Source organism: Dactylosporangium sp. NPDC000521, assembly GCF_042898305.1.
Taxonomy (GTDB): Bacteria; Actinomycetota; Actinomycetes; order Mycobacteriales; family Micromonosporaceae; genus Dactylosporangium.
Genome location: NZ_JBIAYW010000013.1, coordinates 102,935 through 159,124 on the forward strand (window position 1 = coordinate 102,935; position 56,190 = coordinate 159,124).

At 71.7% G+C, this 56,190-nt stretch carries 54 protein-coding genes, 1 pseudogene and 1 riboswitch (1 of these 56 running past the window's edge); of the genes and pseudogenes, 22 read left to right on the top strand and 33 right to left on the bottom strand.

What is annotated here, in order from left to right; translation table 11 throughout:
* Window positions 1–672: 672 nt before the first annotated feature.
* Entirely contained in the window at window positions 673–1,665 is a 993-nt protein-coding gene (locus tag ACFY3L_RS35705; protein ID WP_389334870.1) for a permease, read from the bottom strand.
* Between the two features lie 48 nt (window positions 1,666–1,713).
* Here ACFY3L_RS35705 and ACFY3L_RS35710 point away from each other — a divergent pair, with 48 nt between their 5' ends.
* Entirely contained in the window at window positions 1,714–2,136 is a 423-nt protein-coding gene (locus ACFY3L_RS35710) for an XdhC family protein (RefSeq protein WP_389334466.1), read from the top strand.
* A gap of 3 nt (window positions 2,137–2,139) precedes the next feature.
* On the opposite strand, the gene ACFY3L_RS35715 is transcribed toward ACFY3L_RS35710, so the two are convergent.
* From ACFY3L_RS35715 to ACFY3L_RS35725, 3 genes are all read right to left on the bottom strand, one after another.
* Window positions 2,140–3,522: a glycine--tRNA ligase gene (locus ACFY3L_RS35715; protein WP_389334469.1), complete on the bottom strand. Its 1,383-nt coding sequence runs from the start codon at window positions 3,520–3,522 to the stop codon at window positions 2,140–2,142.
* A 146-nt stretch (window positions 3,523–3,668) separates the two neighbouring features.
* Window positions 3,669–4,163 carry a hypothetical protein gene (locus ACFY3L_RS35720; protein ID WP_389334472.1) on the bottom strand — a complete coding sequence of 165 codons (495 nt, stop codon included), beginning with the start codon at window positions 4,161–4,163 and terminating at the stop codon, window positions 3,669–3,671.
* 30 nt (window positions 4,164–4,193) lie between these two features.
* Window positions 4,194–4,517, bottom strand: a complete 324-nt coding sequence (locus ACFY3L_RS35725; protein ID WP_389334474.1) for an antibiotic biosynthesis monooxygenase family protein — start codon at window positions 4,515–4,517, stop codon at window positions 4,194–4,196.
* A 47-nt stretch (window positions 4,518–4,564) separates the two neighbouring features.
* On the opposite strand from ACFY3L_RS35725, the gene ACFY3L_RS35730 reads away from it, so the two are divergent.
* The 5 genes from ACFY3L_RS35730 to ACFY3L_RS35750 are packed head-to-tail and all read left to right on the top strand — an operon-like array spanning window position 4,565 to window position 7,510.
* Entirely contained in the window at window positions 4,565–4,819 is a 255-nt protein-coding gene (locus ACFY3L_RS35730; protein WP_389334477.1) for a DUF6703 family protein, read from the top strand.
* A 33-nt stretch (window positions 4,820–4,852) separates the two neighbouring features.
* Window positions 4,853–5,608 carry a metal ABC transporter ATP-binding protein gene (locus ACFY3L_RS35735; RefSeq protein ID WP_389334480.1) on the top strand — a complete coding sequence of 252 codons (756 nt, stop codon included), beginning with the start codon at window positions 4,853–4,855 and terminating at the stop codon, window positions 5,606–5,608.
* Window positions 5,605–6,486: a metal ABC transporter permease gene (locus tag ACFY3L_RS35740; RefSeq protein WP_389334483.1), complete on the top strand. Its 882-nt coding sequence runs from the start codon at window positions 5,605–5,607 to the stop codon at window positions 6,484–6,486. The genes ACFY3L_RS35735 and ACFY3L_RS35740 overlap by 4 nt, the downstream gene beginning before the upstream one ends.
* A gap of 20 nt (window positions 6,487–6,506) precedes the next feature.
* Window positions 6,507–6,803: an ArsR/SmtB family transcription factor gene (locus ACFY3L_RS35745; protein ID WP_389334486.1), complete on the top strand. Its 297-nt coding sequence runs from the start codon at window positions 6,507–6,509 to the stop codon at window positions 6,801–6,803.
* A gap of 47 nt (window positions 6,804–6,850) precedes the next feature.
* Entirely contained in the window at window positions 6,851–7,510 is a 660-nt protein-coding gene (locus ACFY3L_RS35750) for a hypothetical protein (RefSeq protein ID WP_389334489.1), read from the top strand.
* Between the two features lie 283 nt (window positions 7,511–7,793).
* Here ACFY3L_RS35750 and ACFY3L_RS35755 read toward each other — a convergent pair whose 3' ends face one another.
* Window positions 7,794–9,716: an acyl-CoA dehydrogenase family protein gene (locus ACFY3L_RS35755; RefSeq protein WP_389334492.1), complete on the bottom strand. Its 1,923-nt coding sequence runs from the start codon at window positions 9,714–9,716 to the stop codon at window positions 7,794–7,796.
* A gap of 152 nt (window positions 9,717–9,868) precedes the next feature.
* Window positions 9,869–9,975, top strand: a riboswitch (TPP riboswitch).
* A gap of 72 nt (window positions 9,976–10,047) precedes the next feature.
* Between ACFY3L_RS35755 and ACFY3L_RS35760 the strand changes: the two genes are divergently transcribed.
* From ACFY3L_RS35760 to ACFY3L_RS35785, 6 genes and pseudogenes are all read left to right on the top strand, one after another.
* On the top strand, window positions 10,048–10,614 hold the full coding sequence (locus tag ACFY3L_RS35760; RefSeq protein ID WP_344511935.1) for an ECF transporter S component: 567 nt from the start codon (window positions 10,048–10,050) through the stop codon (window positions 10,612–10,614).
* 2 nt (window positions 10,615–10,616) lie between these two features.
* A complete protein-coding gene (locus ACFY3L_RS35765) occupies window positions 10,617–11,915 on the top strand; it encodes an ABC transporter ATP-binding protein (protein ID WP_389334495.1) in 1,299 nt (432 codons plus the stop codon).
* Window positions 11,912–12,649: an energy-coupling factor transporter transmembrane component T family protein gene (locus ACFY3L_RS35770; RefSeq protein WP_389334498.1), complete on the top strand. Its 738-nt coding sequence runs from the start codon at window positions 11,912–11,914 to the stop codon at window positions 12,647–12,649. Before ACFY3L_RS35765 ends, ACFY3L_RS35770 begins: the two co-directional genes overlap by 4 nt.
* 78 nt (window positions 12,650–12,727) lie before the next feature.
* The gene (locus tag ACFY3L_RS35775) at window positions 12,728–14,452 is read left to right on the top strand and encodes a PHP domain-containing protein (RefSeq protein WP_389334501.1); all 1,725 of its coding nucleotides are present in this window, start codon (window positions 12,728–12,730) and stop codon (window positions 14,450–14,452) included.
* Complete coding sequence (locus ACFY3L_RS35780) at window positions 14,452–14,829, top strand: hypothetical protein (protein WP_389334504.1); 378 nt, start codon at window positions 14,452–14,454, stop codon at window positions 14,827–14,829. Before ACFY3L_RS35775 ends, ACFY3L_RS35780 begins: the two co-directional genes overlap by 1 nt.
* Window positions 14,830–14,953: 124 nt before the next feature.
* A pseudogene (locus tag ACFY3L_RS35785) lies at window positions 14,954–15,240 on the top strand (hypothetical protein); the annotation flags it as partial.
* 894 nt (window positions 15,241–16,134) lie between these two features.
* On the opposite strand, the gene ACFY3L_RS35790 reads toward ACFY3L_RS35785, so the two are convergent.
* From ACFY3L_RS35790 to ACFY3L_RS35805, 4 genes are read right to left on the bottom strand one after another with little or no spacing between them, the layout of a single operon-like run.
* Window positions 16,135–16,929 carry an isoprenyl transferase gene (locus tag ACFY3L_RS35790; RefSeq protein ID WP_389334507.1) on the bottom strand — a complete coding sequence of 265 codons (795 nt, stop codon included), beginning with the start codon at window positions 16,927–16,929 and terminating at the stop codon, window positions 16,135–16,137.
* Window positions 16,926–17,726, bottom strand: a complete 801-nt coding sequence (gene recO, locus ACFY3L_RS35795; RefSeq protein ID WP_389334510.1) for a DNA repair protein RecO — start codon at window positions 17,724–17,726, stop codon at window positions 16,926–16,928. The genes ACFY3L_RS35790 and recO overlap by 4 nt, the downstream gene beginning before the upstream one ends.
* 18 nt (window positions 17,727–17,744) lie before the next feature.
* Complete coding sequence (gene era, locus ACFY3L_RS35800; protein WP_389334513.1) at window positions 17,745–18,632, bottom strand: GTPase Era; 888 nt, start codon at window positions 18,630–18,632, stop codon at window positions 17,745–17,747.
* A gap of 15 nt (window positions 18,633–18,647) precedes the next feature.
* A complete protein-coding gene (locus tag ACFY3L_RS35805) occupies window positions 18,648–21,998 on the bottom strand; it encodes an FtsK/SpoIIIE domain-containing protein (protein ID WP_389334516.1) in 3,351 nt (1,116 codons plus the stop codon).
* 209 nt (window positions 21,999–22,207) lie between these two features.
* Between ACFY3L_RS35805 and ACFY3L_RS35810 the strand changes: the two genes are divergently transcribed.
* Complete coding sequence (locus ACFY3L_RS35810; protein ID WP_389334519.1) at window positions 22,208–22,906, top strand: HAD family hydrolase; 699 nt, start codon at window positions 22,208–22,210, stop codon at window positions 22,904–22,906.
* Here the strand turns inward: ACFY3L_RS35810 and ACFY3L_RS35815 are convergent.
* The 6 genes from ACFY3L_RS35815 to ACFY3L_RS35840 are packed head-to-tail and all read right to left on the bottom strand — an operon-like array spanning window position 22,876 to window position 27,518.
* On the bottom strand, window positions 22,876–23,790 hold the full coding sequence (locus tag ACFY3L_RS35815) for an aminotransferase class IV (RefSeq protein WP_389334522.1): 915 nt from the start codon (window positions 23,788–23,790) through the stop codon (window positions 22,876–22,878). The two genes, ACFY3L_RS35810 and ACFY3L_RS35815, sit on opposite strands and share 31 nt — an antisense overlap.
* Window positions 23,791–23,794: 4 nt before the next feature.
* Window positions 23,795–24,298 (bottom strand): MarR family winged helix-turn-helix transcriptional regulator, encoded by a 504-nt coding sequence (locus ACFY3L_RS35820; protein WP_389334525.1) that lies wholly within the window; start codon window positions 24,296–24,298, stop codon window positions 23,795–23,797.
* Window positions 24,299–24,316: 18 nt separating this feature from the next.
* Window positions 24,317–24,670 carry a cytidine deaminase gene (locus tag ACFY3L_RS35825; RefSeq protein WP_389334528.1) on the bottom strand — a complete coding sequence of 118 codons (354 nt, stop codon included), beginning with the start codon at window positions 24,668–24,670 and terminating at the stop codon, window positions 24,317–24,319.
* Window positions 24,663–25,991, bottom strand: a complete 1,329-nt coding sequence (locus ACFY3L_RS35830) for a hemolysin family protein (protein WP_389334873.1) — start codon at window positions 25,989–25,991, stop codon at window positions 24,663–24,665. The genes ACFY3L_RS35825 and ACFY3L_RS35830 overlap by 8 nt, the downstream gene beginning before the upstream one ends.
* On the bottom strand, window positions 25,979–26,431 hold the full coding sequence (ybeY, locus tag ACFY3L_RS35835; protein WP_389334531.1) for an rRNA maturation RNase YbeY: 453 nt from the start codon (window positions 26,429–26,431) through the stop codon (window positions 25,979–25,981). The genes ACFY3L_RS35830 and ybeY overlap by 13 nt, the downstream gene beginning before the upstream one ends.
* Before the next feature lie 22 nt (window positions 26,432–26,453).
* Window positions 26,454–27,518 (bottom strand): PhoH family protein, encoded by a 1,065-nt coding sequence (locus tag ACFY3L_RS35840; RefSeq protein WP_389334534.1) that lies wholly within the window; start codon window positions 27,516–27,518, stop codon window positions 26,454–26,456.
* Between the two features lie 248 nt (window positions 27,519–27,766).
* Here ACFY3L_RS35840 and ACFY3L_RS35845 point away from each other — a divergent pair, with 248 nt between their 5' ends.
* A complete protein-coding gene (locus ACFY3L_RS35845; protein ID WP_389334537.1) occupies window positions 27,767–28,537 on the top strand; it encodes a VOC family protein in 771 nt (256 codons plus the stop codon).
* A 58-nt stretch (window positions 28,538–28,595) separates the two neighbouring features.
* Here the strand turns inward: ACFY3L_RS35845 and ACFY3L_RS35850 are convergent, their stop codons facing one another.
* Window positions 28,596–29,945 (bottom strand): serine hydrolase domain-containing protein, encoded by a 1,350-nt coding sequence (locus ACFY3L_RS35850; RefSeq protein ID WP_389334540.1) that lies wholly within the window; start codon window positions 29,943–29,945, stop codon window positions 28,596–28,598.
* Complete coding sequence (locus ACFY3L_RS35855; RefSeq protein WP_389334543.1) at window positions 29,942–30,289, bottom strand: histidine triad nucleotide-binding protein; 348 nt, start codon at window positions 30,287–30,289, stop codon at window positions 29,942–29,944. Before ACFY3L_RS35855 ends, ACFY3L_RS35850 begins: the two co-directional genes overlap by 4 nt.
* A gap of 42 nt (window positions 30,290–30,331) precedes the next feature.
* On the opposite strand from ACFY3L_RS35855, the gene ACFY3L_RS35860 reads away from it, so the two are divergent.
* Complete coding sequence (locus ACFY3L_RS35860) at window positions 30,332–31,069, top strand: SDR family NAD(P)-dependent oxidoreductase (RefSeq protein WP_389334546.1); 738 nt, start codon at window positions 30,332–30,334, stop codon at window positions 31,067–31,069.
* A gap of 81 nt (window positions 31,070–31,150) precedes the next feature.
* On the opposite strand, the gene ACFY3L_RS35865 is transcribed toward ACFY3L_RS35860, so the two are convergent.
* Genes ACFY3L_RS35865 through hrcA form a run of 3 tightly spaced genes read right to left on the bottom strand, consistent with a single transcriptional unit; the run spans window position 31,151 to window position 34,022 of the window.
* A complete protein-coding gene (locus ACFY3L_RS35865; protein ID WP_389334549.1) occupies window positions 31,151–31,846 on the bottom strand; it encodes a 16S rRNA (uracil(1498)-N(3))-methyltransferase in 696 nt (231 codons plus the stop codon).
* Window positions 31,843–32,967, bottom strand: a complete 1,125-nt coding sequence (gene dnaJ / locus ACFY3L_RS35870; RefSeq protein ID WP_344511975.1) for a molecular chaperone DnaJ — start codon at window positions 32,965–32,967, stop codon at window positions 31,843–31,845. Before dnaJ ends, ACFY3L_RS35865 begins: the two co-directional genes overlap by 4 nt.
* A gap of 32 nt (window positions 32,968–32,999) precedes the next feature.
* Window positions 33,000–34,022, bottom strand: a complete 1,023-nt coding sequence (gene hrcA / locus ACFY3L_RS35875; RefSeq protein WP_389334552.1) for a heat-inducible transcriptional repressor HrcA — start codon at window positions 34,020–34,022, stop codon at window positions 33,000–33,002.
* A 185-nt stretch (window positions 34,023–34,207) separates the two neighbouring features.
* Between hrcA and ACFY3L_RS35880 the strand changes: the two genes are divergently transcribed.
* Window positions 34,208–34,828, top strand: a complete 621-nt coding sequence (locus ACFY3L_RS35880) for a DUF4870 domain-containing protein (protein WP_389334555.1) — start codon at window positions 34,208–34,210, stop codon at window positions 34,826–34,828.
* A 116-nt stretch (window positions 34,829–34,944) separates the two neighbouring features.
* Here ACFY3L_RS35880 and hemW read toward each other — a convergent pair whose 3' ends face one another.
* Window positions 34,945–36,141, bottom strand: a complete 1,197-nt coding sequence (hemW, locus tag ACFY3L_RS35885) for a radical SAM family heme chaperone HemW (RefSeq protein WP_389334558.1) — start codon at window positions 36,139–36,141, stop codon at window positions 34,945–34,947.
* Between the two features lie 17 nt (window positions 36,142–36,158).
* Here hemW and ACFY3L_RS35890 point away from each other — a divergent pair, with 17 nt between their 5' ends.
* The 3 genes from ACFY3L_RS35890 to ACFY3L_RS35900 all read left to right on the top strand — a co-directional run bounded on the left by ACFY3L_RS35890 (window position 36,159) and on the right by ACFY3L_RS35900 (window position 38,971).
* Window positions 36,159–36,935 (top strand): enoyl-CoA hydratase family protein, encoded by a 777-nt coding sequence (locus ACFY3L_RS35890; RefSeq protein WP_389334561.1) that lies wholly within the window; start codon window positions 36,159–36,161, stop codon window positions 36,933–36,935.
* A 97-nt stretch (window positions 36,936–37,032) separates the two neighbouring features.
* On the top strand, window positions 37,033–37,926 hold the full coding sequence (locus tag ACFY3L_RS35895; protein ID WP_389334564.1) for a hypothetical protein: 894 nt from the start codon (window positions 37,033–37,035) through the stop codon (window positions 37,924–37,926).
* A gap of 124 nt (window positions 37,927–38,050) precedes the next feature.
* Complete coding sequence (locus ACFY3L_RS35900) at window positions 38,051–38,971, top strand: phytanoyl-CoA dioxygenase family protein (RefSeq protein ID WP_389334567.1); 921 nt, start codon at window positions 38,051–38,053, stop codon at window positions 38,969–38,971.
* A 156-nt stretch (window positions 38,972–39,127) separates the two neighbouring features.
* Here ACFY3L_RS35900 and ACFY3L_RS35905 read toward each other — a convergent pair whose 3' ends face one another.
* The 8 genes from ACFY3L_RS35905 to ACFY3L_RS35940 all read right to left on the bottom strand — a co-directional run bounded on the left by ACFY3L_RS35905 (window position 39,128) and on the right by ACFY3L_RS35940 (window position 46,262).
* Window positions 39,128–39,409, bottom strand: a complete 282-nt coding sequence (locus ACFY3L_RS35905) for a GlsB/YeaQ/YmgE family stress response membrane protein (RefSeq protein ID WP_344511989.1) — start codon at window positions 39,407–39,409, stop codon at window positions 39,128–39,130.
* 65 nt (window positions 39,410–39,474) lie between these two features.
* Entirely contained in the window at window positions 39,475–39,930 is a 456-nt protein-coding gene (locus tag ACFY3L_RS35910) for an NUDIX hydrolase (protein ID WP_389334570.1), read from the bottom strand.
* Between the two features lie 41 nt (window positions 39,931–39,971).
* The gene (lepA, locus tag ACFY3L_RS35915; protein WP_389334573.1) at window positions 39,972–41,852 is read right to left on the bottom strand and encodes a translation elongation factor 4; all 1,881 of its coding nucleotides are present in this window, start codon (window positions 41,850–41,852) and stop codon (window positions 39,972–39,974) included.
* Window positions 41,853–41,984: 132 nt separating this feature from the next.
* Window positions 41,985–42,539, bottom strand: coding sequence for a YbjN domain-containing protein (locus ACFY3L_RS35920; protein WP_389334576.1), 555 nt, complete (start codon window positions 42,537–42,539; stop codon window positions 41,985–41,987).
* Window positions 42,540–42,708: 169 nt separating this feature from the next.
* Window positions 42,709–43,341, bottom strand: a complete 633-nt coding sequence (locus ACFY3L_RS35925; RefSeq protein ID WP_389334579.1) for a hypothetical protein — start codon at window positions 43,339–43,341, stop codon at window positions 42,709–42,711.
* 85 nt (window positions 43,342–43,426) lie between these two features.
* Complete coding sequence (locus tag ACFY3L_RS35930; RefSeq protein WP_389334582.1) at window positions 43,427–43,828, bottom strand: acyl-CoA thioesterase; 402 nt, start codon at window positions 43,826–43,828, stop codon at window positions 43,427–43,429.
* Between the two features lies 1 nt (window position 43,829).
* Entirely contained in the window at window positions 43,830–45,509 is a 1,680-nt protein-coding gene (ettA, locus tag ACFY3L_RS35935) for an energy-dependent translational throttle protein EttA (protein ID WP_389334584.1), read from the bottom strand.
* An 81-nt stretch (window positions 45,510–45,590) separates the two neighbouring features.
* Window positions 45,591–46,262, bottom strand: a complete 672-nt coding sequence (locus ACFY3L_RS35940) for a hypothetical protein (RefSeq protein ID WP_389334587.1) — start codon at window positions 46,260–46,262, stop codon at window positions 45,591–45,593.
* Window positions 46,263–46,282: 20 nt separating this feature from the next.
* Between ACFY3L_RS35940 and ACFY3L_RS35945 the strand changes: the two genes are divergently transcribed.
* Both ACFY3L_RS35945 and otsB read left to right on the top strand, forming a co-directional pair.
* Window positions 46,283–47,683, top strand: coding sequence for a trehalose-6-phosphate synthase (locus tag ACFY3L_RS35945; RefSeq protein ID WP_389334590.1), 1,401 nt, complete (start codon window positions 46,283–46,285; stop codon window positions 47,681–47,683).
* 81 nt (window positions 47,684–47,764) lie between these two features.
* Window positions 47,765–50,329 carry a trehalose-phosphatase gene (otsB, locus tag ACFY3L_RS35950; RefSeq protein ID WP_389334593.1) on the top strand — a complete coding sequence of 855 codons (2,565 nt, stop codon included), beginning with the start codon at window positions 47,765–47,767 and terminating at the stop codon, window positions 50,327–50,329.
* Between the two features lie 42 nt (window positions 50,330–50,371).
* Here otsB and cobA read toward each other — a convergent pair whose 3' ends face one another.
* The 3 genes from cobA to cobC are packed head-to-tail and all read right to left on the bottom strand — an operon-like array spanning window position 50,372 to window position 53,743.
* On the bottom strand, window positions 50,372–51,607 hold the full coding sequence (cobA, locus tag ACFY3L_RS35955) for a uroporphyrinogen-III C-methyltransferase (RefSeq protein WP_389334596.1): 1,236 nt from the start codon (window positions 51,605–51,607) through the stop codon (window positions 50,372–50,374).
* Window positions 51,604–52,659, bottom strand: coding sequence for a nicotinate-nucleotide--dimethylbenzimidazole phosphoribosyltransferase (cobT, locus tag ACFY3L_RS35960; RefSeq protein ID WP_389334599.1), 1,056 nt, complete (start codon window positions 52,657–52,659; stop codon window positions 51,604–51,606). Before cobT ends, cobA begins: the two co-directional genes overlap by 4 nt.
* A 1-nt stretch (window position 52,660) precedes the next feature.
* The gene (gene cobC, locus ACFY3L_RS35965; protein WP_389334876.1) at window positions 52,661–53,743 is read right to left on the bottom strand and encodes an Rv2231c family pyridoxal phosphate-dependent protein CobC; all 1,083 of its coding nucleotides are present in this window, start codon (window positions 53,741–53,743) and stop codon (window positions 52,661–52,663) included.
* Here cobC and ACFY3L_RS35970 point away from each other — a divergent pair.
* Window positions 53,710–55,893: a transglycosylase domain-containing protein gene (locus tag ACFY3L_RS35970; protein ID WP_389334602.1), complete on the top strand. Its 2,184-nt coding sequence runs from the start codon at window positions 53,710–53,712 to the stop codon at window positions 55,891–55,893. The two genes, cobC and ACFY3L_RS35970, sit on opposite strands and share 34 nt — an antisense overlap.
* Here ACFY3L_RS35970 and ACFY3L_RS35975 read toward each other — a convergent pair.
* On the bottom strand, window positions 55,877–56,190 hold the 3' portion of the coding sequence (locus ACFY3L_RS35975) for a GNAT family N-acetyltransferase (protein ID WP_389334605.1). It continues 271 nt past the right edge of the window; 314 of the gene's 585 nt are visible here — the last part of the coding sequence; its start codon lies off the right edge, out of view; the stop codon is at window positions 55,877–55,879. The two genes, ACFY3L_RS35970 and ACFY3L_RS35975, sit on opposite strands and share 17 nt — an antisense overlap.

Here is a 56,190-nt window from a genome sequence, read left to right on the forward strand (position 1 = left end):
CCCGCAGGCACCACCACCACCACCACGGCAGCCCCAGCCACTGCCGACACGACCAAGCTCAACGGCGCGGTCACAACAGCACCGCCCCGACCACAACGGACCCGACGACCGCGACCCCGCACGCAGGCACCACCACCGCCGCCACCGCAGGCACCACGGCGGAACGCGGCAGAGTGGCCAGCAGCCCTACCCCGACCGGAGCGAACCCAGCGCCCCCAACCTCCTGCCGCAAACGGCGCGCACGACGCCACCGCGAGCATCACAGCGGGCGCCGATGCGGACGTCACAGCAGAGCTCAACGGCGCGGTCACAACAGCACCGCCCCGACCACAGCAGACCCGACGACCGCGACCCCGCACGCAGGCACCACGGCCCCGCCCGCAGGCACCACCACCACCACCACGGCAGCCCCAGCCACTGCCGACACGACCAAGCTCAACGGCGCGGTCACAACAGCACCGCCCCGACCACAGCGGACCCGACGACCGCGACCCCGCACGCAGGCACCACCACCGCCGCCACCGCAGGCACCACGGCGGAGCGCGGCAGAGTGGTCAGCGGCACCGCCCCGACCAGGGCGGACCCGACCACCACGACCCCGCACGCAGGCACCGCCGCCACAGGACGCGGTGGAGCCGGGCACAGACGTCGCGGCGGAGCTCGACGGCGTGGTCACAGCAGCACTGCCCCGACCAGGGCGGACACGGCGATCGCCAGGACGAACGTGGCCGGGGCGAAGCGGACGGCGAAGCCGCGGCCGAAGATGCTGGCCTGCATGGCGAACAGCTTCAGGTCGATCATCGGGCCGACGACCATGAAGGCGAGACGGGCCGTCATCGAGAACTGCGTCAGCGAGGCGGCGACGAACGCGTCGGCCTCCGAGCAGATCGACAGCAGGACCGCGAGCAGGCCGAGGACCAGGATCGCGACGAACGGGTCGGCGGCGAGGCCGGCCAGCCACGACTTGGGCACGGCGACGGCGATGACGGCGGCCGCGGCCGCGCCGATGACCAGGAAACCGCCGGCGTGCAGGACGTCGTGGCGGACGCTGGCCCAGAACGCCGGCCACTTCCGCATCCCGTCGAGGTGCGCCCGGGAGGGCATGCGCAGCCAGCTGCCCTTGCCGAACGCCTGCCACAGCCACCCCATCAGGCACGCCACGACGAGGCTGGCGAGGGCGCGGGCGACGACGACCCGCGGCTGGCCCGGGAACGCGACGGCGGTCGAGACGAGCACGATCGGGTTGACCGCCGGCGAGGCGAGCAGGAACGCGAACGCCGCCGCCGGGGTCACGCCGCGGCGGACCAGGGCGCCGGCGACCGGCACGGACGCGCACTCGCAGCCGGGCAGGACGACGCCGGCGACGCTCGCGGTCGGCACGGCGAGCGCGGGGTGCTTCGGCAGCGCCTTCGCGAAGAACGACGGCGGCACGAACACGGCGATGACGCCCGACAGCACGACCCCGAAGACGAGGAACGGGATCGCCTGGGTCATCACGGACACGAACACCGTCAGCCAGGTCTGCAGCGCCGGCGCCGACAGCGACTCGGTGAGCGGGCCGCGGAACAGGACGACCACCACGAGCAGCGCGGCGAGCACCTCGACCGAGCCGACCCTCCGCCGCGGTCGGGCGGCGGTGGCCGACGAAGAAGGCTCCTGCGTCATCGTCACGTCTGGAGGCTACCGTCCAGGTATGACAGTTCGGCGAACCGCATGAACACAACACGGGCACTGGTGGCGGTGTTCGACACCCCGGTCGCCGCGCACCTGCTGGACTTCGCGGCGACCCTCGGCTTCCGGGTCGCCCTGGCGGACCCGGGCCTCGACGGTGTGGTCATCGATGCCGGGACCGACGTCGTGGTCACCGATCACGACCGGCCGGAGCTGGGAGTCGTACTGCGGGACGCCCTCGCCTCACCGGCCCGCTGGATCGGGGTGATGGGCAACCCCCGGCACCCCGGACCGCACGTCGAAGCCCTGCGTGACCTCGGTGTCCCCGACGGGGAGATCGCCAGGGTGCACCGCCCGATCGGCCTGAACATCGGCTCGAAGACGCCGCCGGAGATCGCGCTCGCGACCCTCGCCGGGCTCGTCGCCGACCGGAACGGCCGACCGGGCGGAACTGATTTCCAATAAGCGCTAGCAGCCGGGCAGGCGCTCGATCAGGTAGGTCTCGACCTGGTCGAGCGACACCCGCTCCTGCGTCATCGTGTCGCGGTCACGGACGGTGACGGCGTTGTCGTTGAGCGTGTCGAAGTCCACGGTCAGGCAGAACGGCGTGCCGATCTCGTCCTGCCGCCGGTACCGGCGACCGATGCCCTGCGCGTCGTCAAAGTCCACGGTCCAGCGCTTGCGCAGCTGCGCGGCGAGGTCGCGGGCCTTCGGCGACAGGTCCGCGTTGCGCGACAGCGGCAGCACGGCCGCCTTCACCGGGGCGAGCCGCCGGTCGAAGCGCATGACCGTGCGCTTGTCGACGCTGCCGCTGGTGTTCGGCGCCTCGTCCTCGTCGTACGCCTCGAGCAGGAACGCGAGGACGGCCCGGGTGAGACCGGCGGCGGGCTCGATGACATAGGGGACCCAGCGCTCCTTCTTGCCCTGGTCGAAGTACGACAGGTCGACGCCGGAGTGCTTGGAGTGCGTGGTCAGGTCGAAGTCGGTGCGGTTGGCGATGCCTTCGAGCTCGGAGAACTCCTGGCCGCCGAAGCGGAAGCGGTACTCGATGTCGACGGTGCGCTTCGAGTAGTGCGACAGCTTCTCCTTCGGGTGCTCGTAGAAGCGCAGGTTGTCGGCGGAGAGGCCGAGGTCGAGGTACCAGTTCCAGCGCTCCTGGAGCCAGTACTCGTGCGCCTCCTCGTCCTTGCCCGGCTCGACGAAGTACTCCATCTCCATCTGCTCGAACTCGCGCGTCCGGAAGATGAAGTTGCCGGGGGTGATCTCGTTGCGGAAGCTCTTGCCGACCTGCGCGATGCCGAACGGCGGCTTCTTGCGCGCGGCGCTCTCGATGTTCTTGTAGTTGACGAAGATGCCCTGGGCGGTCTCGGGGCGCAGGTAGTGCAGGCCCTCATCGTTCTCGACGGCGCCGAGGTAGGTCTTCATCAGGCCGTTGAACATGCGCGGCTCGCTGAAGGTGCCCTTGTTGCCGCAGTTGGGGCAGTTGATCTCGCTGAGGACGAACGGCTTGCCCTCGCCGTGCTTCTCGACGAACGCCTCTTCGAGGTGGTCGGCGCGGAAGCGCTTGTGGCACGACGCGCACTCGGTCAGCGGGTCGACGAACGCGTCGACGTGGCCGGAGGCGACCCACACGTCGCGGGACAGGATGACGGCGGAGTCCAGGCCGACGATGTCGTCGCGCTGCTGGACCATGGTGCGCCACCACTGCCGGCGGACATTGTCCTTGAGCTCTACGCCGAGCGGACCGTAGTCCCAGGCGGAGCGGGTGCCTCCGTAGATCTCGCTGGACGGGAAGACAAAGCCGCGGCGCTTCGCGAGGCTGACGACGGAATCGATGCGATCGGCGGCCATGGTTCCTCCTCGGCCTCACGGCGACTGGCTGTCGGCAAGGCGTGATGAAAGTCGGTCAAGACGGGTAAACCGTCAACGTCCACGTCGACGGTACGGTTACGCCCGGGCGAGCCGCACCAGATTAACCGCAGGGCCACGCGGCGGGATCAGTCGACCCCTCCGCAGATCACCCACCGGGTCGTCTGCTGCTGCATGGTGAAGGTCATCAGCGTCTCGGGCATCCCGCGGCGCTTGACGGTCGCCGGGACCTGCACGAGGTTCACGTCGACCCGGTCCTCGTGCACGGCATAGGCGAGGATCTCGGAGCCGCGGTAGTGGCTCTCGTACCAGGCGACGCTGTGGCTGCGCTGCAGCTCGGGGCACAGGTGCCCGCGGGCGGTCTCGTACTTGGTCGCCTGCACGGCGCCCAGGTACTCATCGACGACGCTGGCCAGCTGGGAGCGGGCGACACCCTCCAGGCCGGAGAGCAGGAGCCCGCCGCCGAGGACGCCGCCGACGCAGCACAGGACGAGCACGAGCCCGCCCACGCCGAGGCCGATCCACAGGCCGCGCAGGTCCCGGTCACGGGGCGGCGCCGCGAACGGCGTCACCACACCGGGGCCGGGTGGCGGCGCCGGCACCTCGGTCGGCGAGGGCATCATGCCCCCAACAGTAGCCAACTACCCCGTCACCTATGCGCGGTCGCTCGCGGTGACCGTGAGCGCGCCCCCGGGGGCGACCTCGGCGAGCTCCTCGAACGCCGACGGCTCGTCGAGCGACTGCGCGAGCAGCGGCGTCGCGTGCATCTTCACGTCGAAGTTGGACAATGCCCGCCGGTACGCGCCGACAGACTGCCACTCGGTGACGATGCTCCAGTGCGTCGGGTCGTCGAATGCGCGGGCCAGGCGTCCGCGGAGATACCCTGGGCAGGCCGCGAGCGCACCGAGCGCGGCGTGGGCCCGCTCGACGAAGCCGTCGTCGTCGCCGTCCAGCACGAACCTTGTCACCACCAGCATGCCGCGAGCATACGGACGCGCGTCCGGACCATGAGGAGCTGCCCGAGATGACCCAGCGTGTTCTGTCCCGGCTGGGCCGGATCAGCCCGACCGCGGCGTTCCTCGGCGTCGGCGCGCTCACGTTCCTGGGGCTGGTGCTGCCGGGCGCGCTGGGCGCCGCGGTCCTGCTCGCCCTGGCCGCCGGCGCCGGGTGGCTGCTCGCCAAGACGTGGCGCCTGCACCCGCCCCGGGCGCGGGTGATGCGGCTGGTGGTCCTCGGGCTCGTGGTGGCCGTGGCCGTCGTGAAGCTCACCTCAAGTTGACAACGATTCCCATTATCAGGCACGCTCGGCAGCGTGGTACTTGAGGTGGACCGGGCCGTCGTCGCCTACGACGGCCGACCAGTGCTCGACGGGGTGACGCTGAGCGTCGCCGCCGCCGAGGTCGTGGCGATCCTCGGCGCCAACGGCTCCGGCAAGTCCACCCTCGTGAAGTCGGCGCTGGGTCTGGTACCCCTCGCGAAAGGCGAGGTCCGCCTCTTCGGCACTCCGCTCAAACGGTTCCGGTCCTGGCACCGCCTCGGCTACGTCCCGCAGCGCGTCGGCGCCGGCAGCGGCGTCCCGGCCACGGTCGGTGAGGTCGTCGCGGAGGGGCGGCTCGCGCGGCGGGGGTTCCTACGCTTCCCGTCCCGCGCCGACCGGCGCGCGGTCGAGGAGGCGCTCACCGCGGTCGGGCTCGCCGACCGGGCCCGCGAGCCCGTGTCGGTGCTGTCCGGCGGGCAGCAACAGCGGGTGCTCATCGCCCGCGCCCTCGCCGGCGGGCCCGAGCTGCTGGTCCTCGACGAGCCGACGGCCGGCGTGGACGCCGGCAGCCAGGAGGCGTTCGCCGCCTGCCTGCACCGCTTCGCCGACCAGGGCGGCACCGTCGTCTTCGTGGCGCACGAGCTCGGCCCGCTGCGGCCGCTGATCACCCGCGCGGTCGTCGTGCACCACGGCGAGATCATCCACGACGGCGCGCCCCCGGAGCCCGCCGGCCACCACGCCGAACCGGGTCACGACCACGTCCACCCCCACGCCGCCGTCGAGGCGCCCGGCCTCCTGGGCAGCGCATGAGCTTGTTCACGTACGACTTCATGATCCGCGCTCTCGTCGGCGCGCTGATCACGGGTGCGTCGGCGCCCGCCATCGGCATCTACCTCGTCCAGCGGCGGCTGTCGCTGATCGGCGACGGCCTCGGCCACGTGGCGCTCACCGGCGTCGGGTTCGGCCTGCTGCTGCACCAGTCACCCGTGCTCATGGCGGTCGTCGCGGCGGCCCTCGGCGCCGTCGTCATCGAGCTCGTCCGCGAGCGCGGCAAGACCTCCGGCGACGTCGCCCTCGCCATGCTGTTCTACGGCGGCATCTCCGGCGGCGTCGTCCTCGTCAACCTGTCCGACGAGCAGAGCAGTCGCAGCCTCGTCACGTACCTCTTCGGCTCACCGCTGACGACGAGCCGGGAGGACCTGGCGGTGATGCTCGTCCTGGGCTGCGCGGTGCTCGCCGTCGCCGTCCTGCTCCGCCCGTGGCTCTTCGCCGTCTGCCACGACGAAGAGTACGCGCGGGTGTCCGGCCTGCCGGTCCGCGCCCTCAACCTGGTCCTCGCCATCACGACCGCCGTCACCGTCACCGTGGCCATGCGGGCCGTCGGGCTCCTGCTGGTCAGCGCCCTCATGGTCGTGCCGGTGGCGACCGCGCAGCAGATCACCCGCGGCTTCAAGGCGACGATGCTCGTGGCCGTGCTGCTCGGGCTGACCGTCTCCGGCGGCGGCATCTGGATCTCCACCGAGGCCGACACCGGCCCCGGCGCCACCGTCGTCCTGCTCGCGATCGCCGGCTTCTTCGTCGTCACGGTCGGTGGCACGATCTGGAGGGCGGCGCGCCGTCGTACAACAGCCGGAAACGCGACGGAGGAGCGCTCCACACCCGAGGTGGTGCTCGACCGTGGTTACTGACAACGGTTACCGTTGCGCACATGTCGAGCATTGAGGGTTACGAAGCGGCCGGCGAGCTGTTGCGTGCCCTCGCCGCCCCGCTGCGCATCCGCATCGTGACCGAGCTCGCCGGCGGCCCCCGCTGCGTCCACGAGCTCGTCGACACCCTCGGCGCGCCGCAGCCGCTCGTCTCGCAGCACCTGCGCGTCCTGCGCGGCGCGGGCGTGGTGCGGGGCTCCCGCCGGGGCCGCGAGATCGCGTACGCGCTGACCGACGACCACATCGCCCACATCGTCGCCGACGCCGTCTCCCACGCCCGGGAGTCGAACGGCTCCTGATCGCCGCACACAGTGCGGTCACAGCACCCTTCCGTCAGGCTGGAACGGTGAAGCTCTATGCCGACCGTGCCCCCACCGCCCTGCGGCAGTCCCTCACCGACGTGTTCGTGGTCGTGTGGGCCTACGTCTGGGTCAGGCTGGGGATGACGCTGTTCGACCTCATCCAGAAGCTGGCGGTGCCCGGGCAGAAGCTCGAGAGCGCCGGGACCGGACTGGCCGACAACCTCCAGGGCGCCGGCGACAAGATCAACGGTGTGCCGGGCGTGCCGGACTCGGTCGCCGCCCCCTTCACGAGCGCCGCGAACGCCGCCCGCTCCCTCGCCGACGCCGGCCACCAGCAGCAGAACATCGTCAACGACCTGGCCTGGATCCTGTCGGTCCTGGTGATCGCGGTGCCGGTCGCGACGCTGGTCCTGGTGTGGCTGCCGCTGCGGATCCGCTGGATCCGCCGGGCCGGCTCGGCGGCCCGGCTGCGCCACGCCACCACCGGCCGCGACCTCCTGGCCCTGCGCGCCCTGGCCACCCAGCCGCTGGGCAAGCTGGTGAAGATCGACCCGGAGATCGCCGCCCTGTGGCGCAAGGGCGACAAGCAGGCGGTCGAGGCCCTCGCCAGCCTGGAGTTGCGCAGCCTCGGCCTGCGGCTGCCTCCGCTATCAGCACAGACCACTCCCGGTGATCGCTCCAATACCCGTTTGGAGATCAATTAGGTGGGGTGAAGTAGCGTGTTGATGAAGCGGAACGCCGACGCGCCGCCCGGCCCGGTGCCGACCTCGGATCGCCTCTGAGCCCGGCCCTGGTGGAGCGACGACGGCCTGATCGAAAGCACCCCGCCCGCGCGCGAGACGCGGTCGTGGGGGTGACCAGAAGCGCCGCGGGCACGGGATGGTCAGCCGGCGACCCGGCCGACCGCCCACGCGCATGGCGGCCGGAACGCCGCGGGCGCGCATGGCGGCCGGCCGGAGACCGGCCGACCGCCCGCACGCGGGGAGGTCACAAGCGGCGGCGGACGTCCTCGGCGGCCGACGCGCCCGGCTCCCAGGCGGCGAGCCACGGGCCGGCCGCCGCGGCCGAGGGCGGGATGATCCCCTCCTCCAGGGACAGGTAGCGGCCCGCGATGACCCGCTTCGCGGCGGCGGCCTCGACGCCGTCGGCGTTGTCCCACAGGTCGCGGAAGAGGGCCTCTGCGCGCAGGGTGGCCTGGCGGCAGAACAGGTCCGCGAGCTCGACCCCCTCGGGCCGGGTCTCGCGCTCGCTGCGGGCCTTCACGCACGCCGCGGACATCGCGAAGAGCTCGGCGCCGATGTCGACGACGCGGCCGAGGAAGCCCTGCTTGTGTTCGAGTTTGCCCTGCCAGCGGGCCATGCCGTAGAAGGTCTCGCGGGCCAGGCGGCGGGAGGAGCGCTCGACGTACCGCAGGTGCTGGGCGAGGGGGCCGAATTCGCTGAAGCCGGACGGCAGCTGGCCCTTGCCGGTGACCAGGGTCGGCAGCCACCTGGCGTAGAAGCCGCCGGCCCGGCCCGCGGCCTTGGCCTTCGCGCCCAGGCCGGCGTCGGGGTCGATGATGTCGCCGGCGACGGAGAGGTGGGCGTCGACGGCCTCGCGGGCGATCGCCAGGTGCATGATCTCCGTCGAGCCCTCGAAGATGCGGTTGATCCGCACGTCGCGGAGGATCTGCTCGGCCGGGATGGGGCGTTCGCCGCGGGCGGCCAGGGAGTCGGCGGTCTCGTAGCCGCGGCCGCCGCGGATCTGGACCAGCTCGTCGGCGACCTTCCAGGCCAGCTCGCTCGCGTACAGCTTGACCAGCGCGGCCTCGATGCGGATGTCGTTCTGCTCGTCGTCGGCGAGGCGGCAGGACAGCTCCAGCATCGCCTCCATGCCGTACGTGGAGCCGGCGATGAACGCGATCTTCTTCGCGATCGCCTCGTACGAGCCGATCGGGCGGCCCATCTGGACCCGTTCCGCGGCCCATTCGCGGGCGACGTTGAGGCACCACTTGCCGGCGCCGACGCACATGGCGGGCAGCGACAGCCGGCCGGTGTTCAGGGTGCTCAGCGCGATCCGCAGGCCCTGCCCCTCGCCACCGATGACGTTGGCGGCGGGCACCCGCACGTCGTGGAAGCGCGTCACGCTGTTCTCCAGGCCGCGCAGGCCCATGAACGCATTGCGCCGCTCGATCGTGACCCCGGGCGCGTCACCCTCGACCACGAACGCCGTGATGCCGCCCCGGTGCCCCTCGGAGCGCGGTACCAGCGCCATCACCACGAACAGCGTGGCCAGGGTGCCGTTGGTGGCCCAGAGCTTGACCCCGTTGAGCAGGTAGTCGCCGTCCCCGGTCGGCACGGCGGAGGTGCGCAGGTTCGCCGGGTACGAGCCGACCTCGGGCTCGGTCAGCAGGAACGCGGACACCTCGCCGCCGGCGAGCCGGGGCAGGAAGCGGGACTTCTGCTCGTCGGTGCCGACCAGCTTCAGCGGCTGTGGCACGCCGATCGACTGGTGCGCCGACAGCAGCGCGCCGATCGACGGGTTGACCGACCCGACCAGCGCGAGGGCGCGGCAGTAGTCGAGGTTCGACAGCCCGAGGCCGCCGTACTTGGTGTCGATCTTCATCCCGAAGGCGCCGAGCGAGCCCAGGTCGCGGAGCACCTCGTCGGGGATGCGGGCGTCGCGTTCGATCTGCTGTCCGTCGACGCCGCTGATGTACGAGCGGAGCTTCGCCAGGAACACCTGGCCTTCGGCGGCCTGCTTGTCCGCCGGCGGTGGGTCGATCAGGTCGAGGCGGAATCGGCCGAGGAACAGCTCCTTGCCGAAGCTCGGTTTGCGCCACTCCTGCTCGCGGCTGGCCTCGATGACCTTGCGCGCGTGTTTCTCGGTGTGCGTACTGCTAGCGGTGGGCGAGGAAGCGACCTGCGTCATTGCGGCACCCCCAGGTGTCAGTCCAGTACCGACCAGGCTATTACCCGCCAGTAGCAAAGGCCATGCCTCGCGGAGAAGGATCAAGCGCCGTGATTTTCACGACGGGGACCTACGAGCGGGAATCGTTCACTGTTACCGTCGGGAAACAACTTCACATCCGACAGGGGAGCGCACAGCGCTGAGAGTGCGGCGAGAAAGCCGCAGACCCTCGAACCTGATCTGGGTAATGCCAGCGCAGGAAGCTCGGTCACCTCACGCCCGCGCCACGTCCGCACCAGCGGCGTGGCGTCGCGACTCCTTCTGGCTCACCCCCGGACCAGGAGGCACCGAAGTGGAAACCCGTTGGCGGACCGTCGACATCATCGTCGCGTCGGTCATCGCGGTGGCGTTCGCCGCCGTGTTCTACGCGTGGAACAACCTGTGGAACGCCATGGAGAGCGTCGCCCTGCCGTGGCGCGCCTTCATCTACGGCGTGTGGCTGATCCCGGGCGTGCTCGGCCCGCTCGTGATCCGCAAGCCGGGCGCCGGGCTCTACACCGAGTTCGTCGCGGCGCTGGTCTCGGCCCTGTTCGGCTCGACCTGGGGCCTCGGCGTGCTGCTGTCCGGCCTGGTGCAGGGCGTCGGCGGCGAGTTCGGCTTCGCGTTCACCGGATACCGCAGCTTCAAGCTCGGCAATGCGCTCGTCGCCGGTGCCCTCGCCGGGGGCGGCGCGGCCCTGCTGGACCTCAACATCTACTACGGCGCGTTCAGCAACACCGACAAGGCCCTGTACGCGGCGATCGTCATGGCCAGCGGCGCGGTCATCGCCGGCGCCGGCTCGTGGGCGCTGCAGCGCTCGCTCGCCACGACCGGCGTGCTGGACCGCTTCCCGTCGGGCCGCGAACGGGCCGCAGTCTGACGTTGAGCACCGTCGAGTTCAAGGGATTCGGGTGGCGGCATGCCGGGCGCAAGGCCTGGGCGGTCCGCCACTTCGACCTGCGGATCGAGCACGGCGAGCGGGTCCTCCTGGCGGGCGCCTCCGGCGCCGGCAAGAGCACCCTGCTCGCCGCGCTCGCCGGCCTGCTCGCCGAGGACTCCGGCGAGCAGGAGGGCGAGGTGCTCGTCGACGGCGCGCCGGCCCGGCAGCGCAGGGCGGGCACCGGCATCGTCTTCCAGGACCCGCAGACCCAGCTCGTCATGAGCCGGTGCGGCGACGACGTCGCGTTCGGCCTGGAGAACCGGGGCGTCCCCCGCGACGAGATCTGGCCGAGGGTCGACGCCGCCCTCGCCGCCGTCGGCTTCCCGTACGACCGCGACCGTGACACGGCCCAGCTGTCCGGCGGTGAGCAGCAGCGGCTCGCGATCGCCGGCGTGCTCGTGGCGCGGCCGCGCCTGCTCCTGCTCGACGAGCCGACCGCCAACCTCGATCCGGCGGGTGCTCAGCTGGTACGGGCGGCGCTCGCGAAGGCCCTCCACGACGTCGACGCCACCATGATCCTCGTCGAACACCGCCTCGAGGAGGCGCTGACCCTGGTCGACCGGGTGATCACGCTGGGTGAGGAGCAGGAGCCGCTCGTCGTGCCGCACCGTCCGGGTGCCGGCCCCGGTCCGGTCCTCCTGACCGCGGAGCGGCTGGCACTGCGGCACACCGGCAACGTCGTCGACGAGGTCGTCCGCGCCGGCGAGGCCCTGGTCGTCGAAGGCCCCAACGGCGCCGGCAAGTCGACCCTCGCGCTGCTGCTCGGCGGGCTGACGAAGCCGGACAAACCCGGCCGGGTCGCCTCCCCCGGCTTCGCGCGGCCGCCACACCGCTGGCGGGCCTCGACGCTGGCCGGCCGGATCGGCTCGGTGTTCCAGAACCCGGAGCACCAGTTCGTCACGTCGACCGTCCGCGACGAGCTGCTTCTCGGCGGCCGCGACCCGCGGGTCGTCGACGAACTGCTGGCCCGGCTGCGCCTCGACAAGCTCGCCCTCGCCAACCCGTACACCCTGAGCGGCGGCGAACAGCGCAGGCTCAGCGTCGCCACGGCTCTCGCCGCCGCCCCGGACCTGCTGATCCTCGACGAACCGACGTTCGGCCAGGACCCGCGGACGTGGCGGGAGCTGGTGGACCTCCTGGCGGACCTGCGGGACGAGGGCCGTGGGCTGGTGATCGTCACCCACGACCGTGACCTCGTGCGGGCGATCGGCGACCGCCGGCTGCGCCTGGACCGCCGATGAGCGACTGGATCAGGAAACGCGACGCGACCGCGAAGCTCCTCGCGGCGGCGCTGCTCACCGCCGCCGTGCTGTCGACCGTCGACCCGTTCGTCACCGCGGTCGCGATCGCCGTCGAGCTGGCGCTGCTGCCGCTGACCGGCCTCAGCGCCCGCCAGCTGTGGCAGCGCGGGTGGCCGCTGCTGCTGTCGGCGACGGTCGTGCTCGTCTTCACGGTGCTGCTCGGCGCCCGGACGGGCCCGGTCGTCGGCACCGTCGCCGGCTTCGACGTGCACGAGCCGGCGCTCGGCTACGCGCTGCGGCTCATCGCGATCGGCCTGCCCGGGTTCGTGATGTTCGCGACGATCGACCCCACCGACCTCGCCGACTCGCTCATCGCGCACCTGAAGGTGCCGCCGCGGTTCGCGATCGGCGCGCTCGCCGCGTTCCGGCTCGTGCCGCTGCTCACCGACGAGTACCGGCTGATCCGCCTCGCCCGGCGGGCCCGCGGCATCGACGCCGGTTGGAACCCGGTCGCGCACCTGCGGCTCGCGGCGTCGGCGACGTTCGGGCTGCTCGTCGGCGCGATCCGGCGCGGCATCCGGCTCGCCACCGCGATGGAGGCCCGCGGCTTCGACCGGGGGCAGCCCCGCACCAGCGCCCGCGAGACCCGTTTCGGCTGGTCCGACGGGTCGGTCGTGCTGGCCGGCGCGACCCTCGCGACAGCATTGATCTTGCTGAAGTTCGTGCACACATAGCCACGTCGCTACCTGATGTTCGTTCAGGCCGTCGAGATTCCCCGGTGAGGACCATCGACTCTGAACGGAGCCCCCACCATGGGCCACGGCCACCACCATCACCACGAGGACATGCCGCAGGCTGCCGGCGACGTCCCCGCGGTGCTCGACGCCTCGATCCCCGACAGTGAGCTCTCCCCCGGCGACGTCTCCCGCCGCGGCTTCCTTCGCCGCGCCGGCCTGCTCGGCGCCGCGGCCGCCGCCGGTGGTGCCCTCGCCGGCGCCGGGACCGCGCACGCCCACGGCGACGACGACGACCACGCCGGCTTCGACGGCTACGACCGGCACGGGCACGGCCGTCCGCTCGGCAACGGCTACAAGTGGCTCGCCGGCGACCACCACATCCACACCCAGTTCTCCAGCGACGGCATGTACCGGGTCTCCGACCACGTCCGGCACGCCTCCGCGTACGGGCTGGACTGGATGGTCATCACCGACCATGGCAGCACCGGCCACGTGAAGATCGGCGTCGACAAGGTCAACCCCGACATCCGGGCGGCCCGCGAAGACTACAAGGACGTCCTGGTCTTCCAGGGCCTGGAGTGGAACATCCCGGCCGCCGAGCACGGCACCGTCTTCGTGCACCCCGGCGCCAACGAGGTCGCGGTGCTGAAGGAGTTCGAGAAGACGTTCGACGGCTCCGTCGTCGGTGCCGTCGACCCATCCCTGGTCACCGAGGCCCTCGCCATCGCCGGCGTGAAGTTCCTCGGCGAGCAGGTCACGAAGCGGCGGGTGCAGGACGCGCTGTTCCTGGCCAACCACCCGGCCCGCAACGGCATCGACTCGCCGCACGAGATCCGCGGCTGGCGCGACGCCAACCCGCGCATCGCGATCGGCTTCGAGGGCGCCCCCGGCCACCAGGCCGCCGGCATCGCCAAGCCGTCCGGTGGCGGCTCCGCCCGCGGCTTCTACGGCAACGCGCCCGGCGCCGCCTCGTTCCCCGGCTACCCGCTGGAGAGCTACCGCACCTGGGGCGGCTTCGACTGGATGACCTCCACCGTCGGCGGCCTCTGGGACAGCCTCCTCGCCGAGGGCAAGGCGTGGTGGATCACCGCGAACTCGGACTCCCACGTCGTCTACGAGGAGACCGCGAAGCGCCCCGACAACACCGACTTCAACGCCAACGGCTACCACTTCGACCCGGTGTACGGTCAGCCGGCCAGCCTCACCCCCGGCGACTTCTGGCCCGGCTACTACAGCCGTACCCACGTCGGCGCGCGCAACTTCGGCTACGCCGCCGTCATGGAGGCCCTGCGGGCCGGCCGCGTCTGGGTCGACCACGGCGGCCTGATCAGCGCCCTCGACGTCCAGGTCCGCGCTCTCGGATCCGGCAACGGCGTCACCCTGGGCGACTCGCTGGTGGTGCGCCGCGGCCAGCGCGCCGAGCTCACCATCCGCATCAAGCTGGCGAACACGCCCAACTGGGCGAACTTCGTGCCGACCCTCGCCCGCGTCGACGTGATCCGCGGCGCCGTCACGGGCGCCGTCTCCGACAAGGACACGTTCAAGGCCCCCGACACGAAGGTCGTGAAGTCCTTCGAGGTCAACAAGTCCACGGGCACGGTCTCGTTCACCTACGACCTCGGCCCCGTCGACCAGCCCTTCTACATCCGGCTGCGCGGCACCGACGGCAACCGCACCGCCCCCGGCTACCACGGCCCGGCGGTCGACCCGGCCGGTCCCGCGATCGACGTCGTCGGCGACGCCGACCCCTGGAAGGACCTCTGGTTCTACGCGAACCCGATCTGGGTCCTCCCCCGGTAATGGGATTCCCCGACGTCACGGCGGCCGACCACCACATCCTGGTGGGCGGCCGCCCCGCGTTCACATACTTCGAGGGCGGCGAGGTCCACGTCGGCTCGGGCACTCCGCCGGAGGGCGCCCGCGCCGTCCTGTTCCCCGGCTGGGAGAAGCTCACCGGCGTGCTGGCGGTGTCGTCGGTACTGGCGGACTCGGCCATCGACCGCGTCGTCATCCTCGGCGGCATGACCGCCGTCCCCGAGATGCTGATCGACACCGGCGACTTCGTCCGCCCCGTCTGGCGCGACGGCGTGCTGACCTTGGTCACCCAGTTCGCCCGCGGCGGCGTCCTCGTCCCGTTCGAGTCCGCCTCCCAGCGCCCCTGCTGCCAGGACCACTGACCTGCCGGCCGGCGGGGCGCCCTTGCTGCCCGCCGGCCGGGCGGGGGTCCCAGCCACGTGCCGGCCACGCGCCGGAGACAGCACCGCCGGCGGCGAGCGATCCACGCGCGTGAGCGAGCGATCCGGCGTCATCCCCGGCGTGGGCGGCACGCAGCGCCTGGCTGACGATCGGCCTGGTCGACCGCGGAGGTGTACGCGACGGCCAAGGCCATGGTCGAGCCCTTCGTCCCCGGACCGGCCCTCGCCCTGCGCGCCGTCGACGGCGGCCTGGACATGGACCTCGCCTCCGGCCTGGCCTGGGAAAGCCGACTGTTCGCCATCCGGCACCGTTCCGGTGACCACGGGATCATGAGGTGGAACACCAACGCCCCGCACACGACTCCGCAAACCGGCACGCGAACGCCGTCTTGATCGAAGGACAGCCCTGGCCGCCCGAGCGACCACTGCACGACTTCGATCACAACGACAACGATCAACCCAAGAGAACTGGAACCCCGGCGGCCGGAGCGGTGTGCACTGGTCGTGAAAGCCGACGACGGCGGGTGCGGCGCCGGCAGTCAGCAGGATGTGCACTGGTCCTGGAAACCAACAACGGCGCGGAAACACCGAATGACGCCCTCGACAGCGCTGAACCATGCGAGGACGAAGGCCGGAGAACATCACCGCGACCACGGCAAGGACGGCAACCACGCCACCTGGCGCCCAGCCCTGGGCCGGGCAGAAAGAACCCACCCTCCGTGCTGGCCTGCTACTACGAAATCCCACATGGATCGGCGGACCCCGCACGCGGACAGCAACCACCAGGACCACGCACGGCGAACGCGGCGCTGGCGGTCGGCGTGATGGGCACTGGTTGGAAAAGCCAACGACGGCGTGGAAACACCGAATGACGCCCTCGGCGGCGCTGGACCATGTGAGGGCGGCGGCAGGGGAACCTCACCGCAACCGTGGCACGGATGGCAACCACGCCACCTGGCGCCTGGCCGCCGGGCGAGAGCCCAGCCACTTGCCACGCCCGACCGAGGCCAAGGCCGAGGCGCAGCCGGAGACTGCCCGGCCGGCAGGGTCCAGCACCGCCGCCGGAGACAGCACCGCCGCCGGAGACAGCACCGCCGGCGGTGAGCGATCTACGCGCGGGCGAGCGAGCGATGGCGCCCCGAAGCGATCCGCGGAAACGGCCCGCTGCGAGCGACCCCGGCAGCAAGACGACGCGGACCCCGGTGACGGCCGACTGCTTCCCACACCGTACCTCAGCTCACCTAATTGATCTTCAATCCGGTGATCGGCCGGTGACGTGGAGCAGTTTCAGCTGGTCAGGGTCGGCACGACGGGGTTGGGGATGGCGCCGCCGAAGCGGCGGTCGCGCTTCGCGTAGACCTCGCAGGCGTACCAGAGGTGGCGGCGGTCGAAGTCGGGCCAGAGGGTGTCGACGGAGACGAACTCCGCGTACGCCGCCTGCCAGATCATGAAGTTGCTGGTGCGCATCTCGCCGGAGCTGCGCACCAGCAGGTCGACGTCGGGCAGGTCGGGCTCGTCGAGGTAGCGGGCGAAGGTCTTCTCCGTGATGCGGTCGGGCTTGAGCCGGCCCGCCTGCACGTCCAGCGCGATGCGCGCGGCGGCGTCGGCGACCTCGGCCCGGCCGCCGTAGTTGACGCACATGGTGAAGGTGAGCTTGTCGTTGCGCTTCGTGAGCTCCTCGGCGTACTCGAGCTCGTTGATGACGCTGCGCCACAGCTTGGGGCGGCGGCCCGCCCAGCGGACGCGGATGCCCATCTCGTGGAACTCGTCGCGACGGCGGTGGATGGTGTCGCGGTTGAAGTTCATGAGGAAGCGGACCTCGTCCGGGGACCGCTTCCAGTTCTCGGTCGAGAAGGCGTAGGCGCTCACGTACTTGACGCCGAGCTCGAGCGCGCCCTCGATGACGTCGAAGAGGGCGGCCTCGCCGGCGGTGTGGCCGGCGGTGCGGGGCAGGCCCCGCTGCTTCGCCCAGCGGCCGTTGCCGTCCATGATGATCGCCACGTGCTGCGGCACGGCCTCTTTCGGCAGCGCCGGCGGGCGGGCGCCGCTGGGGTGCTGCGACGGCGGACGAAATCTGCTCACGAACTTTCCTTTCGATCCCGGACGCTGCCACGGGTGGTGTCGTCCCGGTCTACCAGCGGGAGTGAGCGTAGCGCCCGCTCCAGGTGCCACTGCAGATGCGCCGCGACCAGCCCGCTGGCCTCGCGCCGATGGTTGGGCTCGCTGGCGTCGGCGACCAGCCAGTCCGATGATGCGAGCGCCGCCATCAGTTCGATCGTCGCAGGCGCCGGGTGCGACGCGCCGGGCGGGCGGCAGTCGGGGCACACGGCGCCGCCGGCGGGCACGGAGAACCCGCGGTGCGGGCCGGAGGTGCCGCAGACGGCGCACTCGTTCAGCGCGGGGGCCCAGCCGGCCACGCCCATCGCGCGCAGCAGGTAGGCGTCCAGGACCAGGCTGCTGCCGTGCTCGCCGAGGGCCAGGGCCTTCATGGCGCCGAGGGTCAGCTGGTACAGGCGAAGCGCCGGCTCCTGCTCGACCGGGGTGAGCCGTTCGGCGGTCTCGGCGATCGCGGAGGCGACCGTGTAGCGCGGGTAGTCGTCCATGATGCGGCGCCCGTACAGGTCGACGCCCTCCACCTGGCTGATCACGTCGAGGCTGCGGCCCTCGAGGAGCTGCACGTCGACGTGGCCGAAGGGTTCCAGCCGGCCGCCGAACTTCGACATGGTCTTCCGGACGCCCTTGGCGACCGCGCGGATGCGGCCGTGCCGGCGGGTGAAGAGGGTGATGATCCGGTCGGACTCGCCGAGCTTCTGCACCCGCAGGACGAGCGCGTCATCGCGGTACAGCTTCCCTCTGAAGGAAGACCCGGCGCCGGACATGTCAGAACCCCGAAACTCTCAGAAGCCCAGGCGCCGCAGCTGCTTCGGGTCCCGCTGCCAGTCCTTGGCGACCCGCACGTGCAGGTCGAGGTAGACGCGGCCGCCGACGAGGTCCTCGATCTCGCGGCGGGCGCGGGTGCCGACGTCCTTGAGGCGGCTCGCCTGATGGCCGATGACGATCGCCTTCTGGCTGGAGCGCTCCACGTAGATGTCGGCGAAGACCCTGGTCAGGCCGCTCTCCTCGACGAGCACCTCCTCGACCAGGACGGCGATCGAGTGCGGCAGCTCGTCGCGGACGCCTTCGAGGGCGGCCTCACGGATGAGCTCGGCCATGAGGACGTGCTCGGGCTCGTCGGTGAGCATGCCGTCCGGGTACAGCTGTGGCGACTCCGGCAGGTGTTTGATCATGACGTCGACGAGGGTCTGGACCTGCGCGCCGGAGACGGCGCTGACGGGCACGATGTCGGCGAAGTCGCCGAGCTCCTGGACGGCGAGGAGCCGCTCGGCGAGCTTGCCGCGGTCGACGAGGTCGGTCTTGGTGACGACCGCCACGAGGGTGGCCTTCAGCTCGGCGATCTCGCCGGTGATGAAGCGGTCACCGCGGCCGATCTCCTCGTCGGCGGGCAGGCAGAGGCCGATCACGTCGACCTCGCTCCAGGTGGCCCGGACGAGGTCGTTGAGCCGCTCCCCCAGCAGGGTCCGCGGGCGGTGCAGCCCGGGGGTGTCCACGAGCACGAGCTGCGAGTCCGGCCGGTGTACGACACCGCGGACGGTGTGCCTCGTGGTCTGCGGCTTCGCCGACGTGATCGCGATCTTCTGGCCGACGATCGCGTTGGTGAGCGTCGACTTGCCCGCGTTGGGCCGGCCGACGAAGCACGCGAAGCCTGCGTGGTAGTTGTGCTGCACGGTGGTTCAGCGTACTCAGACCTCGAGCTGCAACTGGCGGGGGCGTTGTGCAGGTGTTGTGACGGTGCGTGCGTCGGGTGGCGTGGCGAGGGCCGTCTGCAGCTCGATCGTGCCCTCGACGAGGCCCCGGCCGGCGGATCGGAGCACGATCCGGCCCGGCATGAGCCGTGACAGGGCCGTCGGCACGGCGCTGCGCTGCTCGGTCGCCAGGACCAGGTGCACGCCGACCGCCTTGCCGTCGCCGGCGAGCCGGATGAGGGCGTCGTTGAGCCGCACGTCGTGGCCGTCGACGAGGACGAGGACCCGGGCACCGGCGTGCTCGGCGAGCGCGGCACGCTCCATGACCAGCTTCTCGATCGTGGCGAGCAGCGCCTCGGCCTGATCCACGGCGGTGCCGTCGACGCGGTACACGCGCAGCCGGGTGCCGTCGAACCGCGACGAGAACGAGGCGGCGATCGTGTCGAGCAGGCTGCTCTTGCCGCCGCCGGTGGGCCCGAAGACGAGCAGGTGGCCGAGCTCGTCGAGGTCGAGCTGCCAGACCTGGCGGGCCTGCGAGTTGGGCAGGTCGACCATGCCGATCGCGGCGGCGAAGCCAGATGAGTGGGCCGTCGTCTCCGGCTGGGTCAGCTCGTCCAGGGTGTACGACTGGGCGAGCGGCGGCTGCCACGGCCTCGGCTGGTCGGGGACGCGGGCCTCGCGGTGCGCGGCGCTGATCGCCTCCACGAGCCGCTGCAGGTCCGTCGGCGCGGAGTCGTCGCCACCGATCGGCGCGACAGCGCCACCACCCCTCGCCTCGCGGTCGATGAGCCCGGACTCGAAGCGGACCTCGGTGACCGTCGTGGGGATGGCGCGGCGGCCGGCCGGGGACCGGAACCCGCCGTAGGCGACCTGGACGGCCTGGAAGCCGCCCTCGGCGGTCCGCACGAACGCCCGCCCGGCGAGCAGCGGCGACAGGTGTGCCGCGTCGGGGCGTTCGAGCACCTCGAGGCTGTCGGCCTCCTCCTCGACGCGCAGCGCGATGCGCAGGTCGGCCTCGGCGCGCAGGTCGTCGTCGACGGCGCCGTGCGGTTTCGCGGTCGCCAGCAGCAGGTGGACGCCGGCGTGCCGGCCGCGGCGGGCGAGCTCCCGCAGGCCGGACACGAAGTCGGCGGGGGCGTCGACGAACTCGGCGACGACGACGAGCAGGTTCGCCGGGGCCGCGGCCGGGAACTTGCGCTCCATCTCGACGATGTCCTTGACCGAGTGCCGGCGCAGGACGGCCTCGCGGCGGCGCAGCTCGGCGTTGAGCGACACGAGGACCCGGCGGGCCTGGTGCGGGTCGGTGTCGGTGAAGACGCCGACAGTGTGCGGCAGCGAGACACACTCCGCGAACGTGCCGACCGCGGCGGAGCCGGCGGCCGGATCCGACGCGGCGGCAGGAGCGGCGCCGGAGGTGGGGGCGGGCGGAAAGTCCATGAGGACGAACGTGAGGCGGTTCGCCGGGTAGGTGGCGGCCAGCGCGGCCAGGTACGACCGCAGCAGCCACGAGCGGCCGGAGCCGCCCACGCCCGCGACGAGCCCGTGCGGCCCGTCCCGGCGCAGGTCCACGCTGACCGGCCCGACCCCGCCGGGCGCCATGCCGCCGAGCCCGATCGGCGCGGCCAGGCCACGGTCGCGGGTCGACGGCACCCAGCGCTTCACGATCGCGCTCGGGCTCAGCTCGGTCAGGTGCAGCACCTCCGCCAGGGGCGCGACCCGCGGCGCGGCGCTGCCGGCGGCGTCGGGTGTGGCGGCGAGCGCGTGTGCGACCCGTGTCGCGACGTCCGCCGGCAGCGGCTCACCGTCCTGCACGCAGACGCCCGGGGGCAGCTCGTCACGGGTCCGGGCGCCGACCAGCAGGCTGATCCCGCAGCGCGGGCCTTCCTCGACGAGGCGGGTCAGGGACGCCGGCGGTACCAGCGACGGATCCGGCAACACGAAGACGACGTGCGGCACGAACGACTCGGCGATCGCGTGCCGGCCCCGGCGCCGCTGGCGCAGCAGCGCCTCGACGAGCGCCAGGACCTGCAGCCGGTCCTCCTCACCCGCGGCGATCGTGCGGGCGCCGGGGGCGATCGCCGCGGTCAGCGTCCGGGTGTGCGGCAGCCAGCCGGTCCAGACCCACTCCGGCGCGTCGCTGAGCACGACGACGGCCAGGTCGGTGGGGTTGGCGAGGGTCGCCAGCTGGGTCAGCCAGGAGCGCAGCACCCCGTCGGTGACGTCGGTGGGTCCGGCGACGCCGAGCGCGCCGAGGACCCGCAGGTCGGCCTCGACGGGCACGTCCCGGTCGACGGCGTGCCGGGCCCGCAGGGCGTCGGTCCGCTCGACGTGGGCCGGGTCGGCGCCGGGGCCGGGCGGCGGCTGCTCGAAGCTGAGCCGGCCCGGGAGGTCGGCGGTCCGCAGCCGCAGGGTGAGGAAGTCCCGGTCGTCGGGGCGGCGCGCCCAGAGACCGGTCCGGGCCGCTGCCGAGCTCGTGGGGGCGGCGTCCGGGTTGTCGATAGCGGCGGCGTACCGGTCGGCGGCGCGGGCGAGGTGCGCCAGGCTCGGCATCGCGGCGCGCCGCATCCGCAGCACCGCCCGGTGCTTGATGGCGGCGTCGGCCTCGGCGCGTTCGACGGCGGCGGCGAACTCGGCGACCGGGTCGAGAGTCGAGCGCCGGAACGCCAGGCGCCGCTTCTTCGGCGGCTGCGGCACCGCCGGCAGCCACACGGCCGGCGGCGGTCCCACGGCCACGTCGAGGGCGGGGGTCTCCTCGACGGTGAGGAGGGTGCCGGCGAGGCGCAGCAGCTGCCCCGGGGCGAGGGTGACGGTGCCGGTCAGCGGCTCGCCGTCGATGGTGGTGCCGGCCGGCGAGCGCAGGTCGGTCGCGGCGACCTCGTGGCTGCCGATGCCCAGGTGCAGGTGGCGGCGGCCGGCGGACGGGTCGGCGAGGACCAGGTCACCGGAGGGGTCGGTGCCGATGACGAACTCCCCGGCCGGCAGCGGCAGCCACCGGCCGGCGTCGGGCCCGGCGACGACGAGCAGCTCGAAGCGGTGCTCGGGCGGTGCGACCGGCGCCTCGGGCGCCTGCTCGGGCGGGCCGAGCACGATCGTGTCGCCGCACCGCAGCCCCTGCGCGCCGAGCGGGCGGGCCGGGTCGAGGCGGCGGCCGGTGCGCAGGTTCCACGCCCAGGTGGCCTGCTGCGGCCGGTCCGCGGGGTCGAGGTCGCTCAGGAGCGCGGCGATGAGGTCGGGGACGGTGCCGCCGTGGTCGGCCCGGAGGCGGACCGTGCGGTCCCGCGCCTCCGGGAATGGCGATGCCGTCGTGCCATCTCGTCGCGCCACTCGCACGTCGATCAGCAGGTCCATGGACCGGCCCCTTCCTTCCCGCGCAGTGCGTCCGTCGGCTACCTGTGGGCGTTGTCCAGTAGGCCTGGTGGCGGGGCGGGCGCACTGCAGGGCTCCGCCTCCGACAGTAAGCGCCGGAAGGCCGAGTGGATCGCATCGACGCGCACCAGGATTCCGCCACATACAGCAGTAAAACTGGCGGAAAGCCGCGTCGGTTACCCTCGTCAGCCATGACGGTACGAGTGGCGATGTGGTCCGGCCCCCGCAACATCTCCACCGCGATGATGCGCAGCTTCGGCGCGAGAGCGGACACGGTGGTGGTCGACGAGCCGCTCTACGCGCACTACCTGGCCGCGACCGGCATCGAGCACCCCGGTCGCGAGGAGATCCTGGCGTCCCAGCCGAATGACTGGCAGGAGGCTGTTTCGGCGTTGGTCGCGGAGGTACCGGCGGCGGTGCACTACCAGAAGCACATGACCCACCACCTGCTGCCGGGCATCGGCCGGGACTGGCTGGGCGCGGTCCGCAACGCGTTCCTCATCCGGGACCCCGCGCACGTGGTCGCCTCCTACGCGAAGGTCCGTGGCGAGCCGGCCCTCGCCGACCTCGGCTACGAGCAGCAGGTGGAGATCTTCCGCGCGTACGGCGGCCCGGTCGTCGACGCCGCGGACGTGCTGCGCGACCCGGCGGGCACGCTGTCGCGGCTCTGCGCGGCGCTCGGCGTCCCGTGGGACCCGGCGATGCTGGCGTGGCCGGCCGGGCGGCGCGACACCGACGGCGTGTGGGCGCCGTACTGGTACTCGGCGGTCGAGTCCTCGACGGGCTTCGCCGCCTACGACCCGCGCCCCGCCGTCGTCCCGGAGCGCCTGCGGTGGCTCGTCGAGGCGGCCGCGCCGCTCTACGCGGAGCTGTCCGCCCACAGCCTCTGAGCGTGCTCCCTGGCGTGTCTGCGGTACGTGCCGGCGAGGCGCTGCGTGACCGGGCCGACGGTGCCGTCACCGATCGGGCGGCCGTCGATCCGCACGACGCCGGCGATCTCGCCCATCGTGCCGGTGCAGAAGACCTCGTCGGCGGTGTACATCTCGACCTGCGACACGTCCCGGACGTCCACGCTCAGCCCCTCACCGGGCGCGAGCCGGATGACGGTGTCGCGGGTGATGCCCTCCGGGCACGCCACCGCCCGCGGCGTCACGAGACCGCCGCTGACCACCGCGAACAGGTGGGTGGCGTTGGTCTCCGCGACGAACCCGCGGCCGTCGAGCATCATCGCGTCGTCGGCGCCGGCGAGGTTCGCCTCCATCTTCGCCAGGATCGAGTTGATCAGGTTGTTGTGGTGGATCTTCGGGTCGAGGACGTCCGGGCCGGGCCGCCGCACGCTGGCGGTCACCAGGGAGAGGCCGCTCGTGTCGTACACCGGCGGCTTGTGCTCGGCGAGCACGATCAGCGTGCAGCCGGCCCGGTTGAGCCGCGGGTCCATGCCGCTGGTGACCTTGACGCCCCTGGTCAGGGTGAGCCGCACGTGGACGCCGTCGCGCATGGCGTTGGCGTCCAGCGTCGCCCGCACCGCGGCCACGATCTCCTCGTCGGCGGGGATCCGCTCGAAGCCGAGCGCCAAGGCCGAGCGCCGCAGCCGCGCCAGGTGCTCGCCGAGGCCGTAGACGCCGCCGTCGTAGACCCGCAACCCCTCCCAGACGGCGTCGCCGCCCTGCACCACCGAGTCGAACGGTGAGATCCCCGGCTCGTCGCGGTGCCGCAGCACGCCGTCGACCCAGTAGCGGATGTCGGCGTTGCGGGGGTCGTACCGTTGCAGCACGCTCTCAGACTCCTTCGTGCAGGGCTTCGTCGCCCAGCTCCACCAGCAGCTCCCTCAGCCGGCCCGCCGCGTCGAGCAGCAGGTCGTCCGGCGCGGGAGCGAACAGCCGCGCCTGCGCCTTCGTCACGGCCCGCACGACGCGCTCGGCGACGGTGACCCCCTTCGGCGTCAGCCTGACCCATGCGACGCGGGCGTCGGCGGCCCGTTCGATCACGCCGTCCTGCTGCAGCCTGCGCAGCACGTTGCTGATCCCGCCGGAGGTGAGCAGCAGGCTGCCGGCCAGGTCGGAGGGTTTCAGCGCGTACGGCGCATCCACCCGCCGCAGCGCGGACAGCACGTCGAACTCGGCCGGTGTCAGCCCGGCCGCCGCCGTCTCGGCGCGGACGACCTCCTGCAGCCGGCCGGCGAGCCGGTGGATCCGCTTGCCGAGCTCCATCGCGGGCCCGACCGTGTCGGGCAGCTGCACCCGCCACTCGTCGACGACCTCGTCGACCCGGTCTCTGCGCACCACCAGGGTCCCCCGGCGTCAGTCCGCGATGGTGGCGAAGACGACTGCGTCGGGGGCGGCCAGGTGGATGGGGGCGGACGGCGACACGTCGCGGACGGCGGCGCGGCCCAGGGTGTCCAGCGACGACGCCTCGGTGACGACGGCGGCGGCCTCCAGCTTGCCCGCGCCGGACGCGACCGCCATCGCCACCGCCAGCTGCAGCGCGGTGACCGACAGGGACGGCAGGGCGACGGAGGCGGCGTTGTACGTGCGGCCGTCGCCGTCGCGGACGGCGGCGCCCTCCGCGGCGCCGATCCGGGCGCGGGCGGCCCGGGCCAGGGTCACCAGCTTCGCGTCCTCCGCGGAGAGCTGCGAGGGCTCTGACTCAGGCATCGGCGTGCTGCCTTTCGCTGTCGTGGCTGGCCTGCTCCTCGTCGTCGGGGTCGGCCCGGCGGACGAGCAGGGTGTCGATGCGGTTGCGGCGGCCGGCGGTGCCCTCGGCGAGCAGGTGCAGGCCGCCGACGACGGCGGTGGCGCCGGGGATCGGGACGCGGCCGAGGGCCTGCGCGAGGAGGCCGGCGACGGTCTCGACCTCGTCGGCGGGCAGCTCCACGTCGAACAGCTCGCCGAGGTCCTCGACCGGCAGGCGGCTGGTGATCCGGTACGCGCCGTCGGGGAGCTCCTCGATCGGGGGGCGCTCGGCGACGTCGTACTCGTCGGTGATCTCGCCGACGATCTCCTCGAGGATGTCCTCGATCGTGACGAGGCCGGCGGTGCCGCCGTACTCGTCGATGATGATCGCCATGTGGGTGCGGGCGGCCTGCATCTCGCGGAGCAGGTCGTCGACGGGCTTCGACTCGGGGACGAACGTGGCGTCGCGCATGATCTGGGCGACGGGGATGTCGCCGGCGGCCGCGTCGCCGGAGGTGCGGCGGACAAGGTCCTTGAGGTAGGCGACGCCGAGGATGTCGTCGACGTTCTCCCCGACGACGGGGATGCGGGAGAACCCGCTGCGCATCGCGAGCATGAGCGCCTGGCGGACGGTCTTGTGCGTCTCGATCCAGACCATCTCGGTGCGCGGGACCATGACCTCGCGGGCGATCGTCGTGCCCAGGGCGAAGACCGAGTGGATCATGTCGCGCTCGCCGTGCTCGACGACGCCGCGCTGCTCGGCGAGGTCGACGAGCTCGCGGAGCTCGATGGTGGTGGCGAAGGGCCCTTCGCGGTAGCCCTTGCCGGGGGTCACCGCGTTGCCGATGAGGATCAGCAGCCGGGCCAGGGGGCCCAGGGCGGTGCCGAGCCACCGGACCGGCGGCGCGGCGATCCGGGCGACCGCGTAGGCGTGCTGGCGGCCGATCGTGCGCGGGCCGACGCCGACGACGACGAAGCTCACCACCGTCATCGAGCCGGCGGTGATGAGCGCGGCGAGCCAGTCGCGGTCGCCGCCGACGGCCGCGGCGCTGACGAGGGCGACGAGCGTGGTCGCGGTCAGCTCGCACAGCAGCCGCAGCAGCAGGAGCAGGTTGATGTAGCGGGCCGGGTCGGCCGCGATGACCTGCAGGGCGTTGGCGCCGGGCTTGCCCTCCCGGACCAGCTCGTGGGCACGGGCCGGCGACACCACGTTGAGCGCGGCGTCGGACATCGCGAACAACCCTGCCACCACCACCAGCCCCGCAGCGGTCGTCAGCAAGGTCACGTCACTCACTTGCGCCAGCTCTCCAGGAGCCGCGCCTGCAGGCCGAACATCTCGGCCTCCTCCTCGGGCTCGGCATGGTCATAGCCCAGCAGGTGCAGGGTGCCGTGGACGGTGAGCAGCGCCAGCTCGTCGATGGTGGCGTGCCCGGCGGCGGCGGCCTGCTTCGCCGCCACCTCCGGGCACAGCACGATGTCGCCGAGCAGGGCCGGCTCGCCGCCGCCCTCGCTGGGGCCGTGGTCGACGCTGCCCTCGTCCATCGGGAAGGCCAGCACGTCGGTCGGGCCGTCGCCGTCCATCCAGCGGTGGTTGAGCTCCGTCATGTACTCGACGTCGACGAGCAGGATCGACAGCTCGGCGAGCGGGTTGACCCCCATCTCGTCGAGCGCGTGCCGCGCCACCGCGAGAATGGTGTCGGAGTTGACGTCGACGCCGGACTCGTTGGCGATCTCGATGGACAACAACTGCTCCTGTTAGCCGGGGTTACCTGCGGCGCCCGCGGTCGGGCACAGCACGCACCGGCGGCTTCTGGGCCTCCTGTGCCTCCTGCGCCTCGTCCCACTTGGCGTAGGCGTCGACAATCTCACTGACCAGCCGGTGGCGCACGACATCGGCGCTGCCGAGCTGGGCGAAGTGCACGTCTTCGACGGCACCGAGGATCTCACGGACCACCCTGAGGCCGCTGCGGGTGCCCCCGGGTAGGTCGATCTGCGTCACGTCGCCCGTGACCACGATGCGCGAGCCGAAGCCGAGCCGGGTCAGGAACATCTTCATCTGCTCGGGCGTCGTGTTCTGGGCCTCGTCGAGAATGATGAAGGCGTCGTTCAGCGTGCGGCCGCGCATGTAGGCCAGCGGCGCGACCTCGATCGTCCCGGCGGCCATCAGCTTCGGGATGGACTCCGGGTCGAGCATGTCGTGCAGCGCGTCATACAGCGGGCGCAGGTAGGGGTCGATCTTGTCGTAGAGCGTGCCGGGCAGGAAGCCCAGCCGCTCGCCGGCCTCGACCGCCGGCCGGGTCAGGATGATCCGGTTGACCTGCTTGGCCTGCAGCGCCTGGACCGCCTTCGCCATGGCGAGGTAGGTCTTGCCGGTGCCGGCCGGCCCGATGCCGAACACGATCGTGTGCTGGTCGATCGAGTCGACATACCGCTTCTGCCCGAGCGTCTTCGGCCGGATGGTGCGGCCGCGCCGGGAGAGGATGTTGAGGGTCAGCACGTCGGCGGGGCGCTCCGAGGTGTTCTGCTGGAGCATCCCGACGGTGCGCCGGACGGTGTCCTGGGTCAGGGTCTCCCCCTTGCGCACCAGCTCGATGAGCTCGCTGAAGATGCGCTCGGCCAGGGCGTTGTCCGCGGCCGTGCCGGTGATGGTGATCTCGTTGCCCCGCACGTGCACGTCGCTGCTGACGGCCCGCTCGACGAGCTTGAGGATCTCGTCTCCGGCGCCGAGCAACCTGACCATCGTGTGCGGGTCGGGGACCGTGATCTTGCTGATGGCCCGCACGGGCGGCTCCGACGACACAGCCGGTGCGGGGGTTGGGGTCTCGGTCATACGTCGGCCGCGTAGGGCCTCAAGCACCTGCTTCCGGGGCTCGCTCCTGCTGGGGTTGTCCAGGCTCTTCATGGTATCGGCTGACCGCCCCTGAAGCCGTTCCCATTTCTTGCCGATGCCCGGTTCATGCCTTATAGCAGTTATATCCGGTTGGTTGTCGCCCGATCATGTCCTTCGCGCCGAAAGTCCGGACAGAGCCCTTCGTCCAGTGGTACTGAGGCAGAGGACGACATCGACAGGGAGGCCAGATGGTCGAGCGCAGCGGATACGTCGACGGTGAGCCCTGCTGGGCCGACCTGGTCGCCCCGGACCTCGCCGCCGCCCAGCGGTTCTACTCGGCGCTGTTCGGCTGGACGTTCCTGGACACCGGCGCCGACTTCGGGCACTACGTCATGTGCCTCAAGGACGGCAAGGTCGTGGCCGGGATGAGCCCGCCGATGCCGGGCGCGGAGCAGACACCCGCCGCCTGGAGCCTGTACCTGATGTCGCACGACCTGGAGGACACCGCCCGCCGGGTCGACACCGGCGGCGGCAAGATCATCGTCGCGCCGATGGACATCCCGGGCAACGGCCGGATGCTCTTCGCCCTCGACCCGTCCGGCGCCGCGTTCGGCGCGTGGGAGCCGGGCCAGCACACCGGCTCCCAGCTGTTCGACGAGGACGGCGCGCTGTGCTGGGCGGAGGTCAACACCCGCGACCCCGACGCCGTCGACGCCTTCTACCAGGGCCTCTTCGGCTACCGGCAGACCCGCGTCGAGGCCGACGAGCAGTTCGACTACACGGCGTGGAGCCTCGGCAACGCCGACCCCGTCGCCGGGCGGCTCACGATGACCGACGCGTGGGAGGGCATCCCGCCGCACTGGATGGTCTACTTCGCCACCGCCGACACCGACCGCGCCGCCGACCTGGTCCGGTCAGCGGGCGGTCAGGTGCAGCACGGGCCGTTCGACTCCCCGCACGGCCGCATCGCGGTCGTCGTGGACCCCAACGGCGCCGTCTTCACGATCATCTCCCGCTAGCCGGCCCGCCCCCTCACCCGGCGCACCCTGCCGCCGCCCCGCCCCGTCACCCGGCGCGTCAGAAGCGGTACTTGTCGAACGTCTCCTGCCCGCGCGTGAAGCGGTACGTCGCCCAGTGCAGCCGCTCGACGGTGCCGTCCTCGGCGCGGGTCAGTCGCAGGAGCTCGCCCGCCTCCCGCCCGGACACCGTGCGGAACACGTCCGGCTGGCCGTCGACCGGCGTGAAGACCGCCGGTGGCCGGTTCGCCGGCTGGTCGACCGCCCGTGCCTGCAGGACGCCGGAGTGCCAGCTGAAGACGTACTCGAAGCCCTCGCCCCACCAGCGGCCGAGCAGCGAGCGGTACCGCTCCGGCGGCGGCGGGGCGGGCCGCCACGGCGCGATGTCGGCCGGGTCGCTCTCGACCGCGGCGGCGAGCAGCTGGTGCGTCAGGTCGATGACCTCGCCGGCGGTGCCGGACGAGCCGAGCGCCGCCGCCCCGAACGCCGCGGGGGTGCCGGCGCCGCCGACCCGGCCGTAGGCGCCGGCGAGGAACCCCGGCATCGCCCCGTCGTGCCCGACGTGCACGATCCGCTCGCCGCCGGGCTGCGGCTGCAGGATCAGGCCCAGGCCGATCCCCCGCGCCCACAGCACGTCCTCGGTGACGGCCCGCGGCGCCCGCATCTCCTCGACCGTCTCCGCGGCCAGGACACTCCCGGCGGGGTCGAGCGCGCGGGGGTCGGCCAGGAACGCCGCCCACTTCGCCAGGTCGGCCGCGGTGCTCCACAGCTGCGCCGCCGGGCCGACCGCGCCGAAGTCGTCGGGGGGCTCCGGGTGCGCGTAGTCGGACCAGGCGTCGACCTGGTAGCCGACGACGGGCCGGGCCGGTGTGACGACGACGTCGTCCAGGCCGAGCGGGTCGAGGATCCGCTCCCGCAGCACCTCCTCCCACGTGCCGCCGCGCAGCCGCCCGGCGAGGTGCCCGAGCAGCGCGATCGCGAGGTTGGAGTAGTGGAACCGCCGGCCGGCCGGCAGCACCCGCTCGGCCCGGTCGAGCTGGTCGAGCAGCGTGTCGACGTCGGGCGCCTGCATCGTGTCCCAGACGTCGCCGAACGGCTCGCGCTGCAGCCCCGACAGGTGCGACAGCATCCTGCCGACGGTCAGGTCGCCGTGCGCCTTCACCGGCAGGTGCCGGGAGATCGGGTCGTCGAGGTCGAGAAGCCCCTCGTCGCGGCACTGCATGACCAGCACCGCGGTGAACGTCTTGGTGACCGAGCCGATCCGCAGCTGGCTGCGCTCGTCGACGTCCGTGCCGACGGTGAACGTCCACAGCGGCCGGTCCGCCCGGTGGATCGCGACGCTCAGCGCCGGGACGCGGGCCTCGGCCTGGACGTGGCGGGCGAGCCGCTCGTACTTCTCGAGCGCCGTCATGCCGCCAGCATCCGGCCGAGCGGGCGGCCGCCGAGCACATGCCCGTGCACGTGGAAGACCTCCTGGCCGCTGAACCGGCCGGTGTTGAAGATCACCCGATATCCGTCCCCGGCCAGCCCCTCCTGCTCCGCCACCGCGGCGCAGGCGGCGAGCACCCGTCCGGCGAGCGCCGGGTCGGCGGCGGCGAGCGCGGCGACGTCGGTGTGGTGCGCCCTCGGGATCACCAGCACGTGTGTGGGCGCCTTCGGGTCGATGTCGCGGAACGCCAGGGTGTCGTCGGTCTCGTGAACCACGGTCGCCGGGATCTCGCCCGCGACGATGCGGCAGAACAGGCAGTCAGTCACAGTCGCATCGTATGTGTCCCGCGGCTCTTGTACGGTGCTGCCATGGCTGGACGCAAGGTGTTGGTGACAGGTGCATCCCGTGGCATCGGCGAGGCGGTCGCACACGCGTTCGCCGCGGCCGGCGACACGGTCGCGGTGCACCACCGCGACTCGGCGGACCTCGCCGAGAAGGTCCGGGCGGCGCTGCCCGGCGACGGCCACGTGATCGTCTCCGGTGACCTGACCGACCCCGGCGCGGTCCAGGCCTTCGTCGACGGCGCGGCGCTCTCCCTCGGCGGCCTCGACGTGGTCGTCAACAACGCGGCCGTCGCCGTCGAGCACCCGATCCTCACCGACGACTACGCCACCTGGCAGGCCGCCTGGCAGCTGACCCTGGCCGCCAACCTGGCCGGCCCCGCCAACGTCTGCTGGTGCGCCGCCCGCCACCTCGGCGAGGGCGGCCGGATCGTCAACGTCTCCTCGCGCGGCGCGTACCGCGGCGAGCCCCGCTACCCGGCGTACGGCGCCGCCAAGGCCGGCCTGAACTCGCTGACCCAGTCCCTCGCCCTGGCCCTGGCGCCGAAGGGGATCGCGGTCAACGCGGTCGCGCCCGGGTTCGTCGCCACCGACATGGGCAACGCCGTCATGGCGACGGGCGACGGGGACGCGATCCGCGCGCAGAGCCCGTTCAACCGGGTCGCCCGGCCCGAGGAGGTCGCGGAGGCCGTGCTCTTCCTCGCGAGCTCGGAATGGTCCTCGGGCGCCGTCCTCGACCTGAACGGCGCGTCCTACTTCCGCTGACCGCCGCCATTGACCGCCGCCATTGACCGCGGCCGGTGACCGCGGCCGGTGACCACGGCCGGTGACCGCGGCCGGCAGGGGCTACCAGCGGCCGAGGCGGACCGACAGGGCGGCCAGGGCGGCAGCACCCGCGGTCGAGGTGCGCAGGATCTCCCGGCCCAGGCGCACCGGCACAGCGGCAGGGAACGCTGCCAGCTCCTCCGGCGCGATACCGCCCTCTGGGCCGACGACCAGCGTGATGTCGCCGGCAAGCGGGACGGTCGACAGCGGTACCGACGCCTCCTCGTGCAACAGCAGGACGGTGCCGGTGAGGGAGAGCTGCTTCGTGGTCCGCGCGTCGGTGACCTCGGGCAGCCAGGCGCGGCGGGACTGCTTGACCGCCTCGCGGACCGTGGACCGCCACCGCTCGACCGGCTTGGCGTCCTTCCACCGCGCGATGCTGCGGGCGGCCTGCCACGGGACGATGCGGTCGACGCCGAGCTCCGTCATCAGCTGCACGGCCAGCTCCGCCCGCTCCCCCTTCGCGATCCCCTGCACGACGGTGATCTGAGGGTCGTGCGCCGCGACGGCGGACCGCTCACCGAGCTCGAGATCCAGAGCGCCCTTGTGCGCCGCGGCGACCACCGCGGTCAGCAGGCCGCCGCGGCCGTCGCAGAGCAGGAGCGCTTCACCGGGCGAGAGCCGCTGCACGTTGGCGGCGTGATGCCCTTCGGGGCCGTCGAGCCGCCACTGGTCCCCGACAGGAAGATCGGGGACCAGAAAGAGCGGAAGGCTCACGCGTGTCCGTTGAAGGCGTCGCGCACGCGGGAGAAGAAGCCGCCCTGCTTGGACAGCTCCGCGACCTCCTCGCCGCGGGTGCGGGCGAAGTCGCGCAGCAGCTTCTCCTGCTCCGGCTCCAGACGCGTCGGGGTGCGCACGTCGAGGTGGACGTGCAGGTCGCCGCGGCCGGTGCCGCGCAGGTGCGGGACGCCCTTGCCGCGGATGCGCAGGGTCTGGTTGGGCTGGGTGCCGGCCTTGACGTCGACCGTCTCCTCGCCGTCGAGGGTCTTGATCGTCAGCCGGGTGCCGAGGGCCGCCGCCGTCATCGGGACGGTGACCCGGCAGTGCAGGTCGTCGTCCTTGCGGGAGTACACGTCGTGCGGACGCTCGTGGATCTCGACGTAGAGGTCCCCGGGCGGGCCGCCGCCGGGCCCGACCTCGCCCTGCTGGGCGAGGCGGATGCGCATGCCGTCCTCGACGCCCGACGGGATCTTCACGGTCAGCGTGCGGCGGGTGCGGACCCGGCCGTCGCCGCCGCACGTCGCGCACGGGTGCGGGATGACGGTGCCGAAGCCCTGGCAGGCCGAGCACGGCCGGGCCGAGACGACCTGGCCGAGGAACGTGCGCTGCACCGACTGGACCTCGCCGCGACCGCCGCAGATCTCGCAGGTGGTCGGGTGGGTGTTGGGCGCGGTGCCGGCGCCGGTGCAGGTGCTGCACACGACGGCGGTGTCGACGGTGATCGGCGCCTCGACGCCGAACGCGGTCTCGTGCAGGTCGAGGTCCAGCCGCAGGATCGCGTCGGCACCCGGCCGGATCCGGGGGCGAGGCCCACGGCTGGCGGTCGTGCCGAAGAACGCGTCCATGATGTCCTGGAACCCGACGAACGCCCCGCCCTGCGGGCCGGCCCCGCCGCCACCGGGCGCGAGCGGGTCGCCGCCGAGGTCGACCATCTCCCGCTTGCGCGGGTCGGACAGCACCTCGTAGGCCGCGTTGATCTCCTTGAACTTCTCCTGTGCCACAGGGTCGGGGTTGACGTCCGGGTGGAACTCGCGCGCCAACCGTCGGTAGGCGCGCTTGATCTCGTCGGCCGTGGAGTCCCGCTTGACACCGAGAATCCCGTAGTAGTCCTTCGCCACTGAGTCCTATGCCCCTGACTCGTCCATGAGGTTCAACCTTGTCCCAGCAGATCGCCGACGTAGCGTGCCACGGCGCGCACCGTGGCGATGTTTCCGGGGTAGTCCATGCGCGTCGGCCCGAGCACACCCATGCCGCCCACCACCATGGAGCCCGGCCCATAGCCGGTCGCCACGATCGACGCGCTGCGCAGGTCCTCGATCTCGTTCTCGTCGCCGATGCGCACCCGGGTCATGCTCGGCTCGACCTCGCCGAAGAGCTTGAGCAGGATGACCTCCTCCTCGAGCGCCTCGAGGATCGGCCGCAGCGAGCCCTGGAAGTCCAGCAGGCCGCCGCGGGCCAGGTTGGCGGTGCCGGCGAGCGCGATGCGCTCCTCGGTGCGCTCGACCAGGGTCTCCAGCAGGACGGTCGACAGGGCGGTCATCGGCGGGCGCAGGCTCGGCCCGGACTCCTCGACGAGCGCCTGGACCAGGGGCGGGGTGTCCACGAGGCGCTTGCCGACGAGCTTCTCGTTGATCCTGCGGCGCAGCTCGGTGACGTCGTCGGCGGGGATCGCGCGGGGCAGGTCGACCATCCGCTGCTCGACCCGGCCGGTCTCAGCGATCATGACCACCATCAGCCGGGTGGTGGACAGCGGCACCAGCTCGAAGTGGCGCACGCTGGCCCGCGACAGGCTCGGATACTGCACGACGGCGACCTGCCGGGTCAGCTGTGCGAGCAGCCGCACGGTGCGGTGCACGACGTCGTCGAGGTCCACGGCGCCGATCAGGAACCGCTCGATCGCCCGGCGCTCGGCGGGGCTCAGCGGCTTGACGCGGGACAGCTTGTCGACGAAGAGCCGGTAACCGGCGTCGGTGGGCACGCGACCGGCGCTCGTGTGCGGCTGCCGGATGTAGCCCTCCTCCTCGAGGACGGCCATGTCGTTGCGGACCGTCGCCGGAGAGACCCGCAGGTTGTGCCGCTCGACGAGGGCCTTGCTGCCGACGGGCTCCTGGGTGGCGACGTAGTCCTCGACGATGGCACGCAGGACCTCGAGCTTGCGCTCGTCGAGAGCCATGCGCACCTCCCTGGAGAACTGGCACTCCCACTTCGTGAGTGCCAGTCTACGTCGCCCGCGCCGCCCACGGAATGATCGTCATGTGTACGAACCGCCGCCATTACAGTGGTCTGCGCCGAGTTTGTCCAAAAGAAGTCATGCCACGTCGCTGGCCATACTTGATCGGTACCCCTACCGTGGCCCCCATGAGTGAACCACCTCGCCCCGGGGAGTACGGCGTGCCGCAGGACCCCAACAACCCCTATTCGATGCCGGGCGGGGCACAGTATCCGCCGCCGGGCCAGGACTACGGCCAGCAGCCGCCGGTCTCCGGTGGAGGCTACCCGCCGCCCACCAGCGGCGCGGGCTACCAGGACCCGAACGCCTACCAGCAGGGCGGTTACCAGCAGCCCGGCGGCTACCAGCAGCCCGGCGGTTACCAGCAGCCGGGTCAGTACGGATACCAGCAGCCCGGTGGATACCCCGGCGCCGGCGGCCCGGTCGGCTACGCGAACAGCGACGAGAAGACCTGGGCCCTGATCGCGCACTTCGGTGGCATCTTCATCGGCTTCATCGCCCCGCTCATCGCGCTGCTGGCCAAGGGCAACGAGTCGCCCACGGTCAAGGCGCACGCCAACGAGGCGCTGAACTTCCACATCACGTGGGGGATCATCCTGTTCGTGGGTGCCCTGCTGTCGATCTGCACGTTCGGGCTCACGCTCATCGTGCCGTGGATCATCATCATCGTGTTCGCGATCATCGCCGGCATGAAGGCCAACGGCGGCGAGCTGTACCGCTACCCGATGACGTACCGCTTCATCAAGTAGTACATCCAATCGTTCGAGGGGCGGCCACCGAGCCGCCCCTCGCCATGTCCGGCCGCAAAGGCCCCACAAAGGCCCCATAAGGCCCCACAGGGACACGGCCGGCCGCGAAGACACGCTCAGGTCAGGTCGCGGGCCACGGCGTCCGCGAGCAGCCGGCCACGCAGCGTGAGCACCGCCCGGCCCTCAGCGAACGGCCCGGCCTCCAGCAGCCCGTCATCGAGGCAGCGGCGGGCCCCCTCCAGCGCCGGCGGCTCCAGGACGGCCAGGGGCAGGCCCGAGGCGAGCCGGATCCGCAGCAGCACGTCCTCGAAGCGCCGCTCCTCCTCGGTCAGCACCTCCCGCGCCTGCCCCGGCGACGCCCCGTCGGCGAGGCGCGCCGCGTACGTGTGCGGGTGCTTCACGTTCCACCACCGCACCCCCCGCACGTGGCTGTGCGCGCCGGGCCCGAGCCCCCACCAGTCGCCGCCGCGCCAGTAGAGCTCGTTGTGCCGGCAGGGCGAGTCGCGGGACCAGTTCGACACCTCGTACCACGTCATCCCGGCCTCCGTCAGGGCCTGCTCGGCGGCGAGATAGCGGTCGGCGGCCACGTCGTCGTCCGGGTACGGCAGCTCACCGCGGCGCATGCGGGCCGCCAGCCGGGTGCCGTCCTCGACGATCAGGGCGTACGCGCTCACGTGGTCCACGCCCGAGTCGATCACCGTGCGCAGGGACGCCGCGAAGTCCTCGGGGCGCTCGCCGGGCGTGCCGTAGATCAGGTCCAGATTGACCCGTTCGAACCCGGCCGCGTGCGCCTCCGCGACCGCGGCCGCGGGCCGCCCGGGGGTGTGCCGGCGGTCGAGCACCGCCAGGACGCCCGGCGCGACGGACTGCATGCCGAGGGAGATCCGGTTGAACCCGGCCGCACGCAGGTGCCGCAGGCCGGCCGCGTCGACGGACTCCGGGTTGGCCTCCGTGGTGACCTCGGCGTCGCCGGCGAGCCCCCAGGTGCGGTCGATGCCGTCGAGGATGCGGGCCAGCTCCGCCGGCGGCAGCAGCGTGGGCGTGCCGCCGCCGAAGAACACCGTGTCGACCCGGGGCGGCGCGACCACCTTGGCGGCCAGCGCCAGCTCGTCGAGGACCTGCTCGGCGTAGCCGGCGCTCAGGACGCCCTCGTCGGCGGTGTACGTGTTGAAGTCGCAGTATCCGCAGCGGGACGCGCAGAACGGGACGTGGACGTAGACCCCGAACCCGGCCTCCCCCGCCGCGTCGGCGACCCCGTCGGGCAGCGCGCCGTCACGGGGGATCGGCTCACCTTCTGGCAGTGTTCCGGGCATTTCACTAGTGTGCCCGCATGCCACTCGTACGGTCACAGGCGGCGCATGGCGTGGCGACGGTCACGCTCGACAGCCCCGCCAACCGCAACGCGCTGTCGACGGCCCTGATCGAGGAGCTCCTCGCCGCGCTCGCCGCCGCCACCGCGGACGACACCGTGCGGGTCGTCGTGCTCACCCACACCGGGCCGGTCTTCTGCTCGGGCGCGGACCTGAAGGAGACCGCGGCCGCGTTCGGCTCGGGCAAGCCGCCGATCAACCGGCTCGGCGAGGTGCTCACCGCGATCTGGGAGTGCCCCAAGCCGGTCGTCGCGCGGCTCACCGGGCCCGCCCGCGCGGGTGGCCTGGGCCTCATCGCCGCCGCCGACATCGCGGTCTGCTCGCTCGAGGCGACGTTCGCGTTCTCCGAGGTGCGCATCGGCGTCATCCCGGCCGTGATCTCCGCCACGGTGCTGCCGCGGCTGTCCCCGCGCGCCGCCGCGGAGCTGTTCCTGACGGGGGCGACGTTCGACGGTGCCCGGGCCCGCGAGATCGGCCTGGTCACCGCCGCGGTCGCCGCCGACCAGGTCGACGAGGCCGTCTCGTCGTTCGTCGCGGCGCTGGTACGGGGAGCGCCGGGCGCGCTGCGCGGCACGAAGGAGCTGCTTCGACGACGGAAAGCCGACACGTTCCGTGACGAGCTCGCGGCCATGACGGAGCTTTCCGTGTCGTATTTCGGTTCCGAAGAGGGAATCGAGGGAATCATGGCATTCAGGGACAAAAGAGACCCAAACTGGATCCCTGACGGCGTCGCCTGAACGGCCGGACCCGCCTCACCCCCCGCGGGTGTCGCCGTGGATCGCGGGGGTGCAGTGGCGGGCGGGACGTACGCTGGTCGAGTTCTCAGGTCGGGAGGTGACGATGCGTACACGACACGTGCTGATCGCGATGGTCGTGCTGGGCATCGTCGCGACCGCCGGCATCTACGCGGTGCTGCAGAAGCTCGGCGACCACCTGCCGGCGCTGCTGCCGCCGGGCCGCGCCTGCGTCATCGACGCCGGTAACGCACCCGCCGCGTCGTCCGGGGCCTCGGCCGGCACCTCCGTGCCGCTGGACTCGGAGCAGGTCGCCAACGCCGCCACCATCACCGCCGTCGGCCTGCGCCGCGGCGTGCCCCGGCGGGCGCTGGTCGTGGCCCTCGCCACCGCGTGGCAGGAGTCGAAGCTGGAGAACCTCGCCGGCGGCGACCGCGACTCGATCGGCCTCTTCCAGCAGCGCCCCAGCCAGGGCTGGGGCAAGCCCGAGCAGATCGCCGACCCGCGCTACGCGGCGAACGCCTTCTACACCGCCCTGCTGAAGGTCAAGGGCTGGGAGAAGATGCGCGTCACCGACGCCGCGCAGGAGGTCCAGCGCAGCGCCCATCCCGAGGCGTACGAGAAGTGGGTCGACGAGTCGGAGATCATGGCCCGCGCCCTGAGCGGCGAGGCCACCGGCGCCGTCTCCTGCACCGTCACCGAGTCCTCCAGCCACGGCGCCGAGGCCGCGCAGACCCTCGCCGCCGGCGTCAAGCTCGACTGGGGCAACGTCAGCACCGCCGACGTCGCCGACCTCGTCGGGGTCGCGCTCAAGGTCCGCGAGCCGAAGACCGGCTGGCAGTACGCGCACTGGATGGTCGCCCACGCCCAGGACCACGGCGTCAAGCGGGTCGCGTTCAGCGACATGGAGTGGACCGCGAAGAGCGGCAGCTGGACGCGAATCACGCAGCGTGGCGGCGCCGGCGGCGACCGCGTCGTCGCCGAGGTCTACTGACGCGCAGGTTGCACGCCGTTCGTACGGGATTTCGCACTGTCCGGTGGAGAACTCCCGACTCGGTTCGTTGTACACCTCGCGTTACCATCGGTCGTTCCCTGGTTGACGAAAGTAAGGGGAGGACATGACGTCCGCTGCACCCGACTACGGCGGTCTGACCGGCTATGAGCCGATCAGCGAGGCCGACCGCAAGGAATTCCTGGACCAGGGCTTCCTGCTGGTCCGCAACGTGTTGAAGGAAGACCACCGCGCGCAGCTCGAAGCCGCCATGGACCGGGTCTACGCCGAGGAGAAGGCGGCCGGCTCCAGCAGCATGAAGAAGGACGGCACGCTGCACCTGCTGGGCTTCCTGAACCGTGACGAGCTCTTCGGGCACCTGCTGACCCAGCCGACCCTCTTCCCGTACATGTGGGGCCTGGCCGGCTGGAACATCTACACGCACCACAACCACCTCGACATCACGCCGCCGGCGGCGATGACGGAGGCTCCGTCGTGGGGCTGGCACCAGGACGGGTACCGGCAGAACTCCGACCCGGAGACCATGGACCCGAACCTGCCGCGGCCCATGTTCTCGCTGAAGATCGCCTATGTCATCTCCGACCTCTCGGAGACGGGCCGCGGCGCCACCAAGGTCATCCCGGGCAGCCACCTGTGGAACTCGCTGCCCCGCCCCGCGGACACCACGGTCGAGAACCCCGACCCCGAGGGCACCGTGGAGATCACGGCGAACCCGGGCGACTGCTTCATCTTCGACCGGCGCCTCTGGCACTCCCGGTCGCCCAACTACTCCGACGTCACCCGCAAGATGCTGTTCATCGGCTACACGTACCGGTGGATCCGCAACCTCGACGACATGCCGATCGACTACGACGGCGAGTGGTGGGCCAACCGCACCCCCGTCCAGCGCCAGCTCCTGGGTGAGGCCACGCACACGGCCAACTACTGGGGCATCAACTGGAATGGCTACATCGACGAGGAGATCCCCCTCCGCAAGGAGCTCAAGACCCGCGGCCTCCTCGACCGCTCCATCCCCTGGCTCCGCTAGGGCTTACCCCCCTTTCGCCACCGAAGCGGCCGTGCCCTCGTACCCCCGAGGCGCACGGCCGCTCCGCATGTCAGGCACGGCACGCGAAGGAAGTCGGGCACGACACGCGAAGGCCCCCAGTCCGGGGAGGCTGGGGGCCTGACGCGTTGGAAACTGTTACAGGGTGCTGCGGCGTCCGCGACCGGCCACGCCGACCACCAGGGCCACGCCGACGGCGGCGACCAGCACCTGGATCAGCAGCTCGCCCCAGTCGACACCGGGGGTGTCGGTGGAGATGCCGATGGCATTCGCGATGACGGTGCCGAGCAGGGCGGCGACCACGCCGATCACCATGGTCAGCCAGATCGGGATGTTCTGGCGGCCGGGGACGACCAGCCGCCCGAGCGCGCCGACGATCAGGCCGACGATCAGTGCCGTGATGATTCCGGTGACAGTCACGGTTCCTCCTTCAGAGCCTCAACCAGGGGGTTGCAGTTGCGGTTGCGCTCTTATTGCCCGTGACCTCAGGTGACCAAACGCTCCGGTGATCGACGAACCTCACGAATCGCCGATTCCATGGTGGTGAACGCGAGCGGGGGCGGATCGGACAAAGGCACCCAGGCGTACTCCGTGCCTTCGGACGTGTCGAGGGTGATGGTGGCGCCGGGGGCCAGTCGCGCCAGCCAGAAGCAGTCCAGGACGGGCAGCTGTTCGTCCTGGTACTCGTAGGTGCCGATCCACATGCCGACGAAGGCGCCGAGCAGGACCTCGACGCCGAGCTCCTCGCGGGCCTCGCGGACCGCCGCGTCGCGGGGGTGCTCCCAGCCGTCGCAGAAGCCGCCGGGCAGGTCCCACCAGCCGGCCTGCGGCGGGCGGGCGCGGCGGATGACGACGAAGCGCCCGGCGTCGTCGAAGATGATGGCGGTGCCGGTCGGGCGGGGGTTGACGAAGACCTCGTACCCGCAGGCGGCGCACTTCACCGGCGGGGCGTCCGTGGACGCCCCGCAGCGGGGGCAGTGCCTCACTTCTTCGGCTTGTCCGCGGTGGGAGCGTCGGACGTGGACAGCGCGGCGATGAACGCCTCCTGCGGCACCTCCACGCGGCCGACCATCTTCATCCGCTTCTTGCCTTCCTTCTGCTTCTCCAGCAGCTTGCGCTTCCGGCTGATGTCACCGCCGTAGCACTTGGCGAGCACGTCCTTGCGGATGGCGCGGATCGTCTCGCGGGCGATGATCCGGCTGCCGATCGCGGCCTGGATCGGCACCTCGAACTGCTGGCGCGGGATGAGCTTCTGCAGCTTGGAGGCGATGGTGACGCCGTAGTTGTACGCCTTGTCCTTGTGCACGATCGAGCTGAAGGCGTCCACGGGCTCGCCGTGCAGGAGGATGTCGACCTTCACGAGGTCGGCCTGCTGCTCGCCGCTGGGCTCGTAGTCGAGGCTGGCGTAGCCCTTGGTGCGGCTCTTCAGCTGATCGAAGAAGTCGTAGATGATCTCGCCCAGCGGCAGCGTGTACCGCAGTTCGACGCGGTCGGCCGACAGGTAGTCCATGCCCTGCAGGGAGCCGCGGCGGCCCTGGCACAGCTCCATGACGGCGCCGACGAAGTCGTTGGGGGTCAGGACGGTGGCCCGGACGGTCGGCTCGAAGATGTTGCTGCTCTTGCCGTCGGGGAACTCGCTCGGGTTGGTGACGGCGTGCTCCTTGCCGTCCTCCATGATCACCCGGTAGACCACGTTGGGCGCGGTGGAGATCAGGTCGAGGTTGAACTCGCGCTCCAGCCGCTCCTGGATGATCTCCAGGTGCAGCAGGCCGAGGAAGCCGCAGCGGAAGCCGAAGCCGAGCGCGGCACTGGTCTCCGGCTCGTACACCAGGGCGGCGTCGTTGAGCTTGAGCTTGTCCAGCGCGTCGCGCAGCAGCGGATAGTCCGAGCCGTCGATCGGGTAGAGCCCCGAGTAGACCATCGGCTTCGGGTCCTTGTAGCCGCCGAGCGGCTCGGTGGCCGGCTTGGCGTTGATGGTGACCGTGTCACCGACCCGGGACTGGCGCACGTCCTTCACGCCGGTGATGAGGTAGCCCACCTCGCCGGCGCCGAGGCCGTCGCTCTTGATCGGCTCGGGCGAGATGACGCCGATCTCCAGCAGCTCGTGGACCGCGCCGGTCGACATCATCTTGATCCGGTCGCGGGCGCCGAGCCGGCCGTCGACGACCCGGACGTACGTGACGACGCCGCGGTACACGTCGTACACCGAGTCGAAGATCATCGCGCGGGCCGTGCCGTTGTCGCTGCCTACGCCGGGGGTGGGCAGCTGGCGCACGATCTCGTCGAGCAGGTGCGCCACGCCGGCACCGGTCTTGCCCGACACGCGCAGGCAGTCGTCGGGGTCGCAGCCGATCAGGTGGGCGAGTTCCTCGGCGTACTTCTCGGGCTGCGCGGCCGGCAGGTCGATCTTGTTGAGCACCGGGATGATCGTCATGTCGTTCTCGAGCGCGAGGTACAGGTTGGCGAGCGTCTGCGCCTCGATGCCCTGCGCCGCGTCGACCAGCAGCACCGCGCCCTCGCAGGCGGCCAGGCTGCGGGAGACCTCATAGGTGAAGTCGACGTGGCCCGGGGTGTCGATCATGTTGAGCACGAACTGCTCGCCGGCCAGGTCGCCCTCGCGCACCTGCCACGGCATGCGGACGGCCTGGCTCTTGATGGTGATGCCGCGCTCACGCTCGATGTCCATGCGGTCGAGGTACTGGGCCCGCATCTGCCGAGCGTCGACCACCTCGGTCAGCTGCAGCATCCTGTCGGCCAGCGTCGACTTGCCATGGTCGATGTGCGCGATGATGCAGAAGTTGCGGATCCGGTCCGGCACGGTGGCACCGGGACGGTTCACGCCGGGGTCGTTCGTCGGTGGCACAGGCGTCCGTTCTCCATGATGGCGGGGATCAGACCCCTATCGTCCCATGCCCACGGATCACGTCGAAGCGGCGCCGGTACGCGGCCCCGCCGTTACCGGAAATGTCCGGAAAAGGCGGGGCACACAGCAGCGTCAGAGCAGTGCACCCTCGTCGTGCAGCCAGTCGACGAACCCCATCGCGACGACGGCCGCGCAGTCGACGAGCTCGGCGATGAGCTCGGGGTGGGCACCGGACAGCAGGGGCACCTGCATCTCGGCGTAGATCGGAAGCTGGCCGCGGTCGGTGGGGTCGCCGACGTAGGCCTTGTAGAAGCGGCGAGTGTGGTTCCACTCGTTGACCACCCGGTAGGACCGGTCGGCCCAGTCCGGGGGCACCGTGGCATGCGGCCTGGCGCGCACGACGAGGATCTCGTCCGACGGCCCCTCGAGGGCGAACAGCACAGCGTGGCGCTCCCACAGCGCGAGAAGGCTGCCATCCCCATCTGTCAGGTATCGAATCTCCAGCTGCTCGAGGGCCTCAGCGACCCGCAGCAACGTCACCGGTGCGATCACGCCCGCACCCGCGCCCGGCGCTCCGTCGCACACCGCGTCGGTCACCGGAGTCGGCTCTTCCCGTGCCAGCTGCGCGACGGTCGTGTCGGTCTGCGACCCGTCCGTCTGCTCGGCACGCCATGGCCACTTTGGCATCGTCCGCGCTCCCTAGCTCCCCCGTGGCCTCCACCCGCAATTGCGGTCCGTCGCCGAGTGATTTCGCTCGGCGGTGGACCCGAATGAGGACGGTACCCGTTCGGACGAGTTTCAGCAGCCCCCAATTTCACCCTCGCCCCACCCGTTCGGGTGAGGGTCTTACCACCGTCTATCCGATGAGAAGAGTCTTGGCAGCACGATGCCAGGCAGAGCCATATGCGCAGGCCAGAGCCGTCCATGGACCCGATTTCCGAACATCGACGAAGTCTCGTGCAGGTGCACGTTCACCCGTCATGAACCCCATTCGCACGACCGCCTGCACGAGCCTTTGCGGTATCTCGACGCGCTCGCCGCCGCCGGTCGTCACGACGATCGGCACGTGGTCGAGCAACGCGTCGCGGAGCACCCGGGAGCCGACCGCGCGGCCACCGACACCCTCCGCGGCGGCGGTCCGCAACGTGTCCGCGGCGGCCGCCCCGACCCGCCGGATGTCGGCACCGGGGATCCGCTCCACGACCACCCCCGCGTCGCCGGGGATGGACCACCGCCACTCGCTGTCCCGGAATGCGGGAAGCTGGTCATCGAGCATCGCCAGCAGCTCGCGGGCCAGGACGGTGTGATCGCCGTCGACATGCCCGGGGACGCCGCGGCTCACCAGGACGCCCCACGGAAGGCGCGACCAGAGGGTGACGCGGTCGTCGCCGGCCGGCCGCAGCCGGACCACCGCGCCGGCGTCGAGGCGGACCGCCCGGGCCAGGAACGCCCGGGCGTCCGCGGCCCCGAGGCCGTCCAACCACGTCACGGAGCGACCGCCGGCGAAGCCGCCGAACGCCCGCGAACCAAGCCACGGAGCACCGTCGGACCAACCGGCCGACGGGGCATCCCGCCTAACCGAGCCACGGGGACAGGAACTCGCGCTCGATGTCCTTGACCCGGCGCGGCCGGCCGGCGGCCAGGTCGAAGGGCACGCAGACGGTCCGCGCGCGGGACGCGACCGCGTCGCCGTCGAAGAGCTCGTAGGCGACCGTCAATCGACTCGCCTTGATCTCCTCCAGCCACAGCTCGATGCGCACGGGATCGCCGTAGTCGATGGGCCGCAGGTAGTCGATCTCATGACGTGAGATGACGATGCCGTCCTCGAACGTCTGCAGCCCGGCCGCCTTCGCCGCCGTGAACATCAATGCCACGCGCGCCTCCTCGTACAGAGTGAGGAAGCGCGCGTTGTTTACGTGCCCGTACGCGTCCAGGTCGGACCAGCGCAGGGCGCAGTGATAGATGAAGCGGGCCACCTCAGTCGCGGGTGAGCTTGCGGTAGGTGACGCTGTGCGGGCGCGCCGCCTCCTGGCCGAGCCGGTCGACCTTGTTCTTCTCGTACGCCTCGAAGTTGCCCTCGAACCAGAACCACTTGGCCGGATCCTTCTCGTCGCCCTCCCAGGCGAGGATGTGGGTCGCGACCCGGTCGAGGAACATCCGGTCGTGGGAGATGACCACGGCGCAACCGGGGAACTCCAGCAACGCGTTCTCCAGCGACGACAGCGTCTCGACGTCGAGGTCGTTGGTCGGCTCGTCGAGCAGCAGCACGTTGCCGCCGATCTTCAGCGTCAGCGCCAGGTTGAGCCGGTTGCGCTCGCCGCCGGACAGGACCTTCGTCGGCTTCTGCTGGTCGGGGCCCTTGAAGCCGAAGGCAGCGACATACGCCCGGGACGGCATCTCGACCTTGCCGACCATCAGGTGGTCGAGGCCGTCGGAGACGACCTCCCAGACCGTCTTGTCGCCGTCGAGGCCGGACCGGCTCTGGTCGACGTAGGACAGCTTGACCGTCTCACCGACCCGGACCTGGCCGGCGTCGGGCTGCTCGAGGCCGACGATCGTCTTGAACAGGGTGGTCTTGCCCACGCCGTTGGGGCCGATGATGCCGACGATCCCGTTGCGCGGCAGCGAGAACGACAGCCCGTCGATCAGCACCCCGCGCTCGTCGAAGCCCTTCACCAGCTCCTTGGCCTCGATGACCATGTTCCCCAGGCGCGGGCCCGGCGGGATCTGGATCTCCTCGAAGTCGAGCTTGCGGGTCTTCTCCGCCTCGTTGGCCATCTCCTCGTAGCGCTCGAGGCGGGCCTTCGACTTGGTCTGGCGGGCCTTGGCGTTGGAGCGGACCCACTCCAGCTCCTCGGAGAGGCGCTTCTGCAGCTTCTGGTCCTTGCGGCCGGCGACCGCGAGCCGCTGCGCCTTCTTCTCCAGGTAGGTGGAGTAGTTGCCCTGGTAGCCGTGGACCTGGCCACGGTCGACCTCGGCGATCCACTCGGCGACGTGGTCGAGGAAGTACCGGTCGTGGGTGACGGCGAGCACGGCGCCCGCGTACTTCTGCAGGTGCTGCTCCAGCCAGTTGACACTCTCGGCGTCGAGGTGGTTGGTGGGCTCGTCGAGCAGCAGCAGGTCGGGCGCCTCGAGCAGCAGCTTGCACAGCGCGACGCGGCGGCGCTCACCACCGGAGAGCGTGGTGACGTCGGCGTCCGGCGGCGGGCAGCGCAGCGCGTCCATGGCGAGGGCGAGCGCGGAGTCGATGTCCCACGCGTCGGCGTGGTCGAGCTCCTCCTGCAGGCGGCCCATCTCCTCCATCAGCGCGTCGGTGTAGTCGGTCGCCATGAGCTCGGCGACCTCGTTGAACCGGGCGAGCTTCGCCTTGGTCTCGGCGACGGCCTCCTCGATGTTGCCGAGGACGGTCTTGCTCTCGTTCAGCGGCGGCTCCTGCAGGAGCATGCCGACGGTGTAGCCGGGCATGAGCCGGGCCTCGCCGTTGCTCGGCTTGTCGAGCCCGGCCATGATCTTGAGCAGGCTCGACTTGCCGGCGCCGTTGGGGCCGACAACGCCGATCTTCGCGCCGGGCAGGAACGACAGCGTGACGTTGTCGAGCACGACCTTGTCGCCGTGCGCCTTGCGCGCCTTCTCGAGCACGTAGATGTACTGCGCCACGGTGCGCCCCTACCTCCGGTAAGTCTGTGTTCGCGTCGGGTCAATCTTTCCAGGCCCTGCGGCCTGCCCCCAAATCGGGCGTCACTTCTTCGGCAGCGATTCCCGGACTTCCTCGGAGGAGGTCTGCTTGCCCTCGATCACGAGCTTGTCCCGGGAGACCGTGTATCTGGTGCCCTCGTTGGTCGCGAGGTACTTGTCGACGCCGGCGTTGGTGACGTTGCTGCTGGCCACCAGCAGCCCGTTGTCGCCCTCGATCGGCGTCTCGCCGGACCCGTCGACGCCGGAGAAGCTCTTGCGCTTGTCGTGCCCCTGGTACCACAGCCCGTTGCCGTCGGCCTCCAGGCAGATCCAGACCTCGTGCCTGTCGGTGCGGATGTAGAGCTGCAGCGTCAATGGTAGGACGGCCTTGGCGTCGCGGTCCTTCACCCCGGCCTCCATGAAGGGAGGGCACGGCGTTCCCTTCGGGGCGGCCTGGCTGGTGACGGAATCGACAGGCCGGGAAGACTGTCCGTCGCCGGCATTTGACTTAGGGTCATCAATGTCCTGACGCCCCAGCACGAATCCGAACAATGCACCGATGACGGTCAGGATCAGCAACGCGAGCAGGACGACGGTGAGCGTCCGGCCCCGTTCGGGCTCGGCGTAGGCATCGTGCGAGGACATGCCCAGCAGGATCGCACCTGTGAGCCAGCACGCTGCATGCTGCCGGGCACCTTCGGGGATCAGTAGGCTGAAAGTACGAGGGTGGATCACCCAGGGGGAGGACACGACACGTGGCTGGAAACAGTGCATTCGTGGTGGTCGCCAATCGGCTGCCGGTCGACAAGGTCGTCGGGCCGGACGGCGAGGTGAGCTTCCGCAGGAGCCCGGGAGGGCTGGTCACGGCACTGGAGCCGGTCCTGCAGCAGCGCAACGGGACATGGGTGGGCTGGTCGGGCGGCACAGGGGACGCGCAACTGCCCGAGGAGACCTTCGAGACGGGCGGGGTGCAGCTGCACCCGGTCGCACTGAGCGCGGGTGAGGTCGAGCGGTACTACGAGGGGTTCTCCAACTCCAGCCTGTGGCCGCTCTACCACGACGCGGTCGAGACACCGATCTTCAAACGACGATGGTGGGAGTCGTACCGGCTGGTCAACGAACGGTTCACGAAGGCCGTCGCCGACGACGCGGCACCCGGTGCGACCGTATGGATCCAGGACTACCAGCTGCAACTCGTGCCGGCACTGCTGCGCGAGACCAGGCCCGATCTCAAGATCGGGTTTTTTCTGCACATCCCATTTCCCCCGGTCGAACTGTTCATGCAACTACCGCGCCGGGCGGAACTTCTCAAGGGTTTGCTCGGTGCCGATCTGGTTGGTTTCCAACGGCCACTCGGCGCACAGAACTTCGTCCAACTGTCCCGACATCTGCTGGGCACCCGGGTGCGGCGCGGCGTCGTGGAGTGGGAGGGCCGCACCGTGCGGGCCGAGGCCTTCCCGATCTCGATCGACGTCGAGGAGATGGAGCGGCTCGCCGCCTCACCCGAAGTGCAGGCCAGAGCCAAGGCGATCAGGACCGAGCTGGGTGAGCCGAAGACGATCATCCTGGGAGTGGATCGCCTCGACTACACCAAGGGGATAGAAAGGAGGCTGAAGGCCTTCCGCGAATTGTTGTCGGATGGGCGACTCACGGCGCCGGACACGGTGATGGTACAAGTGGCTACGCCGAGCCGGGAGCGAGTGGAGCACTACCAGACGCTGCGGGTGAACGTTGAACGTGAGGTCGGTCGGATCAATGGGGAGTACGGACGAGTTGGCCAACCGGCCGTGCACTACCTGCATCAGTCGTACAGTCGGGCTGAGTTGGCCGCGCTGTACGTCGCGGCCGACGTCATGATGGTGACTCCTCTGAGGGACGGCATGAATCTCGTGGCCAAGGAGTACGTCGGCGCCCGCGCCGACGGTGGCGGCGCCCTCGTGCTGTCGGAGTTCGCCGGTGCGGCGGCCGAGCTGCGACAGGCGTTCCTGTGCAATCCGCACGACCTCGACGGGGTGAAAGACGCGCTCATGCGTGCGATCCACGTCGACCCGGTCGAAGGGCGCAAACGGATGCATGCTATGCATTCCCACCTGCGCTCACACGATGTCCGCGCTTGGGCGGACGCGTTTCTCGACGCTCTCGGCGCAGCATCATGACCATCACACGACCGCCCTTGCACCGCCGTGTGCACGTCAATTGCTCAAACGACCTCCATCGCTCCCACGAACAGGCCGGACATGAACCAACACTCGGCGACAGGCAACGTCCTCTCGCTCGACCCGGACCTCCGCGCGGCGGTGCTGCGCGTCGCCCGCGTGCCGAACCTTCTGGTGGCATGTGACTACGACGGCACTCTCGCCCCGATCGTCGCCGACCCCACGAAGGCGACACCCAGCCCTGAATCGGTAGCGGCAGTCCGCGCGTTGTCCTCGTTGCCCCAGACGACCGTCGGCGTGATCTCGGGCCGCGCGCTGCGCGACCTCGCCGCACTCTCGCGCCTGCCGGCCGAGGTGCGGCTGGTCGGCAGCCACGGCTCCGAGTTCGACGTCGGCTATGTCGACGAGCTGCCGCCCGAGCGCCAGCAGCGACGCGCGGAGCTGCACGCGGCGCTCACCGCGATCTGCCGCGACCAGCCCGGCGTGCGCCTGGAGGCCAAGCCGGCCAGCGTCGCGGTGCACACCCGCGCGGCGCCGCGCGACGTCGCCGGGCGGGTCTTCGACGCGGTCCGCAGCGGTGCGGCGCTGTGGCCCGACATCGAGGTGACCACCGGCAAGGAGGTCATCGAGCTGTCGGTGGTGCCGACCGACAAGGGGCTCGCGGTCGACGCGCTGCGGATGCAGGTGTCGGCGAGCGCCATCGTCTACCTCGGCGACGACGCGACCGACGAGAAGGCGTTCGCCCACCTGCACGGCCCCGACCTGGGCATCAAGGTCGGCTCCGGCGACGGCGGCACCGACACGCTGGCCCGCTTCAGCATCCCCGACGCCGAGGCGGCCGTGACCGTGCTGGAGCTGCTGCTGCACACCCGGCGGCGCTGGCTCTTCGGCGAGCAGGCGGTGCCGATCGAGCGGCACTCGATGCTCTCCAACACGCACACGGTCGCGCTGCTCACGCCCGCCGCCCGGGTCACCTGGCTGTGCCACCCGAAGCCGGACTCCGGCGCGGTCTTCGCCGACCTGCTCGGCGACACCGCCGCGGGGCACTTCACGGTCCAGCCGGAGAAGGGCGGGATCCCGCTGGGTCAGCGGTACCGCCCCGGCACGATGACCGTGGAGACCCGCTGGTCGGGCCTCACCGTCACCGACTGGCTCGACCACCACCGCACGGGCAACTCGCTGATCCGGGTGCTGTCGGGCAACTCCCGGGCCCGGATCGACTTCGTGCCGCGGCCGGACTTCGGCCAGGTGCACATCCGCCTGCAGCCGCTCGGCGACGACGGCCTGCTGGTGCTGGGCTCCAACGAGCCGATGGTGCTCTACTCCCCCGGCATCGAGTGGGACATCACCTCCGACGGCCACAGCGATCTGGCCCGGGCCACGATCGACCTCGGCGCCGTCGGCGGCCGCGCCATGCTGGAGCTGCGGCTGGGCACCGACTCGATCGAGCCGCCGCGGGTCCAGCTCGAGGAGCGCCAGATCGCCGCGGAGGCCGCGTGGCGGGACTGGTCCGACGGGCTGAAGCTGCCGTCGGTCGCCCGCGACCTGGTCCGGCGCAGCGCGCTGACGCTGCGCGGGCTGTGGCACAAGCCGACCGGCGCGATCCTGGCCGCGGCGACGTCGTCGCTGCCGGAGGAGGTCGGCGGGTCGCGCAACTGGGACTACCGGTACTGCTGGCTGCGCGACGCCTCGCTGACCGCCAAGGCGCTCGTCGACCTCGGCTCGACCGAGGAGGCCGAGTCGCTGCTGAAGTGGACGCTGCGGGTCGCCGACAACACCGACGGCCACCCGGAGCGGCTGCACCCGCTGTACAACCTCGACGGCACGGAGCTCGGGCCGGAGGCGGTCATCGAGGCGCTGCCCGGGTACGCGGGCTCCCGCCCGGTGCGGGTCGGCAACGCGGCCAACGGCCAGGTGCAGCTCGACGTGTTCGGCCCGGTCGCCGACCTGGTCACCACGCTCGCCGAGCTGCGCCCGCCGGAGGACGGCGACTTCGCCCTCATGGAGCAGATGGTCGAGGCCGTCGAGCGGCGCTGGCACGAGCCCGACCACGGCATCTGGGAGGCGCGCCGGCGGCCCCGGCACTACGTCTACTCGAAGGTCATGTGCTGGATGACCGTGGACCGCGGCATCCAGCTCTTCGAGCGGGCCGGCCGTCCCGTGCCGGAGTCGTGGGGGCCGCTGCGCTCCACGATCGCCGAGAACGTGCTCGACAAGGGCTGGGACGAGAAGCTCGGCGCCTACACCGTCGCGTACGGCTACGACGAGATGGACGCGTCGGTGCTGTGGATCGGCCTGTCGGGGCTGCTCGCCGACGACGACCCGCGGTTCCTCGCCACCGTCCTGGCGGTCGAGGCCGACCTGCGGGAGGGTCCCACGGTGTACCGGTACCGCTGGGACGACGGGCTGCCGGGCGTCGAGGGCGGCTTCCACCTGTGCACGACCTGGATGATCGAGGCGTACCTGCGCACCGGCCGCCGGGCGGACGCGGAGGAGCTCTTCGCCCAGTTCATCGAGTGTGCCGGCCCGACGGGCCTGCTGCCGGAGGAGTACGACCCGCTGACCGAGCGGGCCCTGGGCAACCACCCGCAGGCCTACTCGCACCTGGGCCTGATCCGCTGTGCCCTGGAGCTCGACCGCTCCTGACCCCAGGGCACCTTCCGCCGTGATCCGGAAGACTTCTTGTCGCTATGACGACGACAAGTCTTCCGGATCACGGCGAGTCTCCAGCGCTTCGACGACCGGGCCGACGACGATCACGGCCGGCGGGCGCAGCGCCGCCTCCTTCACCGCGTCGGCGACCGTGGAGAGCTGCGCGCGCACGACCTTCTGGCCGCGGGTGGTGCCCTCCTGGATCACCGCGACGGGGGTGTCTGGCGCGCGGCCGTGCTCCTGGAGGACCGCGGCGATCGCCGGCAGGTTCTTGAGGCCCATGAGGATGCTCAGCGTGCCGCGCAGCCGCGCGAGGGCCGCCCAGTCCACCAGCGACTCGGGGTGCGACGGCGCCAGGTGGCCGGAGACGACGGTGAACTCGTGCGCCAGCCCCCGGTGGGTGATCGGGATGCCGGCCGCGGCGGGCACCGCGATGGAGCTGCTGATCCCGGGGACGACGCTCACCGGTACACCTGCCGCGACACAGGCCAGAAGCTCTTCACCGCCGCGTCCGAAGACATACGGGTCGCCGCCCTTGAGCCGGACGACGAACTTCCCCTGCCGGGCGCGGTCGACCAGCACCCGGTTGATCTCCTCCTGCGCGGCGGACGGGCCGTAGGGGATCTTCGAGGCGTCGAACAGCTCGACGTCGTGGCGCACCTCGTCGAGCAGCAGGCCGGCGGCGAGCCGGTCGATGACGACCACGTCGGCGGCCGCCAGGAGCCGGCGGCCCCGGACCGTGAGCAGCTCCGGGTCGCCGGGGCCGGAGCCGACCAGCGCGACCCGGCCGGGACCGACCTCGGGCGGGGTCGCCGCGACGATGGAGCCGGTGGCGAGGTGCTCGCCGATCGCGTCGCGGACGGCGACGGCGCGGGCCGGGTCGCCGCCGCCGAGCACGGCGACGGTCACCGGCCCCTGCCGGGTCACCGCGGGGGTCCAGGCGGTGGCGGCGTGCCGGTCGTCGGCGCGGACGCAGAAGACCCGCCGGGCGGCGGCCAGCTCGCTGATCTCGGCGGCCGCGGCGGGGTCGCTGACCGCCACGTGGACCAGCCACGCGTCCTCGATGTCGCCCGGCTCGAAGCGGCGCTCGCGCCAGGTGACCCGGCCCGCGTCGACGTGGGCCCGCAGGGCAGGGGTGATGCGGGGTGACACCAGCACGACGTCCGCGGCGGCGTCGAGCAGTGCGGGGACGCGCCTGGTGGCCACGGCACCGCCGCCGACCACCAGGACACGCAGACCGTCGAGCACCAGACCGAGGGGGTATGGGTTCACTTGTGGGCTACTCCAGCTGAGTCGAAAGTGGCTACCTCGTGCAACACGCGGACAGCACTGGCCACGATCGGCAGCGCCAGGACGGCGCCGGTGCCCTCGCCCAGGCGCAGGCCCAGATCGACGAGCGGTTCCAGCTCAAGATAGCCGAGCGCCACGCCGGCGCCGGGCTCGGCCGACCGGTGCCCGGCGATCATCGCCGAGGTGCTGGCCGGGGCGAGCGCGGCGGCGGCGAGGGCCGCCGACGCGGCGATGACCCCGTCGATGACCACGGGTACGCGCAGCGCCGCGGCCCGCAGGATGTAGCCGACCAGGGCGGCGTGCTCCAGGCCGCCGACCGCGGCGAGGATGTCGACCGGGTCCTCGGCGTGCAGCCCGACGACCGCGGACGTGACGACCGCCACCTTCCGGGCGTGGGTCTCGCTGTCGATGCCGGTGCCCAGCCCGGTCACCGACGCGGGGTCGGCGTGCGTGAACGCCGCGATCAGCGCCGCCGACGGGGTGGTGTTGGCGATGCCCATGTCGCCGGTCAGCAGCATCTTCGCGCCACCGTCGACGAGCTTCTGGGCGACGTCGATGCCGACCTCGATCGCCTGGAGCGCCTCCTCGCGGGTCATCGCCGGCTCGACGCTCAGGTCCCGGGTGCCGGGGCGGACCTTGCGCAGCTCCAGGCCGTCGGCGGGGTCGAGGGTGGCCTTCACGCCGACGTCGACCACGGTCACGCTCGCGCCGCACTGCCGGGCGAACGCGTTGACGACGGCGCCGCCGGCCAGGAAGTTGGCGACCATCTGCGCGGTGACCTCCTGCGGCCACGGCGTCACCCCCTGCGCGTGCACGCCGTGGTCGCCGGCGAAGATCGCCAGCGCGGCGGGCTGCGGGATGGGGGGCGGGCAGGCGCCGGCGAGGCCCGCCATGCGCACCGCCAGCATCTCCAGCGCGCCCAGGGAGCCCGCCGGCTTGGTCAGCCTGGCCTGCAGCGCCCTGGCCGCCGCGATCGCCTCGTCGTCGAGCGGCCGGATCGCCGCGAGTGTCCCAGAAAATGCCTCAGTGAGCACGTCACCCTCCCAGTACCTTGGACAACACCGCGACGAACGCGTCACTCGTGGCAGTGTCCCGCACCGCAATACGTAACCAGTCCGAGCCCAGTCCCGGGAACGTTTCGCCACGTCGCACCGCGAAGCCGTGCCCGCGCAGCGCCTCCCGGACCCGCCCGCCATCGACGACCCTGACCAGGACGAACGAGCTGCGTGGTACACCGGCGACCTCGACACCCGCGGCCCGCAGCGCGGCGACGAGATGGTCTCGGTCCGCCGTGAGCCGCTCGGCGATGGCCCGCTCGGTCTCGACGGCGAGGGGCGACGCGCAGGCGGTGGCGGCGGCGAGGGCGGGGGTGGAGACGCTCCACAGCGGCGCGTGCCGGTCGAGCTCGGCGATCAGGTCGCGGGGGCCGAGGACGTAGCCGATGCGCAGGCCGGCGAGGCCCCAGGTCTTGGTCAGGCTGCGGATGACGACGACGTCGCGGTTGCGGCTGAGCGATTCGGGCTCTCCCGGCACGGTGTCCGCGAACGCCTCGTCGACGACGACCGTCCGGCCGGGCCGAACCCACGACGCTATCTGCCCGGATTCGTGCAGACATGAGGTTGGATTGGTGGGGTTTCCGACGATGACGAGATCTGCCGACTCCGGCGGATCTTTCAGTGTGAATCCGTCACGCGGGTCCAGCAGCAGCCGGTCCACGGCATGGCCCGCGGTCAGCAGCGCGCTCTCCGGCTCGGTGAACTGCGGATGCACCACCACCGCGTGCCGGGGGCGCAGCACCTGGGCGAGCAGCGTGAACGCCTGCGCCGCGCCGGCCGTCAGCAGCACCTCGTCCACCGGCCGGCCGTGCCGCGCCGCGATCGCCCCGGTCGCCTCCGTCCGGTCCGGGTACCGCGCGAGGTGCGCCAGGGACGCCGTGACCGGGTCCGTGAGCCACGACGGGGGTGTCTCCTGTCGCACGTTGACCGCCAGATCGACCAGACCCGGCGCGACCTCGGCATCGCCGTGGAACCGCAGCATCAGGCGATCGTCGCGTACGGAACGGCGAATTGTCCTAGCTTGGAGGTGTGATCGCGCGCACGCTACGAGTGGCCGGCGGATTCCTGGCCCTCGTCCGGACCGGCCTCATCGTCGGGCTCGCGATCGCCGCCCTGGTCTATCCCATGGTCGCGCTCACCGGCGTGGGCGTGAAGCGCGGCACCGACGCCCTGGCGATGCCGGTCGGCGCGCTGCGGTCCTCCCTGCCGGCGCAGACCAGCCACGTCTACGCGGCCGACGGCACGACCCTCCTCGCCCAGTTCTACGAGGAGTACCGCACGTACACCACCCTCGACACCGTCTCGCCCACGATGCAGCAGGCCATCGTCGCCGCCGAGGACGCCCGCTTCTGGGAGCACCACGGCGTCGACTTCAAGGGCGTCGCGCGGGCGTTCGTCGCGAACCAGAAGGCCGGCTCGGTGTCGCAGGGCGCGTCGACGCTCACCATGCAGTACGTGCGCAACGCGCTGCGCGACAGCGCCGACACCCCGGCCGAGGTGTCGGAGGCGACCGAGCAGACCGGCGCCCGGAAGCTGCGCGAGATGAAGCTCGCCATCGAGCTCGAGAAGCACATGAGCAAGACCGAGATCCTGGAGCGGTACCTCAACGTCGCCTACTTCGGTCACCGCGCCTACGGCGTCCTCGCCGCCGCCGAGGTGTACTTCTCGAAGCGCCCCGCCGACCTCACCGTGCCCGAGGCGGCGCTGCTGGCCGGGCTGGTGCAGGCGCCGTCCTCGTACGACCCGGCGGCCACCGACGCGACGGCCGCCACCGCCCGGCGCGACTACGTCATCGACCGCATGGCCGCGCTCGGGTACGTCAACGCCACCGACGCCGCCGCCGCCCGCGCCACCCCGATCGCGCTGAAGCTCAGCGAACCACCGAACGACTGCCTGGAGACCAGGGCCGGCTGGGGGTTCTTCTGCGCGATGTTCCGGTCCTGGTGGGCCGCGCAGCCCGGGCTCGGCGCCAACCCGCAGGAGCGCCTCGACCGGCTGCGGCGCGGCGGGTACACCGTGGTCACCTCGCTCGACCCGCGGATCCAGGACATCGCGCAGGCGCAGGTGCTGAAGCGGGAGAAGACCCGCAGCGCGTACGCGCTCGGGCAGGTCGCCCTCGAACCCGGCACCGGGCTGGTGCGGGCCATGGCCGTGAACCGCAACTACTCCCTCGACCGCGCCAGCAACGGCCCGCACTCCGACCCGCGCCAGCGCAAGCGGCTGCGCGGCAACTACCCGAACACCGTCAACCCGCTGCTCGGCGGCGGCGACATGGCCGGCTACCAGGCCGGGTCGACGTTCAAGATGTTCACGATGCTCGCCGCCCTCGAACAGGGCATGCCGCTGTCCACCGCGATCAACTCGCCGAAGACGTTCGTCTCCAAGTACAAGACGGGCCGCGACAGCCCGGCGCGCTGCGGCCTCGACAGCTGGTGCCCCTCCAACGCCTCGGCGTCCATGACCGGCCGGCACACCATGTGGTCGGGCTTCGGCAGGTCCGTCAACACGTACTTCGTGCAGCTTGAGCAGCGGGTCGGCGCCGAGGCCGCGGTCCGCATGGCCGAGCGTCTCGGGCTGCACTGGCGCACCGGCATCGACAAGCTGCAGGCCTCCCCCGCGAAGGCGAAGACCTGGGGCGCCTTCACCCTCGGCGTCGCCGACACCACCCCGCTCGAGATGGCCGGCGCGTTCGCCACGGTCGCCGCCGACGGCACCCACTGCGAGCCGATCCCCGTCGTCTCCATCCGGCAGCAGGACGGCTCCGAGGCCCTGGATGCCAAAGGTGTACCGGTGGCCCGCCCCCGCTGCACCCAGGTGATCTCCCCGGACGTCGCCCGCGGCGCGATCGACGCGGCCCGCTGCGTCACGGGGTTCAAGGCGGCGACGGGTGACTGCGGCGGCTCCGGTACCGCGGCGCGCGTCTACTCGACGGTCCGCCGGCCCGTCGCGGGCAAGTCAGGCACGACGGACGACAACCGGGCCGCCTGGTTCGTCGGCATGACGCCGGGGCTGACGGTCGCCGGGTTCATCGCCGACCCCGACAACCCGCTGCACCGGGTCGGCTCCGAGAACGCCGGCAAGCCCCGCGAGACGGTCGCCGAGACGCTGCGCGACGCGCTCGCCGGCACCGCCGTGCGCCAGTTCACGCCGCCCAGCGATCTCGTCGCCTACGGTTCGAACGCCAAGCCCCGCGCGCTCAAACCCCGCCGCTGATGTCGGCCGGGACCAGCGACCAGCTCTCGAGGTCCACCCGGCCGGAGTGCAGCGACCCCGCGTTGCGCATGAGCCCCTCGTACGTGAAGCCGGCCTTCTCCGCGACCCGCCGCGACGCGACGTTGCCGGGAGCGACCCGCAGCTCGATGCGCTGGAACCGGTGCTCCAGCAGCAGGGACAGGGCGAGGACGTCGACCGCCTCGGGCGCGACGCCGTAGCCGCGGGCGTCGGGGGCCACCGCGTACGCGATCTCCGTCGACCTGGTCAGCCAGTCCGTGTTCTTCGTCCACAGGCAGC

Bases quoted from the DNA above. Each gene is read 5' to 3' on its own strand.
- ACFY3L_RS35705 (WP_389334870.1), bottom strand. From the start codon at position 1,665: ATGACGCAGGAGCCTTCTTCGTCGGCCACCGCCGCCCGACCGCGGCGG.
- ACFY3L_RS35710 (WP_389334466.1), top strand. From the start codon at position 1,714: ATGAACACAACACGGGCACTGGTGGCGGTGTTCGACACCCCGGTCGCC.
- ACFY3L_RS35715 (WP_389334469.1), bottom strand. From the start codon at position 3,522: ATGGCCGCCGATCGCATCGATTCCGTCGTCAGCCTCGCGAAGCGCCGC.
- ACFY3L_RS35720 (WP_389334472.1), bottom strand. From the start codon at position 4,163: ATGATGCCCTCGCCGACCGAGGTGCCGGCGCCGCCACCCGGCCCCGGT.
- ACFY3L_RS35725 (WP_389334474.1), bottom strand. From the start codon at position 4,517: ATGCTGGTGGTGACAAGGTTCGTGCTGGACGGCGACGACGACGGCTTC.
- ACFY3L_RS35730 (WP_389334477.1), top strand. From the start codon at position 4,565: ATGACCCAGCGTGTTCTGTCCCGGCTGGGCCGGATCAGCCCGACCGCG.
- ACFY3L_RS35740 (WP_389334483.1), top strand. From the start codon at position 5,605: ATGAGCTTGTTCACGTACGACTTCATGATCCGCGCTCTCGTCGGCGCG.
- ACFY3L_RS35745 (WP_389334486.1), top strand. From the start codon at position 6,507: ATGTCGAGCATTGAGGGTTACGAAGCGGCCGGCGAGCTGTTGCGTGCC.
- ACFY3L_RS35755 (WP_389334492.1), bottom strand. From the start codon at position 9,716: ATGACGCAGGTCGCTTCCTCGCCCACCGCTAGCAGTACGCACACCGAG.
- ACFY3L_RS35770 (WP_389334498.1), top strand. From the start codon at position 11,912: ATGAGCGACTGGATCAGGAAACGCGACGCGACCGCGAAGCTCCTCGCG.
- ACFY3L_RS35775 (WP_389334501.1), top strand. From the start codon at position 12,728: ATGGGCCACGGCCACCACCATCACCACGAGGACATGCCGCAGGCTGCC.
- ACFY3L_RS35780 (WP_389334504.1), top strand. From the start codon at position 14,452: ATGGGATTCCCCGACGTCACGGCGGCCGACCACCACATCCTGGTGGGC.
- recO (WP_389334510.1), bottom strand. From the start codon at position 17,726: ATGTCCGGCGCCGGGTCTTCCTTCAGAGGGAAGCTGTACCGCGATGAC.
- ACFY3L_RS35805 (WP_389334516.1), bottom strand. From the start codon at position 21,998: ATGGACCTGCTGATCGACGTGCGAGTGGCGCGACGAGATGGCACGACG.
- ACFY3L_RS35810 (WP_389334519.1), top strand. From the start codon at position 22,208: ATGACGGTACGAGTGGCGATGTGGTCCGGCCCCCGCAACATCTCCACC.
- ACFY3L_RS35825 (WP_389334528.1), bottom strand. From the start codon at position 24,670: ATGCCTGAGTCAGAGCCCTCGCAGCTCTCCGCGGAGGACGCGAAGCTG.
- ACFY3L_RS35840 (WP_389334534.1), bottom strand. From the start codon at position 27,518: ATGACCGAGACCCCAACCCCCGCACCGGCTGTGTCGTCGGAGCCGCCC.
- ACFY3L_RS35845 (WP_389334537.1), top strand. From the start codon at position 27,767: ATGGTCGAGCGCAGCGGATACGTCGACGGTGAGCCCTGCTGGGCCGAC.
- ACFY3L_RS35850 (WP_389334540.1), bottom strand. From the start codon at position 29,945: ATGACGGCGCTCGAGAAGTACGAGCGGCTCGCCCGCCACGTCCAGGCC.
- ACFY3L_RS35860 (WP_389334546.1), top strand. From the start codon at position 30,332: ATGGCTGGACGCAAGGTGTTGGTGACAGGTGCATCCCGTGGCATCGGC.
- hrcA (WP_389334552.1), bottom strand. From the start codon at position 34,022: ATGGCTCTCGACGAGCGCAAGCTCGAGGTCCTGCGTGCCATCGTCGAG.
- ACFY3L_RS35880 (WP_389334555.1), top strand. From the start codon at position 34,208: ATGAGTGAACCACCTCGCCCCGGGGAGTACGGCGTGCCGCAGGACCCC.
- hemW (WP_389334558.1), bottom strand. From the start codon at position 36,141: ATGCCCGGAACACTGCCAGAAGGTGAGCCGATCCCCCGTGACGGCGCG.
- ACFY3L_RS35890 (WP_389334561.1), top strand. From the start codon at position 36,159: ATGCCACTCGTACGGTCACAGGCGGCGCATGGCGTGGCGACGGTCACG.
- ACFY3L_RS35900 (WP_389334567.1), top strand. From the start codon at position 38,051: ATGACGTCCGCTGCACCCGACTACGGCGGTCTGACCGGCTATGAGCCG.
- ACFY3L_RS35920 (WP_389334576.1), bottom strand. From the start codon at position 42,539: ATGCCAAAGTGGCCATGGCGTGCCGAGCAGACGGACGGGTCGCAGACC.
- otsB (WP_389334593.1), top strand. From the start codon at position 47,765: ATGAACCAACACTCGGCGACAGGCAACGTCCTCTCGCTCGACCCGGAC.